This window comes from Duganella aceris, from assembly GCF_011090165.1.
GTDB classification, from domain to species: domain Bacteria; phylum Pseudomonadota; class Gammaproteobacteria; order Burkholderiales; family Burkholderiaceae_D; genus Rugamonas; species Rugamonas aceris.
This window is the reverse complement of record NZ_JAADJT010000019.1, coordinates 1-57,671: the sequence shown is the minus strand read 5'-3', so window position 1 is coordinate 57,671 and position 57,671 is coordinate 1. Positions and strand designations below refer to the sequence as shown.

The 57,671-nt window shown below is 64.8% G+C and carries 46 protein-coding genes and 1 rRNA gene (1 of these 47 running past the window's edge); 32 read left to right on the top strand and 15 right to left on the bottom strand.

The genetic code is table 11. From position 1 onward, the window contains the following. On the bottom strand, positions 1-705 hold the 5' end (the start) of the coding sequence (locus GW587_RS28985; RefSeq protein ID WP_166108381.1) for a methyl-accepting chemotaxis protein. It extends 729 nt beyond the left edge of the window; 705 of the gene's 1,434 nt are visible here — the first part of the coding sequence; the start codon lies at positions 703-705; its stop codon lies beyond the left edge, outside the window. A 126-nt stretch (positions 706-831) separates the two neighbouring features. After that, entirely contained in the window at positions 832-1,623 is a 792-nt protein-coding gene (locus GW587_RS28980) for a transporter (protein WP_166108380.1), read from the bottom strand. A gap of 162 nt (positions 1,624-1,785) precedes the next feature. Between GW587_RS28980 and GW587_RS28975 the strand changes: the two genes are divergently transcribed. The 7 genes from GW587_RS28975 to GW587_RS28945 all read left to right on the top strand — a co-directional run bounded on the left by GW587_RS28975 (position 1,786) and on the right by GW587_RS28945 (position 10,382). Next, the gene (locus GW587_RS28975; RefSeq protein WP_166108379.1) at positions 1,786-3,000 is read left to right on the top strand and encodes a hypothetical protein; all 1,215 of its coding nucleotides are present in this window, start codon (positions 1,786-1,788) and stop codon (positions 2,998-3,000) included. A 187-nt stretch (positions 3,001-3,187) separates the two neighbouring features. Continuing rightward, positions 3,188-4,435: an efflux RND transporter periplasmic adaptor subunit gene (locus tag GW587_RS28970; protein WP_166108378.1), complete on the top strand. Its 1,248-nt coding sequence runs from the start codon at positions 3,188-3,190 to the stop codon at positions 4,433-4,435. Positions 4,436-4,448: 13 nt separating this feature from the next. Further along, positions 4,449-5,111 (top strand): ABC transporter ATP-binding protein, encoded by a 663-nt coding sequence (locus tag GW587_RS28965; RefSeq protein WP_166108377.1) that lies wholly within the window; start codon positions 4,449-4,451, stop codon positions 5,109-5,111. 9 nt (positions 5,112-5,120) lie between these two features. Next, on the top strand, positions 5,121-6,368 hold the full coding sequence (locus tag GW587_RS28960; RefSeq protein WP_166108376.1) for an ABC transporter permease: 1,248 nt from the start codon (positions 5,121-5,123) through the stop codon (positions 6,366-6,368). Beyond that, positions 6,368-7,570, top strand: a complete 1,203-nt coding sequence (locus GW587_RS28955) for an ABC transporter permease (RefSeq protein ID WP_166108375.1) — start codon at positions 6,368-6,370, stop codon at positions 7,568-7,570. Before GW587_RS28960 ends, GW587_RS28955 begins: the two co-directional genes overlap by 1 nt. A gap of 14 nt (positions 7,571-7,584) precedes the next feature. Next, the gene (locus GW587_RS28950) at positions 7,585-9,039 is read left to right on the top strand and encodes a sigma-54-dependent transcriptional regulator (protein WP_166108374.1); all 1,455 of its coding nucleotides are present in this window, start codon (positions 7,585-7,587) and stop codon (positions 9,037-9,039) included. Beyond that, positions 9,039-10,382 carry a sensor histidine kinase gene (locus tag GW587_RS28945; RefSeq protein WP_166108373.1) on the top strand — a complete coding sequence of 448 codons (1,344 nt, stop codon included), beginning with the start codon at positions 9,039-9,041 and terminating at the stop codon, positions 10,380-10,382. The genes GW587_RS28950 and GW587_RS28945 overlap by 1 nt, the downstream gene beginning before the upstream one ends. Here GW587_RS28945 and GW587_RS28940 read toward each other — a convergent pair. Next, positions 10,360-12,132 carry a methyl-accepting chemotaxis protein gene (locus GW587_RS28940; RefSeq protein WP_166108396.1) on the bottom strand — a complete coding sequence of 591 codons (1,773 nt, stop codon included), beginning with the start codon at positions 12,130-12,132 and terminating at the stop codon, positions 10,360-10,362. The two genes, GW587_RS28945 and GW587_RS28940, sit on opposite strands and share 23 nt — an antisense overlap. A 252-nt stretch (positions 12,133-12,384) precedes the next feature. Here GW587_RS28940 and GW587_RS28935 point away from each other — a divergent pair, with 252 nt between their 5' ends. Next, entirely contained in the window at positions 12,385-13,785 is a 1,401-nt protein-coding gene (locus GW587_RS28935; protein ID WP_166108372.1) for an L-cystine transporter, read from the top strand. Between the two features lie 48 nt (positions 13,786-13,833). Here GW587_RS28935 and GW587_RS28930 read toward each other — a convergent pair whose 3' ends face one another. The 4 genes from GW587_RS28930 to GW587_RS28915 form a co-directional block, all read right to left on the bottom strand. Then, positions 13,834-15,255, bottom strand: coding sequence for an OmpP1/FadL family transporter (locus tag GW587_RS28930; RefSeq protein ID WP_166108371.1), 1,422 nt, complete (start codon positions 15,253-15,255; stop codon positions 13,834-13,836). A gap of 178 nt (positions 15,256-15,433) precedes the next feature. Then, positions 15,434-18,664, bottom strand: a complete 3,231-nt coding sequence (locus tag GW587_RS28925) for an efflux RND transporter permease subunit (protein WP_166108370.1) — start codon at positions 18,662-18,664, stop codon at positions 15,434-15,436. Between the two features lie 15 nt (positions 18,665-18,679). Next, positions 18,680-19,861: an efflux RND transporter periplasmic adaptor subunit gene (locus GW587_RS28920; RefSeq protein ID WP_166108369.1), complete on the bottom strand. Its 1,182-nt coding sequence runs from the start codon at positions 19,859-19,861 to the stop codon at positions 18,680-18,682. Between the two features lie 225 nt (positions 19,862-20,086). Beyond that, positions 20,087-20,509: a divergent PAP2 family protein gene (locus GW587_RS28915; RefSeq protein ID WP_166108368.1), complete on the bottom strand. Its 423-nt coding sequence runs from the start codon at positions 20,507-20,509 to the stop codon at positions 20,087-20,089. Between the two features lie 108 nt (positions 20,510-20,617). Between GW587_RS28915 and GW587_RS28910 the strand changes: the two genes are divergently transcribed. From GW587_RS28910 to GW587_RS28900, 3 genes are all read left to right on the top strand, one after another. Beyond that, on the top strand, positions 20,618-21,676 hold the full coding sequence (locus tag GW587_RS28910; protein WP_166108367.1) for a DUF475 domain-containing protein: 1,059 nt from the start codon (positions 20,618-20,620) through the stop codon (positions 21,674-21,676). Between the two features lie 34 nt (positions 21,677-21,710). Beyond that, on the top strand, positions 21,711-22,082 hold the full coding sequence (locus tag GW587_RS28905; RefSeq protein ID WP_166108366.1) for a DUF8785 domain-containing protein: 372 nt from the start codon (positions 21,711-21,713) through the stop codon (positions 22,080-22,082). A gap of 62 nt (positions 22,083-22,144) precedes the next feature. Next, positions 22,145-23,089, top strand: coding sequence for a hypothetical protein (locus tag GW587_RS28900; protein ID WP_166108365.1), 945 nt, complete (start codon positions 22,145-22,147; stop codon positions 23,087-23,089). Between the two features lie 96 nt (positions 23,090-23,185). Here the strand turns inward: GW587_RS28900 and GW587_RS28895 are convergent, their stop codons facing one another. Continuing rightward, positions 23,186-25,468 (bottom strand): coiled-coil domain-containing protein, encoded by a 2,283-nt coding sequence (locus GW587_RS28895; protein ID WP_166108364.1) that lies wholly within the window; start codon positions 25,466-25,468, stop codon positions 23,186-23,188. Positions 25,469-25,583: 115 nt separating this feature from the next. Next, positions 25,584-26,666 carry a serine/threonine protein kinase gene (locus GW587_RS28890; RefSeq protein WP_166108363.1) on the bottom strand — a complete coding sequence of 361 codons (1,083 nt, stop codon included), beginning with the start codon at positions 26,664-26,666 and terminating at the stop codon, positions 25,584-25,586. Between the two features lie 63 nt (positions 26,667-26,729). Here GW587_RS28890 and GW587_RS28885 point away from each other — a divergent pair, with 63 nt between their 5' ends. The 4 genes from GW587_RS28885 (at position 26,730) to GW587_RS28870 (ending at position 31,861) form a co-directional block, all read left to right on the top strand. Continuing rightward, positions 26,730-27,425, top strand: coding sequence for a UPF0149 family protein (locus tag GW587_RS28885; RefSeq protein WP_166108362.1), 696 nt, complete (start codon positions 26,730-26,732; stop codon positions 27,423-27,425). Between the two features lie 4 nt (positions 27,426-27,429). Continuing rightward, the gene (locus tag GW587_RS28880; protein WP_166108361.1) at positions 27,430-28,266 is read left to right on the top strand and encodes a carboxylesterase family protein; all 837 of its coding nucleotides are present in this window, start codon (positions 27,430-27,432) and stop codon (positions 28,264-28,266) included. Between the two features lie 61 nt (positions 28,267-28,327). Next, complete coding sequence (locus tag GW587_RS28875) at positions 28,328-29,647, top strand: Nramp family divalent metal transporter (protein WP_166108360.1); 1,320 nt, start codon at positions 28,328-28,330, stop codon at positions 29,645-29,647. Between the two features lie 3 nt (positions 29,648-29,650). Beyond that, positions 29,651-31,861, top strand: coding sequence for an SLC26A/SulP transporter family protein (locus GW587_RS28870; RefSeq protein WP_166108359.1), 2,211 nt, complete (start codon positions 29,651-29,653; stop codon positions 31,859-31,861). 63 nt (positions 31,862-31,924) lie between these two features. On the opposite strand, the gene GW587_RS28865 is transcribed toward GW587_RS28870, so the two are convergent. The 3 genes from GW587_RS28865 to orn form a co-directional block, all read right to left on the bottom strand. After that, positions 31,925-32,821, bottom strand: a complete 897-nt coding sequence (locus GW587_RS28865) for an alpha/beta hydrolase (protein WP_166108358.1) — start codon at positions 32,819-32,821, stop codon at positions 31,925-31,927. A gap of 3 nt (positions 32,822-32,824) precedes the next feature. After that, positions 32,825-33,790, bottom strand: a complete 966-nt coding sequence (locus GW587_RS28860; protein WP_166108357.1) for a hypothetical protein — start codon at positions 33,788-33,790, stop codon at positions 32,825-32,827. Between the two features lie 130 nt (positions 33,791-33,920). After that, positions 33,921-34,517, bottom strand: a complete 597-nt coding sequence (orn, locus tag GW587_RS28855) for an oligoribonuclease (RefSeq protein WP_207393687.1) — start codon at positions 34,515-34,517, stop codon at positions 33,921-33,923. A gap of 66 nt (positions 34,518-34,583) precedes the next feature. On the opposite strand from orn, the gene GW587_RS28850 reads away from it, so the two are divergent. The 15 genes from GW587_RS28850 to ppnP all read left to right on the top strand — a co-directional run bounded on the left by GW587_RS28850 (position 34,584) and on the right by ppnP (position 53,285). Continuing rightward, entirely contained in the window at positions 34,584-35,855 is a 1,272-nt protein-coding gene (locus GW587_RS28850) for a M48 family metallopeptidase (RefSeq protein ID WP_166108356.1), read from the top strand. After that, on the top strand, positions 35,852-36,205 hold the full coding sequence (locus GW587_RS28845) for a 4a-hydroxytetrahydrobiopterin dehydratase (RefSeq protein WP_166108355.1): 354 nt from the start codon (positions 35,852-35,854) through the stop codon (positions 36,203-36,205). The genes GW587_RS28850 and GW587_RS28845 overlap by 4 nt, the downstream gene beginning before the upstream one ends. Then, the gene (gene rsgA / locus GW587_RS28840) at positions 36,202-37,116 is read left to right on the top strand and encodes a ribosome small subunit-dependent GTPase A (RefSeq protein ID WP_166108354.1); all 915 of its coding nucleotides are present in this window, start codon (positions 36,202-36,204) and stop codon (positions 37,114-37,116) included. The genes GW587_RS28845 and rsgA overlap by 4 nt, the downstream gene beginning before the upstream one ends. 83 nt (positions 37,117-37,199) lie before the next feature. Continuing rightward, positions 37,200-40,028 carry an ATP-binding protein gene (locus tag GW587_RS28835; RefSeq protein WP_229259705.1) on the top strand — a complete coding sequence of 943 codons (2,829 nt, stop codon included), beginning with the start codon at positions 37,200-37,202 and terminating at the stop codon, positions 40,026-40,028. Positions 40,029-40,153: 125 nt separating this feature from the next. Continuing rightward, a complete protein-coding gene (argF, locus tag GW587_RS28830) occupies positions 40,154-41,074 on the top strand; it encodes an ornithine carbamoyltransferase (RefSeq protein ID WP_166108352.1) in 921 nt (306 codons plus the stop codon). Positions 41,075-41,107: 33 nt separating this feature from the next. Beyond that, entirely contained in the window at positions 41,108-42,340 is a 1,233-nt protein-coding gene (locus GW587_RS28825; RefSeq protein ID WP_166108351.1) for an argininosuccinate synthase, read from the top strand. Positions 42,341-42,452: 112 nt separating this feature from the next. After that, complete coding sequence (locus GW587_RS28820) at positions 42,453-44,267, top strand: HAMP domain-containing methyl-accepting chemotaxis protein (RefSeq protein WP_166108350.1); 1,815 nt, start codon at positions 42,453-42,455, stop codon at positions 44,265-44,267. Between the two features lie 43 nt (positions 44,268-44,310). Next, positions 44,311-46,125: a methyl-accepting chemotaxis protein gene (locus tag GW587_RS28815; protein ID WP_166108349.1), complete on the top strand. Its 1,815-nt coding sequence runs from the start codon at positions 44,311-44,313 to the stop codon at positions 46,123-46,125. Positions 46,126-46,137: 12 nt separating this feature from the next. Further along, on the top strand, positions 46,138-46,584 hold the full coding sequence (locus GW587_RS28810; RefSeq protein WP_166108348.1) for a chemotaxis protein CheW: 447 nt from the start codon (positions 46,138-46,140) through the stop codon (positions 46,582-46,584). Then, positions 46,581-47,828, top strand: coding sequence for a CheR family methyltransferase (locus GW587_RS28805; protein WP_166108347.1), 1,248 nt, complete (start codon positions 46,581-46,583; stop codon positions 47,826-47,828). The genes GW587_RS28810 and GW587_RS28805 overlap by 4 nt, the downstream gene beginning before the upstream one ends. A 12-nt stretch (positions 47,829-47,840) precedes the next feature. Further along, positions 47,841-48,527 carry a chemotaxis protein CheW gene (locus GW587_RS28800; protein ID WP_166108346.1) on the top strand — a complete coding sequence of 229 codons (687 nt, stop codon included), beginning with the start codon at positions 47,841-47,843 and terminating at the stop codon, positions 48,525-48,527. Continuing rightward, complete coding sequence (locus GW587_RS28795; RefSeq protein WP_166108345.1) at positions 48,524-50,824, top strand: hybrid sensor histidine kinase/response regulator; 2,301 nt, start codon at positions 48,524-48,526, stop codon at positions 50,822-50,824. The genes GW587_RS28800 and GW587_RS28795 overlap by 4 nt, the downstream gene beginning before the upstream one ends. Next, entirely contained in the window at positions 50,821-51,888 is a 1,068-nt protein-coding gene (cheB, locus tag GW587_RS28790; protein ID WP_166108344.1) for a chemotaxis-specific protein-glutamate methyltransferase CheB, read from the top strand. Before GW587_RS28795 ends, cheB begins: the two co-directional genes overlap by 4 nt. Positions 51,889-51,906: 18 nt before the next feature. Next, complete coding sequence (locus GW587_RS28785; protein WP_166108343.1) at positions 51,907-52,956, top strand: diguanylate cyclase; 1,050 nt, start codon at positions 51,907-51,909, stop codon at positions 52,954-52,956. 14 nt (positions 52,957-52,970) lie between these two features. Next, the gene (gene ppnP / locus GW587_RS28780) at positions 52,971-53,285 is read left to right on the top strand and encodes a pyrimidine/purine nucleoside phosphorylase (protein WP_166108342.1); all 315 of its coding nucleotides are present in this window, start codon (positions 52,971-52,973) and stop codon (positions 53,283-53,285) included. Positions 53,286-53,381: 96 nt separating this feature from the next. Here the strand turns inward: ppnP and murB are convergent, their stop codons facing one another. Continuing rightward, positions 53,382-54,404, bottom strand: a complete 1,023-nt coding sequence (gene murB / locus GW587_RS28775) for a UDP-N-acetylmuramate dehydrogenase (RefSeq protein WP_166108341.1) — start codon at positions 54,402-54,404, stop codon at positions 53,382-53,384. 128 nt (positions 54,405-54,532) lie between these two features. Between murB and GW587_RS28770 the strand changes: the two genes are divergently transcribed. Next, positions 54,533-55,018: a YajQ family cyclic di-GMP-binding protein gene (locus GW587_RS28770; protein ID WP_166108340.1), complete on the top strand. Its 486-nt coding sequence runs from the start codon at positions 54,533-54,535 to the stop codon at positions 55,016-55,018. A gap of 154 nt (positions 55,019-55,172) precedes the next feature. Further along, positions 55,173-56,429: a nitronate monooxygenase gene (locus tag GW587_RS28765; protein ID WP_166108339.1), complete on the top strand. Its 1,257-nt coding sequence runs from the start codon at positions 55,173-55,175 to the stop codon at positions 56,427-56,429. Positions 56,430-56,465: 36 nt separating this feature from the next. On the opposite strand, the gene GW587_RS28760 is transcribed toward GW587_RS28765, so the two are convergent. Together GW587_RS28760 and rrf are read right to left on the bottom strand one after the other, a co-directional pair. Beyond that, the gene (locus GW587_RS28760) at positions 56,466-57,401 is read right to left on the bottom strand and encodes an exopolyphosphatase (RefSeq protein ID WP_166108338.1); all 936 of its coding nucleotides are present in this window, start codon (positions 57,399-57,401) and stop codon (positions 56,466-56,468) included. 154 nt (positions 57,402-57,555) lie between these two features. After that, positions 57,556-57,668 (bottom strand): 5S ribosomal RNA (rrf, locus tag GW587_RS28755). Positions 57,669-57,671: the final 3 nt, after the last annotated feature.

The window sequence follows — 57,671 nt, the reverse complement described above, 5'->3', positions numbered from 1 at the left end:
GATCGCATCCGTCCCGTTGCGCACCTGGCTGACGATGCGGTGCAGACTGTCGTTCATATCGCGCAAGGCGCGCTTCAGCAAGCCGGTCTCGGTGCGGTCGGCATCCACCACTTCCATCCGCCCCGACAAATCGCCCTGCGCCACGCGCTCGGCGAAGCCCACCGCCTCGTCCAACGGCCGCATGATGGAGCGCGAAATCATCCACCCGATGACCAGCGCCACCGCCGCCGCCAACAGCGAAAAGCCGATGATCTGGTAGCGCGAGCTGACCACCGCCGCATCGCCGACCTCCTTGCTGGCATCGGAATTCTTTTCGATCAGCTCGCTCAGCGCGGCCATGCTTTTTTCCAGCACGCGGAAGCTGTCCATGAAGGCGGCGAACCTGGCCTGCGCCTGATCCTTGTCGGTCAGCGACAGCTCGACCATTTCCTGCGCGCTGAGCAGATAACGGTCCACGTCGGGCCGCACTTTTTGCATCGCCAGCTTGACCTCGTCGTCGGTGCCGACCTGGTCCATTTCCTTGATCAGCTTGCGGAACAGCGCGATGTGCTCGGCGGTATCCGCGCGCACCTCCTTGGCTTCGGCCGGATCGTTCTTGTCGCCGGCCAGCCGCGCCGCCAGCACATCGGCGCGCAGCGCGTCGTGGGCCTGGTCGGCCTGCAGCTGGTCTTTCATCGCCGCGCTGTTGGCGCTGATCGCGTCCATCGAGGCATCGAGCACCCGCACCGCGACCTAGCCCACCACGCCGACCAGGCTGACGAACGCCAGCGTGACCAGGTTCGACAGCAGCAGACGCCGCTTGATCGTCAAATGCATGAGATCCCCTGAGGATTAAAACTTGATGGAAAAGCCGACGGTCCAGCTCCAGTCCGGCGTGTTCTTGTTGAGCGCGCGCGAGACGGCGGCATCGACCTGCATATTGTCGGCCACCAGATAGGCGCCGCCGACATCGAAGGTGGTGACGGAACCGCCGTTGCGGGCGCGCGCGATCTGCGGCGCCGAGTATTCGACGAAGGTGCGGAAGCGGTCGGTCCAGCCCTTGCCCAGCACGACGCCGAAGATGGCGCTGGTGTAGCGTCCGCCTTCTTCGCTGCGCTGCCAGGCCAGGCCAGGCATCACGCCGAGCGAGAATTCGTCGGGCAATTCCCATTCCGCCGCCAGGCGCAGCGAGCCGCCGTTGCCCGGCGCGCGGAACGCTGCCGAGCCGGTGTTCAGGTCGGCGTGGGCGAGGATGCCCAGCGACGGCCGCCAGCCATTCTCGTCGGCCATATGCCATTTGACGCCGAGCGCGACGTCGGCATAGCCGTTTTCGGTAACGCGGGCGCCGGTGGCGAGGTTGTCCGAGGTGGCGCGCATGCGGCCATCGGTTTCAAAGCGCAGTTCAAGCGTGTCGCTGACGCCGAAGCGCAGCAAGGTGGGTGTGGACCAGGTGCGGTCTTTGAAACCGTCCGCCTTGTTGCGCTCCTGCGCGACGCTGGTCTCGATCTGGAAGCGGCCTTTGCCGACCACGTTACTGGATTCGACGAAGTCCGGCCGGTCGGTGACGATCTCATCCGGCTCCGCAGCGCCCGCCAGCGCCGAGACGCTCAACAACAGCGTCAGTCCCCTGTTTTTTATGTGCATGAGTCCTCCTTCATCAGGGTGTACTGGGCATTACGGTAACACATCGACGCCAACCATCCGTTGGCAAATTTCCACAATGAAAAAATGGTTTGCGCAATCAATAATTTCCAAAATAAAATATTAAAAATAAAACAGTATTAATTTTTTTGAATGGTGATTTCAATGAACACATTACGATCCTTTCGCGCCAGGCCTGCTAAAACTCACCGCGAAGCGGGCGACCATTGGCTAAAAAAATATGCCAAGGAAAATCCGCTCAAGCTTGCTTGGTTGAGCCTGCTGAGCTGGGGCACCTTGTCCTTGTTCAGCTACTTTCAATATATCGACTATTTCCCTAATTTCGACTTGCAGGCTGCGGTCAACGTGCTGCTGTCGCTGGCATATATCGCCATCATCGTGTCCACTATCATTGCGACAGCGATGCTTTTCCCCAGTTTGGGGATATTGCTGGCCCAGCGCGCTGCGGTCCCGGTTGCCAAGCCGGGGCGTTTTGGCGGTCAGCTGGTCGAGTGGACCGCCTACAATTTCCTGAGTTTATGTATCTTGACGCTGCTGATTCTGGTGTACAGCTATCTGGACTGGAGTTTTGCCTATGCAGCCATTGCCTATGGATTCAGCATCATCCTGCTTTTTTCCGTCAGGGCAAAGCGGATTCCACGCAAATTCTTGCCTAATCCGGTGCCGGATACCCACACCACTCGACCGCATCATCTGGACAAATGGCAGAAGTTGTTGCGTCGCCACCTCATGACCAGACTCGGAGCGTATCTATTCATTGGATGCCTACAGACAGTACCGTGCTCCTTGCTATTGCTGACGTTGGACAGGGCCTCCAGTTTCAAGCCCGACGACTATTCGGGCATGATGTTAGGCATAGTGCAGTACGCGATGTTACTGGCGGCCGCAGGCACTCTGGTGCTCTACATAGCAAAGAAAAATCGCAAGTATTGGTATGCCGTATTTCCTTTGGCACTGCTGCTACCACTTATCGCGACAATGTTTCTTCATGCCACTGGCATGCTTCCCATGATGGTCGCGCAGCGAACCAAGATCGGCAATTTTTACGCCGAACGCCTGACTATTTCCGGCAAATCCTGCAGCAGCGTCGCGACTTTTTTGGCCAAGGAATGCGAGAAGGAACAAGTCACTCCAGTGCACTTGTGCAACGTGCACGTGATGTCCCGCATCGGTAGCGAGACCTATATTCGCCTGTCTGCTGCGACAGCTGGAAAAAATGGCCAGCACGCGACCATTCCACTACTGCTGCCCAGCGCCGACATCAGCACGGTGCAAATTGACTTCAAGAAAAAAATATTCAGCTTGGAACTGATCGACGCAAATCTTGCAAAGGCCAGTTCAGTATGCCCATCGTCTTGAGCGGGCAAGTGCATCAGCTAGCGCGTCGCCGCATGGAAAGTTGAGGGTGTCCGTTTCCGGACGGTGGTGCGCGAAGGCGGGCAAGCGCCGCATGCGTGGCGAGGTGGCCTACTGATGCCAGGCCTTTGATTTGTATGGTTTTGTCGTTGAATCAAAGGTGTGGCACAGGGCTTGCAATAGAGAAGGCATGGACCAAGCCCTCAACCCCGACATCATCGCCCGCCGCAAGCGCAAGACCGCGCTGGCGATCGCTGCCCTGCTCGCCACGCTGTGCGCCGCTGCCTGGGGCATCAACCGCGCCGTCAGCCCCAGCGTCGACGCCGCCGGCGTCATGCTGGCCGAAGTCCGCGTCGGCAATATCGCCAACACCATCAACGCTTCCGGCATCGTCATCCCGGTGCACGAGGAATTCGTTTCGAGCCCGATCCAGACCCGCGTCGCCAAGGTCAACGCCAAGCTCGGCCAGCAGGTGCAGGCCAACGAACTGCTGCTGGAACTGGACAACCGCACCATCCTGCTGGCCATCGACGCCATCAAGGAGCAACTGGCGCAGCAGGAAAACCGCATCCTCGCGCTGACCCTGGAGATGGAGCAGAAACGCAAGCAACTGATCAGCGCCATCGAACTGCTGGAGCTGGACCTGGAAGCCACCCGCGTCAAGCTCGGCCGCTACCAGACGCTGCGCAAGGCCGGCGGCGTTTCGGCCGAGGATTTGCTGACCGCCGAACTCAACGTCAAACGCAACGAGATCCAGCTGCGCCAGCAACATGAACAGATCGCCGACAGCAAGCGCGTCACCTCCAGCAATATCGAGGGCGCGCGGCTGCAAAAGAACATCCTGCAAAAGCAACTGCTGCAACAACAGGAACTGCTGGCGCAAACCCAGGTGCGCGCGCCGTTCGCCGGCATGCTGACCTGGCTGCTGGCCGACGAGGGCGCCAGCGTCGCCACCGGCCAGCTGGTGGCCAAGGTCTCCGAGCTGAACAACTACAAGGTCGAAGCCTCGCTGTCCGACTTCCACGCCCGCGCGCTGGGCGCCGGCCAGAAAGTGCTGGTCGAACAAGGCAACGTCAAGCTCGACGGCGTGGTGCAGACAGTCCTGCCGGAAATCCAGAACGGCACCGTCAAGCTGCTGGTCACGCTGGCCCAGCCCAACCACGCCATGCTGCGCAACAAGCTGCGGGTCGAAGTGAACATCGTCACCGAGCAAAAGAAAAACACCCTGCTGGCCGACTACGGCCCCGCCTTCAACGGCCGCGGCCCGCAGGACGTGTTCGTGGTGCGCGACGGCGTCGCCCGCAAGACCACGCTCGACATCGGCGCCAGCGATGGCAAGTCCGTCGAAATTCTGTCCGGCGCCCGCGCCGGCGACCGCCTCATCATTTCCGATACCAGCCGCTACAAGGAACGCGACAGCGTCCGTGTCGCTCAATAACGAAAGGTCTTCCATGATCCGCCTGCAAAACGTCAGCAAAACCTACCAGACCGACAAGGTCGAAACCCTGGCCCTGAAAGACATCGACCTGCATGTCGAGAAATCCGAATTCGTCTGCCTGATGGGGCCGAGCGGTTGCGGCAAGAGCACGCTGCTGAACCTGATCGGCCTGCTCGACCGTCCCGGCAGCGGCTCGATCCACGTCGCCGGCGCGCCGGTCGCGTCGTACAAGGACAAGCATGTGGCCAAGCTGCGCAACAACACCTTCGGCTTCATCTTCCAGAGCTTCCACCTGATCAACGACCTGCGCGTGATCGACAACGTCGAGCTGCCGCTGCTGTACCGCGACATTTCGGCCAAGAAGCGCCAGCGGCTGGCGCGCGAGGCGCTGGAAAAAGTCGGCCTCGGCGCGCGCATGGACCACTATCCGAACCAGCTGTCGGGCGGCCAGCAACAGCGCGTCGCGATCGCCCGCGCCATCGTCGGCCAGCCGCAGGTATTGCTGGCCGATGAGCCGACCGGCAACCTGGACAGCAAGATGGGCCAGGAAGTGATGGACATCCTGCTCAAGCTGCACAGCGAAGGCACGACCGTGGTGATGGTCACCCACAACGAACAGGAGGCCAAGATGGCCGGCCGCATCGTGCGCGTGTTCGACGGCCAGCTGGTCGCTTAAGGAGCCGCCATGTTCAGAAATTATCTGCTGACCGCGTGGAAGGTCTTCATGCGCCGCAAGCTGTTCACCGCGATCAACCTGTTGTGCATCGTGCTGACGCTGGTGGTGCTGATGGTGGTCACCGCGCTGTTGCAAAACACCTTCACCCCCACCGGCGTCGAAGGCAAGAGCGAACGCTTCGTGCAAATGATCATGGTGCACTCCAGCCATACCGGCAAGGGCAGCATGCGCAACGGCACCCTGGGCTATAAACTGATCGACAAATACCTGAAGCCGCTGACGGGCGTGGAAGCGGTCTCGGCCAGCACCTTCCCGCAATCGGTGTCGGTCTATCAGGGTGACCGCGTCAGCGACCTGATGATGCGCCGCACCGACGCCGAATACTGGAAGATCCTCGACTTCACGCTGGTCTCGGGCCGGCTGTTCAACGGCGACGACGTGGCGCAGGGACGCATGGTCGCGGTGCTGAACCAGACCACCGCGCGCAAGCTGTTCCCCGGCCTGCCGTTCCTGGGCCAGAAGTTCAGCGCCGGCGGCCAGGTGTTCGAAGTCATCGGCGTGGTCGAGGACGAGCTGCACATCAACGCCTTCGCCGATCTGTGGGTGCCGATCACCAGCCAGCCGTCGACCGACTACAAGAATTCCCTGTTCGGCCCGTACAGCGCGATGATCCTGGCGCACAAGAAGGAAGACCTGCCGGCCATCAAGCGCGACATCATCCGCGTCGCCAAGACGGTCGAGTACGACGATCCGACCGCGTTCAACGTCACGCATATGTGGGGCGACTCCAAGCTGGAACTGTTCTCGCGCACCCTGCTCGGCCGCAGCGCCGAAGAGTCCGAAGACGGCGGCTCCGGCCAGCTGCTGGCGATCATCGTGGTGTTGATGCTGCTGTTCATGACGCTGCCGGCGCTGAACCTGATCAACCTGAACGTCGGCCGCATCCTGGAACGCAGCAGCGAGATCGGCGTGCGCAAGGCCTTCGGCGCCACCAGCCGCCAGTTGGTGGCGCAGCTGGTGCTGGAAAACGTGCTGCTGTGTCTGGCGGGCGGCGTGATCGGCCTCGCTTGCGCCGCCGGCGCGCTGTGGTGGCTGGAAGGCTCGGGAATGATTCCCTATCTGAAGGTGCATCTGAATCTCGCCGTGTTCGGCTACGGCCTGCTGATCACGCTGGTGTTCGGGCTGCTGTCCGGCGTCATCCCGGCCTGGAAAATGTCCCGCCTCGACCCGGTCCATGCCTTGAAAGGAAACGCATAATGCTGCGCCATTTGTTAAAGCTGATCTGGAAGCGCAAATCCAGGAACATGATGCTGAGCCTGGAAATCCTGCTGGCCTTCCTGATCGTGTTCGGCATCGCCGCCTTCGCCACCCGCAACTACCAGCTGTACCAGATGCCGACCGGTTTCGCCTGGCGCGACCAGTGGTCGGTCAGCATCCGCGCGGCGCAGGACATCCCGAACGATGCCGCCATGTACGACACACTGAAACGCAGCCTGCTGGATCTGCCGGAAGTGGAAAAGGTCGCGTTCACCTCCTTCGGCCCCTACGAGATGTCGCGCTGGACCAGCAAGTACTCGCTGCCGGACGGCAGCCAGAAGCTCGTCATCGACGGGCTGGCGGTCACCGACGACTTCTTCGCCGCGATGCAGATGACGCCGGCCGAAGGCCGCTGGTTCTCCAGCGCCGACGACGCGGCCGACGCGGCGCCGGTGGTCATCAACCGCCGCCTGGCCGACAAACTGTTCCCCGGCAAATCGGCCGTCGGCCAGATCTATATCAGCGCCGACAGCAAGGACAAGGAAAAGCCGCAGCAACGCTACCGCGTCAGCGCGGTGGTCGAACACTTCCGCCCGCACGGCGAATACATGGATCCGCGCGACTTCATGCTGCCGCGCTTCATCCCCGGCGTCGGCAAGGATCCGGCGATGACCATCATGCTCAAGCTGAAGCCAGGCACGCCGCGCAGTTTTGAAAGCAAGCTCAACACGCGGTTGAAGCAGCTGCACAGCGAATGGTCCTACGTCATCGTGCCGCTCAGCGAAGGCCGCAAGTCGATGCTGACCACGCAGATGATCCCGCTGATGATCCTGTCGGTGATCGCCGCATTCCTGCTGGTGATGGTCGCCTTCGGCCTGTTCGGCGTGCTGTGGCAAAACACCACGCAGCGGATCCCGGAAATCGGCCTGCGCCGCGCGCTGGGCGCCGACGCCGGCAGCATCTACCGCCAGATCATCGCCGAGCAGCTGTTGCTGAGCAGCGGCGCGATCGTGGTGGCGCTGGTGCTGCTGGTGCAGCTGCCGCTGACCGGGGTCTTCGGCGACAGCCTGAACTGGACGGTGTTTTTGGCCTCGGCGGCGCTATCGGCGGGCGTGATCTATCTGCTATCCTTGCTGTGTTCGCTCTATCCGGGCTGGCGCGCCGCGCGCCTCAGCCCGACACAGGCGCTGCATTATGAATAAGGCTGTTTGAATCAATGGACTCATCCCGCAAGCAACGCATCCTGATCGTCGACGACGACAGCGCGGTCCAGGTGTCGCTGGCGCTGCTGCTGAAGCAATCCGGCTTCGAGCCGCTGTGCTGCGACGGTCCGGGGCAAGCGCTGGCGCTGCTGGCGCAGCAGCCGGTCGATCTGGTGCTGCAGGACATGAACTTCTCGCTGCACACCAGCGGCGAGGAAGGCTTGCGCCTGCTCGCCGACATCAAGCAGGCGCAGCCCGCGTTGCCGGTGCTGCTGATGACGGCCTGGGGGTCGATCGCGCTGGCGGTGCGCGGCGTGCAGGCCGGCGCCGCCAACTTCTTCACCAAGCCGTGGGACAACACGCAATTGGCCGCGTTGATCCACGCCACGCTGGAGACGGCGGCGCCGCCGTCGGCCAGCGCCGCCACCTTGTCGCGCCAGGCGCTCGATGCGCAGTTCGATTTCGGCGGCATCATCGGCGAGCATCCGCGCTTGCTGAAAGTGTTGTCGACCATCGGCCAGGTGGCGGCGACGCGCGCGCCGGTGCTGATCCTCGGCGAAAGCGGTTGCGGCAAGGAGTTGATCGCCGACGCCATCCACCGCAACAGTCCGCGCGCGGCGCGGCCCATCGTCAAGATCAATATGGGCGCGATCACGCCGTCGTTGTTCGAGAGCGAGATGTTCGGCCATGTGCGCGGCGCCTTCACCGATGCCAAGACCGACCGCAAGGGCCACGTCGCCAGCGCGCACGAGGGGACGTTGTTCCTCGACGAGATCGGCGAATTGAATCGTTCCGATCAGGTCAAGCTGCTGCGGGTGTTGCAGGATCAGACCTATCAGCAAGTCGGCGCCAGCCGCACCGAGCGGGCGGACATCCGGGTGGTGTCGGCCACCAACCGCGAGCTGGCGTCGCTGGTCGCCGGCGGCGAGTTCCGCGAGGATCTGTTCTATCGTTTGAATCTGATCACGATCCGCTTGCCGCCGTTGCGCGAGCGGCGCAGCGATATTCCGCTGTTGGCGCGGCACATCATCGGCGAGGTGTCGGCCAGCTATGGGCTGGCGCCGGCCAGCATCGCGCCGCAGGCGCTGGAGTGGCTGAGCGCGCAGCCTTGGCCGGGCAATATCCGCCAGCTCAAGCAGACGCTGGAGCGCACCTTGCTGCTGGTCGGCAGGACCGAGTTGCGGCAGGCCGATTTCATCGCGGCCGAGCAGCACGAGCATGGCGGCGCGCCGGGCCAGCGTCTCGGCACCGACGGCATGACCTTGGAGCAGGTCGAACGCCACATGATCGCGCACGCGCTGGAGCAGCACCAGGGCAATATCTCGCGCGTCGCCAAGACGCTGGGCCTGAGCCGCACCGCCCTGTACCGCCGCCTCGAACGCCACGGCCTGGGCGGCGCGCCGGACGAGGCCGACGGCAACGGCAACCTGGGCCACGCCGCCACCGGTGCCCGCATGGGCGTCCGCTGATGAGCCTGCGTCAACGCCTGTACGCTTATCTGATCGCGGCGCACGTGCTGTTCCTCGGCATCACGATGCTGCTGTTCCTTGGCGCGCCGCTGACCATGCTGGCGCTGGAGACGGTGTTGGTGCTGAGCCTGATCCTCGGCATGCGGCTGATCCGCCGCGCGCTGGAGCCGTTGGGCTATACGCGCCATTTCCACGATCTGCTGCAAGACCAGCACTACGCCGCCCGCCTGCAGCAAAGCGACGATGCGGAACTGAACGAACTGGTCCAGCTGTTCAACACGATGTTGGGCGCGCTGTACCAGGAGCGCTTGCAGATCGGCGAGCAGCAAGGTTTCCTCGACCGCCTGCTGGAGGCGACGCCAAGCGCCGTCATCGTGTTCGATTTCGACGGTCGCGTTAGTCTGCTCAACGCCAGCGCGCAAGCATTGCCGGGGCTGTCGCAAGCCAAGGGCAAGACACTCGGCGCATGCCGCCCCGGCGACGATGCCCTGAGCCTGCTGGCGCAACTGGACGCCCTGCCGCCCGGCGACAGCCAGATGCTGACCGACACCGACGGCCGTCGCTATCGCGGCCAGCGCGGCCACTTCTACGATCGCGGCTTCGCCCGCCACTTCCTGCTGGTCGAGGAACTGACCGAGGAACTGGAAAGCTCGGAGAAAGCCACCTACGACAAACTGATCCGCGTGCTCGCGCACGAGGTCAACAACACCGTCGCCGCCACCGGTTCGGTGCTCGATTCGCTGCTGTACTACCGCAGCCAGTTGGCCGAGCGCGACGGCGAGGATTTCAGCACCGCCATCGTCGCCGTCAAGCGCCGCAATGTCAGCCTCGGGGAATTCATCGAGCGCTTCACGCGCGTGGTCAAGATGCCGGCGCCGGAGATGCGTCCCAACGCCGTGCGCGACATCATGGACGACATCCTGTATCTGTACCGCGAGCCTTGCCGCAGCCGCGGCATCCACATCGGCTGGCAACGCTGCGACGAGATCGCGGCGATCCAGCTGGACCGCCACCTGATCGAGCAGGCGCTGCTGAACGTGGTCAAGAATGCGATGGAGGCGGTGGAGGCCGGCGCGGCGGGCGACAAGCGCATCGACTTCGTGCTGGCCGACGAGGCCGACGGCGCGCGGCTATCGGTGATCGACAGCGGCAACCTGCTGGGCGACGTGCCGGCGCGGCAGCTGTTCACGCCGTTCTTCACCACCAAGAAAGGCGGTCAGGGGATCGGCCTGCTGTTCGTGCGCGAGGTGCTGAACCGCCACGGCTTCCCCTACCGCCTGGCCGCCAACGGCGACGGCCAGACCCGCTTCGATATCTGGTTTAAAACTCTTCCCAATCGCTGACGTCGGCCGTGGCCGTGCTGGCCTGGCGCTGCCGCGGCTTGGTCGCCAGCGGCTTGCGCGGCGCGGCGCCGCCACCGTCGCCCGACGCGGCGCGCGGACCGGCGACCGGCGCCAAGGCCGGAGCGGCACGCGCCGCTGTGGCGGACGCGAACGCCGGCATGGCGCGCGTATTCGCGACCGCCAACGAGCCCGACGCCGCGCGGCCAACCGCGCCATCGAGCCGGAACACGCTGACCACCTGCTCCAGCTTGGCCGCCTGCTGCTGCATCGCCTCGGCGGCGGCGGCGGCCTCTTCGACCAGCGCCGCGTTCTGCTGCGTCACCGTATCCATCTCGCTGACGGCCTGGTTGATCTGCTCGATGCCCGCGCTCTGCTCGTCGCCGGCGGTCGAGATATCGGCCGTGATGTCGGTCACGCGTTGCACGCTGGCCACCACTTCCTCCATGGTCTGCCCGGCGCGCTCAACCAGCTTGCTGCCGATCTCCACCTTCTCGACCGAATCGCCGATCAGCTCCTTGATCTCCTTGGCCGCCGAGGCCGAGCGCTGCGCCAGATTGCGCACCTCGGTCGCCACCACCGCGAAGCCCCGCCCCTGCTCGCCGGCGCGTGCCGCCTCGACCGCCGCGTTCAAGGCCAGGATATTGGTCTGGAACGCGATGCCATCGATCACCGCGATGATGTCGACGATCTTGCGCGACGAGTCGTTGATCGCCCCCATGGTATCGACCACCTGCGACACCACCGCCCCCCCCTGCTGCGCCACCGCCGACGCCGATTGCGCCAGCTGGTTGGCCTGACGCGCGTTGTCGTTGTTCTGGCGCACCGCGCTGGTCAGCTCCTCCATCGACGACGCGGTCTCCTCCAGCGAGCTGGCCTGCTGCTCGGTGCGCGCCGACAAATCCTGGTTGCCGGCGGCGATCTGGCTCGACGCCGACGCGATCGCCTCGGTGCCGGTGCGCACCTCGCCGACGATGCCGGCCAGCGCATCGCGCATCTTTTTCATCGCCAGCAGCATGCTGCCGTCGTCGCCGTGTCTGGTGTCGACCGCCACCGTCAGGTCGCCGGCGGCGATGCGGCCCGCGACCTCGGCCGCGTAGTCCGGCTCGCCACCCAGCTGACGCAACAGCTTGCGCGCGATCATCACGGCCGCCACCGCGCCCACGGCGATGGCGATGCCGCTCAAGACCAGCATCAGCAGGCGTGCGCGGTGATAGGCCACGGTGGCGGCGTCGACGTCGGCCTGGTTGTTGGCTTTTTGCAGGCGCGCGTAGTCATCCATCGCATCCTGCCATTTCAAGGTCGCCGGGCCGGCCTGCTGCATCAGCAGCACCGTGGCCTCGTCGTCATGGTTGGCCAGCGCCAGCTCGAACACCTTGTCGTTCATCGGCCGCGCCTCCAGCGCCATGCCGGCGATGCGCGCGCGGATCTCCGCGCCCTGCGGCGTCGACGGCATCCTGCCCAGCTTGTCGACCGCCTGGTTGTACGCCTCGCGCGCGGTCTGGACCTTGGCCATTTCGGCGCGGATGGCGGCCTCGTCGTTGAGCAATACCACCGAGCGCGACACCCTGGCGACGATATGCACCGAGTTCGCCATCGTCCCCACCAGCTCGGTTTTGACCACATTCTCGTTGACGATGCGGTCAAGCTTGGCATGGATCGTGCTCATGTTGAACACGCCCAGCAGCGAGATCATCAGCATCAGTGCAAGCACCAGCCCGAAGCCCAGGCTGAGCCGGGTACCAACTTTCATGTTTGCCATACGAATGCTCCTGAGAAGGATTGCGATAACGGTCGTTAAATTGTACGGCAACCCATCCATGTAGTTTAAGTAGTTGCTTCGTGTGAACGATTTAAAAATATAAAGTGTTTATATGAATAAATCGCATAGGTATATAGCCAAATATTCGTAGCAACGAAGCATTCCCGAAGCCAATATCGCCCCGATCATCTATAGAATGACCGATCGGTTAAAACTATTCATTTGTGAAGCAAAGGGCAAGCAATGGCAATCAACGTGATCCTCAACCTGCTGGCGGCCGCCATCTTGCTGGGCGTGCTGTACGCATTGCAGCGCCGGCATGCGTCCTTTTCGGTGCGCGTGTTCACCGGCATGGGGCTGGGCGTGGTGCTGGGCGCCGTGCTGCAAGCCATCTACGGCGCCGACGCGGCCGAGCTCAAGACCACCGGCGACTACCTGGACATCGTCGGCTCCGGCTACGTCAAGCTGCTGCAGATGATCGTGATGCCGCTGATTATGGTCTCCATCATCGGCGCCATCCTCAAGCTGAACGGCATCAACTCGCTGGGCAAGATCAGCGCGCTGACCATCGGCACGCTGATGATCACCACCCTGGTCGCGGCCGGCCTGGGCATCCTGATGGCCAAGGTGTTCCACCTGAGCGCGGTAGGCCTGACCGCCTCCGCCGCCGACATCGCGCGCGGCGTCTACCTGCAAGGCAAGGTCGAAGCGGCGCAGGCGATCTCGCTGCCGAGCATGTTGTTAAGCTTCATCCCGGCCAATCCCTTCTTCGACCTGACCGGCGGCCGCAAGACCTCGACCATCGCGGTGGTGATCTTCTCGGTGTTCATCGGCATCGCCGCCGTCGGCATCCACGGCAGCAAGCCGGACATCTTCAGCGCCTTCGAGCGCTTCATCCAGGTGGCGCACGCCATCGTGATGCGCATCGTCACGCTGGTGCTGCGGCTGACCCCGTACGGCGTGTTCGCGCTGATGGCGCAGATGGTGTCGACCTCCAGCTACACCGACATCCTGCACCTGATCGATTTCGTGCTGGCCTCGTACAGCGCGCTGCTGCTGATGTTCGGCGTGCACCTGCTGATCGTCACCGGCATCGGCCTCAACCCGCTGCGCTACGCCGCCAAGATCCTGCCGGTGCTGACCTTCGCCTTCACCTCGCGCAGCAGCGCCGGCGCCATCCCGATGAGCGTGCAGACCCAGACCAGGCGCCTCGGCACCTCGGAGGGCATCGCCAACTTCGCCGCCTCGTTCGGCGCCACCATCGGCCAGAACGGCTGCGCCGGGATTTACCCGGCGATGCTGGCGGTGATGATCGCGCCGACGGTCGGCGTCGATCCGTTCACCGTGGCCTTCATCGCCCCGCTGCTGGCGATCATCACCATCGGCTCGGTGGGCGTGGCCGGGGTCGGCGGCGGCGCCACCTTCGCCGCGCTGATCGTGCTGTCGGCGATGAACCTGCCGGTGGCGCTGGCCGGGCTGCTGATCTCGATCGAACCGCTGATCGACATGGGCCGCACCGCGCTCAACGTCAGCGGCTCGATCACCGCCGGCGCGGTCACCAGCCGGGTGATGGGGGAAACCGACCTGGCCGTCTTCAACAGCGACGCCGAGCTGCCCATCGACAGCGAACGCAAGGCGGCATAAAACAAAAAAAGGACCCGAAGGTCCTTTTTTTACGTCACACGGTTCGACTTAGAACTTGTAGTTGTACGACAGGCCCACCAACGACAGATGGGTCTGGTACACGCCACGGGTGGTTTCGCCGTTGCCGGTGCAGGTGGTCGACAGCGGATTGCACTGGTTGGTGTAGTTGAGCTTGGCGTCCTTGAAGTCCAGGTAGCTGTACGCGAAGTCGATCGACGAACGCGGGCTCAGCTTCCAGTTGGCGCCGACCGAGTACTGCATGCGGTCGCTGTCCGGCAGCGCCGGGTGGGTCAGCTCCGGGCCTTGCACCGGCGATTCGTCATGCGCGATACCGGCGCGCAGCGTCAGGTCCTGGTTATATTTATAGTTGCCGCCCAGCGAAACGCGCACGGTGTTCTTCCATTGCTGGCGGATCACTTCGGCGCCCTCGCCGGTGCCCGGGAACTGGATGTCCAGGTTGCCCATGCGGTTGTTGCGGGTAAAGGTCACGTCCGCCATGCCGGCCCATTTCGAATCGAACTGGTGGAACACGTTGGCCGACACGGTTTCCGGCGTGCGCAGGGTCACCAGCGCGGCCGAGTTGACCTTGTGCGACGCGGCGGCCAGCACCTGGTTGACGACCGGATCGGTGGTCACCTGCGAGAAGTCCCACACGGTGCTGCCGCGCAGCTGGTGCGAGATCGACGAGCGGTAGGCCAGGCCGAAACGGGTGTTTTCGTCCAGCGTGTACAGGTAGCCCAGGTTGAAGCCCCAGCCCCAGTCCTTGGCGTCGTTCGAGCCGTGGGCGTCCTGCGCGGAACGCAGCAGCGCAGGATTGCCGCCCAGCGCGGTGATCTGGCGGATCAGCAGCGCGCCCTGGGCGGCGCCGGCGCCGCTCGACAGCGCTGCGATCGAACCCGGCACGTCCACCGCCTGGCCCAGCTCGGCTTTCATGAATTCGGCGTCGATACCGAAGCCGAAGGCGTGGTGCTCATTCAGCTTGAACGACACCGACGGGTTCAGCGTGATCGATTCCAGCTTGACGTTGGTCAGCGCGTAGCGGCCGCTCCAGGTGTTGCCATAGTCCAGCTTGGTGCCGTAGGGGACGTACAGGCCCAGGCCGGCGGCCCACTGATCGTTGATCTTCTTGCTGATGTACAGCGACGGCGCGGTCACCGAATTCGGCGCGTAGTCCTTGGCCGGGGTGCCGTTGGTCGGCGCGCCGGTGAAGTGGGTCGAACCGGTGTCGTTGTAGGTCGAGTGCGGCACGACCACGGTGGCGCCGGCGGTGATCTGCGTGCCATCCAGGCGCGACAGGCCGGCCGGGTTGTAAAAGATGGTCGAAGCGTCGGCGGCTTCGGCGCCGTTGGCGTCGGCCGTGCCTTGACCCGACAGGCTTTGCGAGCCGAAACGGTAGCCGGACGCGTTGGCGCCGACGGAGGTGGCGGCCAGGGCGGCGGCGATGACCAGGGTGAGGTATTTAGGTTGCATTGTGATGGGTCTCTTTATATGTTCTATCGGCCCGCAGCATGCCAAACTGTTAAGAGTTGGTTTTGGTGCAGGAAGGCCAGCAGCATACTACATTTATGAAACATATAAAATAGAGCGCCCGTACTAAAAAAGGGCCCGAAGGCCCTTTTTGCATAGCTAAAACAATGACTTAGTGCTATCAGTGCGGGTCCAGCGCGACGCTCACCGGCACCGCCGGCTTGCCGCCCTTGCCGGTCAGCTTGAACACCAGCTTCATGATCTGGCGGAAGATCCAGCGCACGAAGATGATGGTCAACACCGCTTCGACCAAGGTGACCACCAGGGCCGGCGCGGCCGACCAGCGCAGCGCGCGGCGCTGGAACTTGGCGACCATGCGGTCCTTGCTGATCTCGATGCTGTCGTAGAAGGTCGGCACCATCAGCAGCGTCAGCAGGGTCGAGGTGATCGTGCCGCCGATGATGGCGATCGCCATCGGACGATAGAACTCGCCGCCCTCGCCCAGGCCCAATGCGACCGGGAACATGCCGGCGATCAGCGCCAGCGTGGTCATCAGGATCGGACGCAGCCGCATGCGGCCGGCGTACATCAGCGAGTCTTCGCGACCGTAGCCCTCTTCCTCGCGCTTGCGCGCCGCGTCCAGCAGCAGGATGGCGTTCTTCGCCACCAGGCCCATCAGCATGATCACGCCGATCAGGCTCATCAGGTTGATGGTGCTGCCGGTCAGCAGCAGGCCCAGCACCACGCCGATCAGCGACAGCGGCAAGGACAGCATCACCGCGATCGGCGCCGTGAAGGAACCGAACTGCATCACCAGGATCAGGTACATCAGGCCGACGCCGGCGAACAGCGCGATCACCATGGCGCCGAACACTTCGTTCATGTCCTTGCCGGCGCCGCCCAGGTTCAGGCCGTAGCCCGGCGGGAAGTCGATGTCCTTGACCAGTTTCATCGCGTCGCTGGTCACTTCGCCCGGCGAACGGCCCTCGACGTTGGCGGTGACCGTGATCACGCGCTTGCCGTCCTTGTGCTTGATGGTGGACGGGCCCTTGCCCATCGTCACGCGAGCGATCTGGTCGAGCGGCACCATCTGATTGGTGCCGGTGACGGCGATCGGCAGGCGCTCGATGTTTTCCGAGCTGGTGCGGTCTTCCGGCGCCAGGCGCACCGCGACGTCGCGCGATTCGCCGGTCGGGTCGACCCAGTCGCCCACTTCGATGCCGGCGAAGGCCACGCGCAACGCTTGCGCCGCGTCGCCGGCGGCGATGCCCATCGAGTTGGCCAGGCCACGGTTGAGTTCGATCTGCAGCTCGTCCTTCGGATCCATCTCGGACAGGCCGACGTCGACCGCGCCCGGGATCTTGCGCAGACGTTCCATGTAAGCGTTGGTGATCTCCATCAGCTTGCGCGAATCGACGCCGGTGAATTCGATCTGCACCGGCTTGCGGGCGCCGTTGCTCAGGTCGTCCAGCACGGTGTACTCGGCGCCGACCAGGCCGGCCAGCTTCTGCCGCAATTCCTTTGCCACCTCGATCACGCCGCGCTTGCGTTCGGTCTTCTTGCCGATGTCGACATAGATGCGGCCGCCGCTGAGGTTGACGTAGCTGTTGGTTTCCTTGGTTTCCTTGATCGAACGGGCGATCACGGCGGCCTTCTCCAGTTTCAGGCGCGAGTATTCCAGGCTGCTCGACGACGGCGTGCGCACGTCGATGGCGATGGTGCCCCAGTCGGACGACGGCACGAAGCTGGCGCCGCCGAATTTGGCTTGCAGGCCCAGCGCCGCCGCCAGCGTGACCACCGCGATCACCACCATCGAACGGCGGTGATGCAGCGCCCATTCGATGACGTTGCCGTAGCGGTCGGCCTGATGGTCGAACCAGTCGTTGAAGCGTTGCAGCACTTTCTCGAAGCCCTTGCGCGGCGCGGTGTGGTGATCCGGCGGATCGCCCCAGAACGCCGACAGCATCGGATCGAGCGTAAACGAAATCACCAGCGACACCGCCACCGAGCAGGTCACGGTCAGCGCGAACGGACGGAACCATTCGCCGGTGATGCCCGGCATGAAGGCCACCGGAATGAACACGGCCATGATCGAGAAGGTGGTCGCGGCCACCGCCATGCCGATCTCGGCGGTGCCCTTCATCGCGGCGGTGCGGCGGTCGGCGCCCATCTGCATGTGGCGCACGATGTTTTCCCGCACCACGATGGCGTCATCGATCAGCACGCCGATCGCCAGCGACAGGCCCAGCAGGGTCATGAAGTTCAGCGTGAAGCCGCACAGCCAGACGCCGATGAAGGCGGCCAGCACCGAGGTCGGCAGCGACAGCGCGGTGATCAGCGTCGAGCGCCACGAGTTGAGGAAGGCGTACACCACGAAGATGGTCAGGCCGGCACCGAAGATCAGCGATTCGATCACGTTGTTCAGGCTGCTCTGGGCGTTTTCGCCGTCATCTTCCGTCACTTCCAGCGTGGTGCCGGACGGCAGGTCCTTGCGCATCTCTTCGACCAGGGTGCGGATTTTCTTGGCCACGGTCACGGTCGAGGCGTCGCGCGAGCGGGTCACGGAGATACCGACGTTCGGTTTGCCGGAGCGCACGCTCAGGCTGTTGATTTCGGCGAAGCCGTCTTCAATCGTCGCCACCTGGGCCAGGCGCACCAGCTCGTTGCCGTTGCGCTTGACCACCACCTGCTGGAATTCTTCCGGACGCTCGATGCGGCCGACCAGGCGGATGCTCTTCTCGTCCAGCTCACCACGCACCTTGCCGACCGGCGCGTTGGTGTTCTGGTTGCGCAGCGCGTTGACCACGTCGCCGACGGAGACATTGTATTCACGCAGCTTCTCGGCCTTCAACAGCACGCTCAGCTCGCGCTTCAGCGAACCGTCGATGTTGACCGAGGCCACGCCGTCGACACCGCGCAGGCGGTCGGCCAGCTTGTCCTCGGCCAGGCGCGAAATCACCGCGTGGCTCTGGGTGTTGGACGACAGCGCCAGCTGCATCACCGGCTGCGCCGACGGATCGATACGCTGCAGGATCGGCTCGCGCATCTCGGTCGGCAGCTTGTAGCGCACCGCCGCGATGGCGTTGCGGATCTCGTCCGAGGCCTCGATCAGGTTCTTGGTGAAGGTGAACTTGATGAAGATGCTGGCCGAGCTTTCCGACGCGGTGCTGTTGACTTCGGTCACGCCGGTGATCGACTGCAGCGATTTTTCCAGGCGGTTGACGATTTCGCGCTCCACCGTTTCCGGCGACGCGCCCGGATACGGAATATTGACCACGATGAAGGGCACTTCGACGTCCGGGTTTTGATTGACGCGCAATTTGCTCAGCGCCATCAGGCCCAGCACCATCATCGCGACGATCAGCACGATCGTCGCGATCGGCCGCTTGATACTAAAATCCGATAAGAACATGGCGGGTTATCCTTTTTATTTACCAGTGGCGGCCGGCGACGTGGCCGAGGCCACCGCTTTCGGCGCGCTGAGTTCGACCTTCTGGCCATCCTTGAAGCCGGCGCCCGGCACGCGCACCACCATGTCGCCGGTGGTCAGGCCGCTCAGCACCTGCCAGCGGCCGCTGCGCTCGTCGCGGGTGCCGATGGTCAGCGGCACCTTGGCCAGCTGGCCGCCCTTGACGCGCCAGACGTAGCTCGAATCGCCGGCCTGCACCAGCGACGACGGCGGGATCATCAGGGTCGACGTCACCTGCGACTCGACCCGGCCCTCGGCGTACAGGCCGGCCACGCGCGGCTGCGCCGGCTCGGCGAACTCGACCAGCACCTCGACCTGGCGGGTGACGGCGTTGGCGGCCGGATCGACGCGCTTGACCTTGCCGCTGAAATTCTGGCCCGGATAGCCGTTGACGCGGAACAGCACCGGCTGGCCGACCTTGACCACGCCGATCTTGTCGGCCGAGACCAGGCCCTCGAAGCGCATGCTGGACGGATCGATCACCTTGATCAGCTCCTTGCCCACCTGCGCGGTGTCGCCGCTGGAGACCTTGCGCTCGCTGACGATGCCGTCGAACGGCGCGCGCACCACGGTGCGGGTCAGCTGCTGGCGCGCCGCGACCGAACGCGAACGGGCCGCCGCCAGATCGCTCTGGGCGTTGTTGCGGCGCATTTCGGCGTCTTCCTGGGCCTGGGTCGAGACCATGCCGGAGGCCAGCAGGGTCTTCTGGCGCTCGAACATGCGGGTGGTCTGGGCCAGGGTCTGTTCGGCGGCGCGGGTGGCTTCGTCGGCGGAATTGACGCTGTCGCGGATCGAGGTCTCGTCCAGGCGCAGCAGCACGTCGCCCTTCTTGACCGGTTCGCCGTTTTCCTTGAGTACCTGAAGTACGATGGCGCCCACCTCGGCGCGCAGATCGGCGCGGCGCTCGGGCTGGATCGAGCCGGTGATCACCGGACCGGACGCCAGCGCGTTCGATTCGACGGTGACGGTATCCTCGGGCGACATCTGCAAGGTCACCAGCGGCTCTTTTTTCTCGTCCTTCTTGCCGGCGTCGGCGGTGGCGGAAGCGCTGGCGCCGGCCTTTTCAGGCTCCTTGGCTGATTTGCCGCATGCCACCAGGGCTGAGGCAATGGCGAGAGCTAGCAGGGATTTGCGCAACATAAAATTCTCCGGGAAAGTGGCACACTGGTGCTTATTAAAATTTTAGCCAGACTACAGGGCACGGAGTATCCCCGAGCCGCCCGCTGAGGTCAATTACCGTGCGACGGACTGCGGAATTTGTGGCTGAAACGCCAAATACGAGGATAAACGGTAAAGCGCGGGAGGGCTAGCGGACAGCGGCGGACAGGACCGGACGGTCCCGTCGGACAGGAGGGACGGCGGCGCTCAGCCTCGGCCGAAGACGGCGTGGATCACATGGGCGATGGCGATGCCGGTACACAGGCCGCCGGCGATCTCGACCAGCGTATGGCCCATGCGCTCGCGTAGCCAACTGTGTCCGGGCGTGTCCTTGGCGACCCGGTTGATCGCGGCCGCCTGCTTGCCGACATGCTGGCGCAGGCTGTTGGCGTCGATGACGACGATGAAGCACAGCGTCACCGCCACGCCGAAAGCCGGATGGCCGATGCCCTCGCGCAGGGCGATCAGGGTCGCCATGCTCGACACCACGGCGCTGTGGTTGCTCGGAAACCCGCCGTTGCCAACCAGGTTGAACGCCCATTTGCGCGCCTTGACGCTATTAATCAGGAATTTGATCGGCCCGACGGTGATCCAGGTGATCAGCGGCGTGACGAGGTAAGCGATGTCCATCTGTGGTCCTTTGCATGTTTATGGCGCAATTATCGCAGATGGCAATAGAGCGACGGAAGCAAGTAATATAAAATTCAACCCATCCGTTAAATTTCAAAAAAGACAACCATGCAGCATTTCCGCATCTCCTTCGGCGTCACCATCGTCCTCATGATCCTCTCCGGCTGGTGGGGCTACAGCCACGGCGGCGCCAGCGGCCTGGCGCACGCGCTGTGGATCACCGCCGTGCTCGGCGTGATGGAAGTCTCGCTATCGTTCGACAACGCGGTGGTCAACGCCTCGGTGCTGCGGCACTGGAACGAGTTCTGGCGCAAGCTGTTCCTGACGGTCGGGATCCTGGTCGCCGTGTTCGGCATGCGGCTGGTGTTCCCGCTGCTGATCGTCTCGGTGGCGACCGGGCTCGGCCTGCTGGACGTCTGGACCATGGCCACCACCACCCCCGAGATCTATGCCAAGCACCTGACCGACGCCCACGCCGAGGTGGCCGCGTTCGGCGGCGCCTTCCTGCTAATGGTGTTCCTCAACTTCCTGTTCGACGACGGCAAGGAACTGCACTGGCTGGGCTGGATCGAGAAAAAAGCTAACCAGCACGGCACCGAAAGCCTGACCGTGCTGCTGACGCTGGGGGCGGTGTTCGGCTGCGTCGCGCTGGTGGGGGCCGACGAGCAATACAAGGTGCTGACGGCGGGGGTGGTCGGCGTCATCGTGTACCTGGCGGTCGGCTGGATCAGTTCGCTGCTGGAGGAAGACCCGCCGGAGGACGACGACGACATCACCGAGGCCGGCGTGGGCCAGATCGCGGCCACGCTGACCAAGGGCAGCTTCGGCGGCTTCCTGTACCTGGAGGTGCTGGACGCCTCGTTCAGCTTCGACGGCGTGATCGGCGCGTTCGCCATCACCACCGACGTGGTGGTCATCATGCTGGGGCTGGCGATCGGCGCCATGTTCGTGCGCTCGCTGACGGTGTTCCTGGTGCACAAGGGCACGCTGGAGGAATACGTCTACCTGGAGCACGGCGCCCACTACGCGATCGGCATTTTGGCCATCATCATGCTGGGCAGCGTCAAATACCACGTGCCGGAATGGTTCACCGGCTTGTCCGGGGTGGCGTTCATCGGCTTGTCGCTGTGGTCGTCGCTGCGTCACAAACGCAAACACGCCACGTGATAAGATTCAAAACATTGCATAACCCAGACCATCCATGACCTCGACCAAACGCGTACTGTTGTACTTCATCGGCCTGCTGGCCGCCGCCCTGCTGCTGTTCGCCGGCTACACCTGGGCGATGCTGCACATTTCCTATTCGGACGGCGAACGGGCCGGCTACCTGCAAAAATTCTCCAGCCGGGGCTGGATCTGCAAGACCTGGGAAGGCGAAATCCTGCTGACCTCGATGCCGGGCGCGATTCCGGAGAAATTCGAATTCAGCGTGCGCGAAGAAGCCATCGCCCAGGCGCTGACGGCGGCCACCGGCAAGCGCGTGATCCTGACCTACGCCCAGCACAAGGGCGTGCCGAGCCAATGCTTCGGCGAGACCGAGTACTACGTCACCAAGGTGCAAGTGCAACCGTAATGTAAAGACCAGCGGCGCGCGGCGCAAATTCCGGTAGACTTCGCTTTTTGCCGGGAATCATCATGCAACGCACTCTGATCGCCGCGCTCGCGCTGGCCGCGTCCGCCTCCCTATCGGCCCAGGAAGTGGCGGTGCAGGCCGGCGGGCTGCGGGTCCACGAGCAGAAGGAAAGCAGCTTCAGCGCCGGCTATTCCTACACCCATCCGGTCAACGAGCACCTCGCCCTGAGCCTGGCCTATCTGAACGAAGGCCACCCGTCCGAGCACCACCGCGACGGCGTCGCCGGCGAAGCCTGGCTGCGCAGCCGCCCCAACCGGCCCGGCTGGTCGTTCGGCGCCGGGGTGGGCGCCTACTACTACTTCGACACCACCGACCTGCATCAGGGCGCGTACACCAACGACCACGGCTGGGCGCCGATCTGGAGCCTGCAGGCGACCTACCACTACGCCGACAGCCGCTGGTACAACCAGCTGCAGATGAACCGCATCTCGCCGCGCGGCAAGGACTCGACCACGTCGGTGATGGCGGCGGTGGGTTATCAATTCAACGGCGTCAAGGGCGACAAGCTGCATCTGGACGGACCGTCGAGCGACGACACGCTGAGTTTGTTCGCCGGCCAGGGGATCACCAACAGCCTGAGTTCGGAGCGGGCGCGGGTGACGGCGCTGGAATACCGGCGCGCGATCGGACGCTATGTGGACTGGACGGTGACGGCGATCGACGAAGGCAAGCGGGTGCGCGGTCAGCGCAACGGCGCCGCCACGCAGTTGTGGCTGATCCGTTCGCTGAATCCGAAGGTCGAGTTGGGCATGGGCGCCGGACCGTACTTCAACGTCAAGGTGCCGGAAGGCGAAGGGCAGCGTTCGCACAAGGCGGGGCTGGTGAGCATCGCCAGCCGCTACCACCTGGCCAGGCGCATCGTCGCCGAACTGTCGTGGAGCCGCGTTGTGACCGACTACCACCGCGACGCCGACCTGCTGCTGCTCGGCGCCGGCTACAGCTTCTAAAACTCCGGGGTCAGAGCTAAAAACTGGACACGGGCCGTACCGTAGCGGCCGCTACGGTAGAGCCCGTGTCCAGTTTTTAGCTCTGACCCCGGAGTATCAGCGCGAACGCCAGACGGCTTTGCCGGCTTCGCTCGGCTGCGCCTGGCGCGCGGCTTCCTTGCGGGCGCGGGCGGCGTCCAGCGTGGCCACCACCGCGCCCTCTTCCGCCACCACTTTCGCTTCCACCGCCGCCAGCACCTTCTGCGCGGCGCCGTAGCGGCGGGTTTCCAGTTCCAGCAATTTCTGCTTGGCCGCCGTCATCGCGGCCGTGGTCTCGGCGACCTTGCGCTGCATCGCGGCGTGCTCCTTGGCCGTTTCCAGCAACGCCACCTGCGCGGCCGCCTTGTCGGCGATCGCCTGCGTGGCCGCTTGTTCTTCCTCGGCGCGCTGCGCCATCGCGTCGGCTTCGGCTTGCGCTGCGTCGGCGCGTTGGCGGGCGCTGGCGGCGATGGCTTGTTCCGCTTCCAGACGGCCGGCGATCGCTTTCGAGGCGCGCACTTCCGAGGCCGTCGTCAGACGCTGCTGCGTCAGCTTCTGGTCGATCAGCGCCAGCGATTGACGCTCGGTTTCGGCGAATTCGCGTTCGGCGATCAACAGCGCTTGCGCCGTCGCCACTTTTTCCTGCTCGACGCGGGCGCGCTCGGCGTGCACTTCGCCCAGCTCGACCGCCAGCCGCGCCTGCGCGGCCAAGGCTTGCGCGGCGATGGCTTTCTGTTCGGCTTCCAGCGACACCTGCTCGGCCATCACGCGCGCCGCTTCGGCTTCGTCGTTGGCGGCGGCCGCCAGGCGGCGCTCGGCTTCTTCCTGTTGACGGTAGGCGGCGGTCTGCGCGCGCTCGGCGGCGATGCGCTGCTGCGCGGCGTCGCTGGCGCGCTGTTCGGCTTCCAGCTGTTCCTTCAACGCGGTGATCGCTTGCTGCTCGGCGGCGGCACGCGCCTGCTCGGCGTGCAGCAGCGCTTCGGCCTGCGCGACTTTTTGCTCGGCCAGCAGATTGGCGGCGTTCTGCGCGTCGACCTGCTGCGCCAGCGTGGCGATTTCCTGTTGCTCGGCGGCGTTTTGGCTCGCGGCCAGCTCGGCGGCCGCGCGCGACAAGGCGGTGCGTTCGGCGGCCAGGTCGGCGGCGCGCTGCTGCTCCAGGCTGTCGGCGCGGGCCGCTTCGGCGGCGGCTTCATCGGCGGTCTGGCGCAGCTTGGCTTGCTCCAGCGCGTGGGTCTCGGCTTCGACTTTGGCGTGGGTCTTCAGTTCGGCTTCCTGCTCGGCCTGCACGCGGGCCAATGCGACGGCACGCAGCTGGCTGTCGACTTCGATCCGGGCTTCGGTCGCGGCCAGGATGCTGGCGTCGGCGTCGCGGCGCGCCTGGGCGCTGGCGGCGGCCACCATCTCCAGCCGTTCGCGGTGGATCGCGGCGTCGCGGATTTCTTTTTCGGTTTGCAGCCGCAGATGCAGCGATTGCGCGGCGCTGCGCTCGGATTCGGCCTTGGCCAGCGCGATCTGTTCGCGCTCCTGCTCCAGGTGCGCCAGCGCGCGCGCCTCTTCCAGCGCGCGCACTTCGGCGGCGGCGCGGTTGAAGGCCGATTCCAGCGCGATCTGGTCGGCACGCTCGCGCTGCACGGTCAGGTCCAGCGCTTCGGCTTCCGCTTCGACCAGCATCTTGGCGGTCTGCCGCGCGCCGTAGGCCTGGCGCTCGCGTTCGCGCGCCAGCGTGGCGACGCGGGCGTCGGCCGAGGCGATGCCGACCACTTCTTCCTTGGCGGCCTGCACGGCGGCGACGCGTTCGACCGCTTGCAGACGGGCTTGTTCGGTTTGCTTGGCCAGGTCTTCGGCGGCGCGCGCGGCTTGTTCGGCCAGCTCGGATTCGGCGGCGATCTGTTCGTGGGCGCGCTGGCGGCTGGCGCTTTCGGCCTTGGCGCGCAGCTCGGCGGCGAGGCGGATCTTGGTGTCGGCTTCGACCCGGGCGCGCAGCTCGGCGGTTTCCTGTTTGACCGCGTCCAGCCGGGCGACGCTGGCCTGGGCGGCGGCGCGCAGCGATTCGAGGCGCTCGCGGTTGGCGGCGATGGCTTCCTCCGATGCTTGCGCATTCTGCTGCGCGGCGGCGGCGGCGGCGGCGTCGATCGCGGCGCGGTCTTCGGCCAGCGCGCGGGCGCGGGCTTCGGCGTGGGCGCGGTTCTCGGCGGCGCAGGCGGCCTTGGCGTCGGCTTCGACGCGGGCGATCGCTTCCTGGATCGCCTTCATTTCCATCGCGGCGCGCGGGGTGTGGGTGGGTTCGTCAGGGTCATGCAGCGACACCATGGGGAGCAAAGTGACGTTGTCGCTGTCTTGATGGGCCAGTTGTGCTTGCATGAGAGTTCTCGCTAGACGATGTGCCCCGGCACCAACCGGGACTTCTGAGTTCTCATTATCAAGCAGCGGCCAGGCAAGCCGAACCGCAAGAAGAGCGGGAAAGACCCGCTATTTCTTAGATTGGCAGCGGCGGCTCGTCCATCAGGGCGACCTGCTCGCGCAGCTCCAAAATGCGGTCTTGCCAGTAACGTTGTGTATTAAACCACGGGAACGCCGCCGGGAAGGCCGGATCGTCCCAGCGCCGCGCCAGCCAGGCCGAGTAGTGGATCAGCCGCAAAGTGCGCAGCGCTTCGACCAGATGCAGCTGGCGCGGGTTGAATTCGCAGAAATCCTCGTAGCCGGCCAGGATGTCGCACATCTGCCGCACCTGGTCGGCGCGGTCGCCGGACAGCATCATCCACAGATCCTGGATCGCCGGGCCCATGCGGCTGTCGTCGAAGTCGACGAAGTGCGGGCCGGCGTCGGTCCACAGCACGTTGCCGCCGTGGCAATCGCCATGCAGCCGCAGTTGCGGCAACTCGCCGGCGCGGTCGTAGCTGCGCCGCACGCCGTCCAGCGCCTGCTGCGAGATGCTGGCGTAGGCTTCCTGCAAGTCGGCCGGGATGAACTGGTTCGCCTGCAGATATTCGCAAGGCTCGGTGCCGAAGGTGGCGATGTCCAGCGCCGGACGGTGCTGATACGGCTTGACCGCCCCCACCGCGTGGATGCGCGCGATGAAGCGCCCGGTCCACTCCAGCACCGACGGATCGCTGAGCTCGGGCGCGCGGCCGCCGTGGCGGGTGAACACGGCGAAACGGAAGCCGTTGAACTGATGCAGCGTGGCGCCGCCCAGCGCCAGCGCCGGCACCACCGGGATTTCGCGCGCCGCCAGTTCCTCGGTGAAGACGTGCTCTTCCAAAATAGCCGCGTCGCTCCAGCGTCCCGGACGGTAGAACTTGACCACCAGCGGCTGCTCGTCCTCGATGCCGACCTGATACACGCGGTTTTCATAGCTGTTCAGCGCCAGCAGCCGGCCGTCGCCGCGCAGGCCGATGCTGTCGAGCGCGTCCAGCACGCACTCCGGATTCAGCGCGGAATACGGGTGCGGCGTGGCTTCCTGCGCCGCGCCGTCGGGGCCGCCGTGCTGGTCGGCCATCGCCGCGGCAAGCGCCATGGCGCGCGCGTCTTCTTCTTCGTCGTCGAAATGATCTTGGTTCATCCCCGCATTGTACGGGGCGCGGCGTGTATACTGTCGCCTTCAATCCAATAAAAAGAGCACGCCATGCAACTCGATCAGCCACTGAGCGAAAAAGAATTCGACGAATTAGACGCCTTCCTGTTATCCGACCGCAGCCCCGAGGATGCGATGACGATGGACATGCTGCACGGTTACCTGACCGCCATCGCCATCGGCCCGGAGCCGATCATGCCGGCCGAATGGCTGAAGGGCGTGTGGGGCAAGGAAGCCACCGACGTGCCGAAATTCAAGCACGAGAAGGAAGAAGAACGCATCCTGCAACTGATCATGCGCTTCATGAACGAGGTGCTGGTGACCTTCGAAGTCGCGCCGAAGGAGTTCGAGCCGCTGTTCGTCGAGCACGAGCACGAAGGCCAGACCCTGATCGACGCCGAAGCCTGGTGCTGGGGCTTCTGGGAAGGCATGGAGCTGCGTCCGGGTTCGTGGGACGAGATCTGGGACTCGGAAGTCGGCGAACTGATGAAGCCGATCTACCTGCTGGGCGCCGACGAAATCGAAGAAGCGGAACTGGCGCTGGTCGAAGATCCGGTCAAGGCGCACAAGCTGGGCCAGGAACTGGAAGCCAATCTGCCCGCGATCTACAAGTTCTGGGTGCCGCGCCGCAAGCCGGCCGTCACCACGCTGGTGCGCGAAGAGCCGAAGGTCGGCCGCAACGACGACTGCCCTTGCGGCAGCGGCAAGAAGTACAAGAAGTGCCACGGCGCGGATTCGGCGGAGTAAGCCGATGACGATGCGGCGCGCGGCGCTTTCCCTGCTGCTGGCGGCCACGGCGCTGTCCACCGCCGCGCAGACGGAAGTCGTCGTCGACCGCACCACGCCCACCGACCAGGCCGGCAACGCCTCGCTGTTGCAGGGACTGGATCGCGACTTGTGGAGCGCCGGCGTGTTCGAACACGGCGCCGGCGCCCTCTCCTACCGTTTGTTGCCGCCGCCCGACGCGCAGCCCGGCCAGCGCTATCCGCTGGTGATCGTGCTGCACGGCTCGGACGCGGTGGGCAACGACAACCGCAGTCAGCTCGGCCGTCTGGCGCTGTCGTGGAGCGCGCCGGCGGTCCGCGCCCGCTTCCCGGCCTATGTGCTGGCGCCGCAGTTCCCGGAGCGCAGCGCCAACTATCACCCGTCCGCCGACGACGGCCTGCTGGCCGCCGAACCCGGCCCCAATATCCCGACGCTGACCGCGCTCATCGCTCAGCTGGGCAAGCAATATCCGATCGCCGCCGACCGCGTCTACGTCACCGGTTTTTCGATGGGCGCCTCGGCCGCCGTCCAGGCGCTGTTGCAGCAGCCGGGCATGTTCGCCGCCGCCGTGGCCTTTTCCGGCATCGCGCCGGAACGCGGCACCGCCGCGCGGCTGGCCGCCACGCCGCTGCTGATCGTGCACGGCAACGCCGACAGCGAAAACCCCATCGAACCGGACCGCGCCATGGTCGCCGCCTTGCAGCGCCAGCCCGGCGCCAAAGTGCGCTTCCTGGAATATCAGGGCCTGGAACATCAGGTGCCGCCCGACATGCTGCTGTCCGCCGCCTGGCGCGACTGGCTGTTCGCCCAGCGCAGCCACTGAATGAGAGAGGGACTCGGCTCCCTTTCTAAAGTAGAATTTAGGCATCATTAACTGGATGCCTATGTTTAAACTGCCGACCACCGCCACCGCACCTTTCTGCCCCTCCGAAGTCGCCGGCACCGTCAGCGTTCCCGTCGGCGATCCGTTCTGGAAAAAAGTGCTGCGCTTCGCCGGTCCCGGCCTGCTGATCTCGGTCGGCTACATGGACCCGGGCAACTGGGCCACCGCGATCCAGGGCGGCTCGCAGTTCGGCTATCAGCTGCTGTTCGTGGTGGTGCTGTCGAGCCTGGCGGCCATCGTGCTGCAGTGCCTGAGCATGCGCATGGGCATCGTCACCGGCAAGGATCTGGCGGTGCATTGCCGCGAGCAGTATCCGCCGGCGGTCAGCAAGACGCTGTGGGGCTTCGCCGAAATCTCCATCATCGCCTGCGACCTGGCCGAGGTGCTGGGCTGCGCGCTGGCGTTCAAGTTGCTGATGGGCGTCTCGCTGCCGGTCGGCGTGGCGCTGACGGCGCTCGATACGCTGATCGTGCTGGGCCTGAAGGGCAAGGGCTTCCGCCAGATCGAGGCGATCGTGCTGGGGCTGGTGCTGACGGTGGCGATCTGCCTGTTCACCGAGCTGCTGTTCATCAAGCCGGACTGGAACGCGGTGCTGGCCGGCATGGCGCCGTCGCTGTCGGCGATCTCGTCGCGCGAGCCGCTGTACCTGGCGATCGGCATCCTCGGCGCGACGGTGATGCCGCACAATCTTTACCTGCACTCGTCGGTGGTGCAGACGCGGGTGGTGTCGCAGAATGAACGCAGCAAGCGCGAGGCGATCGGCCTGTCGCGCATCGACACCGTGGTCTCGCTGCTGCTGGCGCTGCTGATCAACGGTTCGATCCTGGTGCTGGCCGCCGCCGCCTTCCACCAACCCGGCAACGACCGCGTGCTCGACATCGACGACGCCTATCTGCTGCTGGAGCCGGTGGCCGGCACCGCGCTGGCCGCCATCCTGTTCGGGCTGGCGCTGCTGGCGTCCGGGCAAAGCTCGACCTTCACCGGCACCATCGCCGGCCAGGTCATCATGGACGGCTTCCTCAAATTGAAGATCCCGTGCTGGCAGCGGCGCGTCATCACGCGCGGCCTGGCGCTGATTCCGGCGATGATCGGCGTGCTGACTCTGGGCGAGCATTCGGTGGGCAAGCTGCTGGTGCTGAGCCAGGTGGTGCTGAGCCTGCAACTGCCGTTCGCCATGTATCCGCTGATCAGCCTGACGTCGCAGCGCCGCATCATGGGCAACCTAGTCAACGCCTGGTGGACCACGGCCTTGTCGTGGTTCCTGTTCGCGGTGATCTCATCGGCCAATATCTGGCTGGTGTGGCAAGCGTTCTCGTCGTAGCCGATGCGCGCGACTTCCGCCGCCGCCGCCGTCACGCCGCCGGCCGGCCCCTCCGCGTCGCTGACGGCCAATATCGGCGCCGGATTGCTGTCGTCGGTGGTGATGCTGTGCTACGCGCTCAGCTATGCCGCGCTGATCTTCAGCGGCGCCCTCGCACCGCACCTGCATTCCGGCGTGCTGGTGGCGCTGGTGAGTTGCGTGGTGGTCGCGCCCGTCATCGCGCTGTGCAGCTCGATCAAATTTTCCATCGGCGGACCCGACGGCAACTCGGCCGCGATCCTGGCCGGGATGGCGGCCGGCATCGCCGCCGACATGGCGCTGTCCGCCGGCGCCGGCCACGATCTGTTGGCCACGCTGCTGGCCGCGCTGGCGTTGAGCTCGGTCGCCACCGGCGTGCTGCTGTATTTGCTGGGCGCGTCGAAAGGCAGCGCGCTGATCCAGTTCCTGCCGTTCCCGGTGATCGGCGGCTATCTGGCCGGCACCGGCTACCTGTTGCTGTCCGGCGCGTTCCGCGTGCTGACCGGGCACGGCCTGCACTGGTCCAGCCTGGGGGTGCTGCTGGAGCTGCAATGGCTGGCGTGGCTGCCGGCGGTGGTGGTCTGCGCCGCGCTGCTGATCGGCGCGCGCAAGCTGAAGCGGTTCACCTTGGTGGTGCCGGTCGGCATCGGCGCCGGGTTGCTGGTGTTCTTCGCCGGGATGCGGCTGAGCGGCATGACGCTCGACCAGGCCCATCACCTCGGCCTGCTGTTCGAGCGCGTGACGGTGTCGTCGCTGCAACTGCCGCTGACGCTGCCAAGCGAGCAGATCGACTGGCGCCTGATCGTCTCGCACCTGCCCGAGTTTCTCGCGGTGGCGGCGGTGTCGGCGCTGACCATCCTGCTCAATTCCGCCGGCGCCGGGCTGGCCTGCCGCCTGGATCCCAACCTGAACCAGGAAATGCGCGCGGCGGGCCTGGCCAATGTGCTGAGCGGGCTGGCCGGCGGCATGATCGGCTATCAAGCGCTGAGCCGCACGATGCTCAACCGCCGCGCCGGCGCCACCGGACGCAGCAGCGGCATCGCGGCGGCGGCCGGCTGCCTGGTCGTGGTGATCGTGTTTCCCGGGCTGATCGGCTGGATGCCGAAGTCAGTGCTGGTCGGCTTGCAGCTGTACATCGGTATCGGCTTGCTGGAGGAATGGCTGGTCAAGTCGTATCGCAAGCTCGGCCGCGCCGAATACCTGCTGATTCCGCTGATCGTGGTGGTGATCGCGGCGTATGGCGTGGTGTCGGGCATCGCGCTGGGCATCGTCGCCGCCTGCGTGCTGTTCGTGGTCAAGTATGGGCGGATCAGCGTGATCCGCAATCAGTTCGACGGCCGCAGCCGCAGCTCCAACGTCGAGCGCTCGATCGACGACACCGCGCTGCTGCGCGAGCACGGCGGGCTGGTGGTTGGCGCCAGCCTGCACGGCTTCTTGTTCTTCGCCACCGCCAACTCGATCCTGCGCCACCTGCGCGCGCGGTTGGAGACGGCCGACGCGCCGCGCTACGTCGTGCTGGATTTCCGCCACATCCACGGCCTGGACGCGTCGACCTCGAACAGCTTCCTGAAGTTGCGGCAGATCTGCGACGGCGCCGGCGTCCGGCTGGTGCTCACCGCCCTGTGCGCCGACGCGCGCAAGCTGCTGACGCGGGCCGGATTGTTCAGCGAAACGGTGATGGAGTTCGACAGCCTGGATGCCGGGCTGGAGTGGGTCGAAGACCGCTTGCTCGCGCGCTTCAGGCCGGCGGAGGCGGCGCGGCAATCGGGACTGGCGGCGGCGCTGCGGGCGCACTTCAGCGACGACGCCCTCGCGCGCTTGCAGGCCCAGCTGGAGCCGCGTCTGCTGGCGGCCGGCGAACTGCTGTTCGCCCGCGACGACGCCGGCGACGCGGTCTACCTCATCGAGCAAGGCCGGGTGACGGTATCGCTGCCGATGCCGGACCGGCGCGCCTTGCGGCTGCGTTCCTTCGGCGCCGGCACCATCGTCGGCGAGATGGCGCTGTACACGCAAAACCCGCGCAGCGCCGACGTCCGCGCCGACGTACCGACGCTGGTGCAGCGTCTGTCGCTACAAGCGCTACACCGGATGGAAGCCGAAGACGGCGACACCGCCCAACAATTCCACCGCTTCGTGGTGAACGTCCTGGCCTCGCGCCTCACCGTCGCCAACGAAGCCGTCCGCGCCGCTTACTAACCGGGGGTCTACTAACCGGGGGTCAAGTCTGACATTCGTACACGAGCTCTGCCGTAGCGGTCGCTACGGCAGAGCTCGTGTACGAATGTCAGACTTGACCCCGGTGTTTATAAACGCCGCGACGTCATCGAGGGTCGGCGCCAGCCAGCGCATCGGGGCGGCGATGCTGGCGACCAGCGTGGTGTGGCTTACCTTGTCGTAGTAGATTTCCTGCACCGGGACGTTGTGCGCGCGCAGCGCGGCGGCGAGGTGGCCGGTGTTGCGCGCCGGGTCGACCAGCTTGTCGCTGCGCGCGGCGATCAGCAGCGCCGGCGGCGCGCCGGCCGTCACGTGATGAATCGGCTGCGATTCGCGCGGCGTATCGGGGAAGTGGAACACCGGCTTGGTGGTCGGATTCTCGATCGGCAGGAAATCATACGGTCCAGCCAGGCCGATCCAGCCGCGCAGCTCGGACGGCGCCATGCCCTGCGCCGCCAGCCAGCGCGGATCGAGCGCGATCATCGCGGCGTTGTAGGCGCCGGAGCTGTGGCCCATCACGTACAGCCGCTTCGGATCGCCGCCATGCCGCCCGGCCTCGCGCTTGGCCCACGCCACCGCCTGCGCCACGTCCTTCAGGAAATCGGGATAGCTGACCTCCGGATACAGCCGGTAGTCGGCCACCACCGTCACGATGCCGCGCGACGCCAGCGCCCGCCCGACAAAGGCGTAGTCGCGGCGATCGCCGTCGACCCAGTTGCCGCCGTAGAAGAACACCACCACCGGCGCCGCGCCGCGCGCGTCCTTCGGCCGGTACACGTCCAGCTTGCGGCGCGCGCCGTCGCCATAGGCGATATCGGCCGTCACCTCGGACGCGCCGCCCGGCGACAGGGCGTTCAACGCGGTCAGCGGCGAACAAGCGGCCAGCCCGCCGAGCAACACCAGCGCGGCGACCGCGATCCCTACGACTTTGAAGGCGCTCATGGCTTACTCGACAGTCAATTCAGGCGGGACGTTATACACAAAGGCCTTGTTGTCGAACATGATCTTCCAGGTCCTCGCCTCCAGCGGCGCTGCGTATTGCGTGCCTTTGGCGGTGACCGTCAGCGGGCCAGGCTGCGCGCCCACCACCGCCGCCGTGCCGTAGGTCCAGCGCGCGTGCTCGCAGCGCAGCGGCTCGTGTTCGGACAAGGCTTCGCCAGCGGCGACCTCTTCCGACGGCGCATCCTCCGGCAAACTCTCGTAATGCGCCACCTGCTTGATCCACGACGCGTGGTCGATGTTCGCCTGCAGGCAATCGCCGGCCTCGGCGTCGGCCGACGCCTTGAAGCTGGCCAGCAGCGCGATATTGTCGCCATGCGGCGCCAGCATGACGTTGCTGACCTCGACCCGCTCCTGCTTCGGATCGACGCCGCTCTGCACCTTCACCACCCAGGCCCAGCCGCTTTCCGACAAGGCCTCGAAGCGTACCCGCTCCGGCGTCACCGGCACCGCGCTGCCGTAGCGGTGCGGATCGCTGATCTCGACCAGGCCGTCGCCGCCCTTGCCGTCCGAACGGATCTGGAACACGCCGAAGAAGTTGCGCCCGCTCGCGCCCAGCGAACTGCCGCTGGTGACGAAGTACAACTCGTCGCTGGCGCCCACCGCCTCGATGCGCGCCTGCTGCACCACCCGCACCAGGAAGGGCTCGTTGGACTCGTCCACATACACCCAGCCTTTTTTCTCGGCCGAATACTTGCCGTAATTGCGCGTCATTGATTCGTCGATGGACGCCGCCTCGTCGATCTTGACCAGCGGCGGCTCCTTGCTGGCCTTGACGGCGATCGCCACCACCAGCGCGATCGCCAGCACGCCCAGCGTCGCCAGGATGTACAGCACCATGCGCCCCCAGCGGCGACGCTTCTTCGGCGGTGGAGCATCGGCGGGCACGGCGGGTTCTAGAATCTCGGTCATATTTTTTCCAGCAAATCAATGTTATAAAGTTGATATGGCTGAATATAATGCCTAATAGAAAACAATGGCGCGCGCCTGGGACGAAAAAAAACAGGCTCGCGAGGAGCCTGTTTTCCGGAGGGTTCGAGCTTTACAGCTTGATGAAGTGTTCGCGGTAGTACTTCAGCTCTTCGATCGACTCGACGATGTCGGCCAGCGCGGTGTGCATCTGGTGCTTCTTGAAGCCGGCGACCATCTCCGGCTTCCAGCGCTTGCCCAGTTCCTTCAGCGTCGACACGTCGATGTTGCGATAATGGAAAAACGCCTCCAGCTTCGGCATGTAGCGCACCATGAAGCGGCGATCCTGGCCGATGGTGTTGCCGCACATCGGCGCCTTGCCCTTCGGCACCCACAGCTTCATGAACTTGATCAGCTCTTCCTCGGCGAACGCCTCGGTCACGGTCGACGCCTTGACGCGATCGATCAGGCCGGAACGGCCGTGCGTGCCCTTGTTCCAGTTGTCCATCTTGTCCAGCGTCTCGTCGGACTGATGGATGGCGAACACCGGGCCTTCGGCCAGCACGTTCAGGTGCATGTCGGTGACGACCACGGCCACTTCGATGATGCGGTCGGTGTCCGGTTCCAGGCCGGTCATTTCCATATCGACCCAGACCAGGTTGAATTCATTCTGGCGCGGTACGACGGCGGCCGGTGCGGAACCTTCTGGCAAATCATTAGCTTGTGACATAATTCTCTCTTGGCCGTCTTTGGCCATCCTGTTTATCCGAATCCGCCATTTTCTCACAGGCATAGAATGTATTCACTCGCGTTTTCGATTTTGTTTGTATCTTTCATCGTTTTGACGCTGATCGTCCGCTTCTGGCTCGCCTCGCGCCAGATCCGCCATGTGCTGACCCACCGCGCCGCCGTGCCGGCCGAATTCGCCGAGAAAATCCCCCTCGCCGCCCACCAGAAGGCGGCCGACTACACCATCGCCCGCACCAAGTTCGGCCTGCTGACGCTGCTGGTCGACACCGCCGTGCTGGTCGGCTTCACGCTGCTGGGCGGCCTGCAATGGCTGTCGATCCAGCTGTTCAACCTGACCGGCCCGGGCATGGGCTACCAGTTGGCGCTGCTGGCCGGCTACGCGCTGATCTCCGGCGCCATCGCCTTGCCGTTCGACTATTACAAGCAGTTTGGCCTGGAGCAGCGTTTCGGTTTCAACAAGATGAGCAAGGGTCTGTTCTTCGCCGACATGGTCAAGGGCACACTGCTGGGCGCGGCCATCGGCCTGCCGCTGGTGTGGGTGATGCTGACGCTGATGGAAAAATCCGGCAACCTGTGGTGGCTGTACGCCTGGCTGGTGTGGAGCGGCTTCCAGCTGCTGATGATGGTGCTGTACCCGACCGTCATCGCGCCGCTGTTCAACAAGTTCTCGCCGCTGGAGGACCAATCGCTGAAATCCCGCATCGAAGGCCTGATGACCCGCGTCGGCTTCGCCTCCAAGGGCCTGTTCGTGATGGACGGCTCCAAGCGCAGCGCGCACGGCAACGCCTACTTCTCGGGCTTCGGCGCCAACAAGCGCATCGTGTTCTTCGACACCCTGCTGTCGCGCCTGCAACCGCAGGAAATCGAGGCGGTGCTGGCGCACGAGCTGGGCCACTTCAAGCTCAAGCACATCGTCAAGCGCATCGTCATGATGTTCGCGCTGTCGCTGGCCTTCCTGGCGCTGCTGGGCTACCTGAAGAACCAGCTGTGGTTCTACACCGGCCTCGGCGTCGATCCGCTGGTGCTGCCGGGCCAGACCAACGACGCCATGGTGCTGCTGCTGTTCATGCTGGCGCTGCCGGTGTTCACCTTCCTGTTCGGCCCGCTGACCTCGATCAGCTCGCGCAAGCACGAGTTCGAAGCCGACGCTTTCGCCGCCCAGCACACCGACGCCCGCGACCTGGTGTCGGCGCTGGTCAAGATGTACGAGGACAACGCCTCGACGCTGACGCCGGACCCGCTGCACTCGGCCTTCTACGACTCGCACCCGCCGGCCAGCGTGCGCATCCGTCACCTGCACATGGCGGCCGCATCATGATCGCCAGCGCCGCCGACCTGCTGGCCAGCCGCTGCCGTCCCACCAAGGACGCGCTGGACGCCGCCGAAGCAGAGCGCCTGCTGGCCCTGCTGGCCGGCGGCGGCTGGGCGATCGACGACAACAAACTGGTCCGAACCTTCGGCTTTACCAACTATTACCGCACCATGGCCTTCGTCAACGCGCTGGCCTTCCTCAGCCACGCCGAAGACCACCACCCAGAAATGACCGTGACCTATAAAAACTGCATCGTCCGCTACGATACCCATAGCGCCAACGGCCTCTCGCTCAACGACTTCATCTGCGCCGCCAAGGCCGACGCGCTGTTCGACTCGGCGGCGGTGAAGGCATGAGCAAGCAAGCCAGCCAGCAACTGCAGGCGACCATCATCGCCGCCCACGGCCGCCACTATCTGGCCGACGCCGACGGCACCAAGCTGCAATGCGTCACGCGCGGCAAGAAGACCAACGTCGCAGTGGGCGACATCGTGCACGTCACGCTGACCTCGCCCGACCAGGGCGTGATCGACAAGATCGCCGAGCGCAAGACCCTGCTGTACCGCTCCGACCAGTACAAGTCCAAGCTGCTGGCCGCCAACCTGACCCAGCTGTTCATCGTGGTCGCGACCGAGCCCGGCTTCGCCGACGACCTGGTGTCGCGCTCGCTGGTGGCGGCCGAGGCGGCTGGCATCAAGGCCCACCTGATCCTGAACAAGACCGACGTCACCGAATCGCTGGCGCGCACCCGCGAACGCCTGCAACCCTACGCCTCGCTCGGCTATCCGGTGCACGAGGTGTCGGCCAAGGGCAAGCCGGAGGAAACCATGGCCATCCTCAAGCCGCTGCTGGCCGGCCAGTCGTCGATCCTGATCGGCCAGTCCGGCATGGGCAAATCCTCGCTGATCAACCTGCTGGTGCCGGACGCCGACATCGCCGTGCGCGAAATCTCCGCCGCGCTCGACACCGGCAAGCACACCACCACCTTCACGCGGCTGTACCAGTTGCCGGAGCTGGGCCCCGATTCGTCGATCATCGACTCGCCCGGCTTCCAGGAATTCGGCCTGTACCATCTGAGCGAAGGCATGCTGGAACGCGCCTTCGTCGATTTCGAGCCCTATCTCGGCAAGTGCAAGTATTACAACTGCCGCCATCTGATCGAGCCGCAATGCGCCATCCTGGAGGCGGTGGCGGAAGGCAAGATCACCAAGATGCGTCATACGCTGTATGGCCAACTGCTGCACGAGTCGTCGCAAACCCTGTACTAAAAAAACAATTATGATGGCGCGAGCGCAATTCGGATTTGCAGTCTATAATGCCCCGGAGCAATTGTCCCAGGACCGCGATGAATATGTTTGCGCTAGATGACGAATTGGCCCAGTGGGATGCAGCCCTACAGCCCCTGAGCGGACCCGCGCGCCTGCCGGCGCTGGTGCCGCTGGCCTGGCATCTGCGCCAGCGCGACACCGCCCGCGCGCTCGAACTGGCCGATGAAGGCTTGCGGCTGCTGTCCGATACCCCCCTCGCCCCCGACGCCACCACCCGGATCGCCGCCCGCCTGCACCTGGTGCGGGCGGAAGCGGCCTGGCTGGCGGGCCAAATGGACGCCGCCGATGAGCAGGCGGCGCAGGTCCAGGCCCGCTTCAGCGCCGTCGACGATCACGCCGGCGTCGCCGACGCCCATTGGCTGCGCGCCTGGATCGCGATCGACCGCGGCGACCATCAACTGGGCGAAGCCGAACTGGAAGCCATGACCGAGGCCGCGCGCCGCGCCGGCGATCCGCACCGGATCGCCATCGCCGAAGCGGCCAACGCGCGCTGGACCGTGCTGCGCGACCTGGACGCGGCGGAACGGCGCTGGGGCCGGCGCTTCGACCTGGAAAACGATCCGCAACCGCCCGCCGTCGCCGCCTGGATCTGCGACTTCCACGGCCTGGCCGCCAGCCAGTCCAGCGACTTCGGCGCCGCCGCGCGCCACTACATCCACTGCTACGAGGCGGCGCTGGAAACCGGCCAGCTGCGCATGGCGATCACCGCCGCCATCAACATCGGCCTGAACTTCACCATCCTCAACGACCACCACGCCGCGCTGGAATGGATGGAGAGCGCGCTCGACCTGGCCCGCCCCACCGGCTGGCCGCGCAACATCGGCGCCTGCCTGATGCACACCGCCGACACCATGCGCCGCCTGGGCCGGCTCGACGCCACCGAGGAGCTGCTGCAGGAAGCGCTGGAGATCCTGGCGCCGCTGTCGGGCAGCCGCAGCTACGCCACCGCGCTGCAATACCTCGGCGACCTGTCGCTGGACAAGGGCGACTACGCCGCAGCGCTGGACGCCTTCCGCCGCCTGGAGCTGCGCGCCGACGCGCTGCGCCAGCCCGACTTCCAGAACATCGCGCGGCGCGGCCAGGCGCACGCGCTGTGCTTCCTCGACCGTCCGCAGGAAGCGCTGCATATGGCGGTGCGCGCGGTGGAACTGGCGGCGCAGCAGGCCATGCTGCACAACCATGTCGAGGCGCTGCGGGTGATGGCGCTGGTGCACGCGCGCCATCCGCTACCGCCGCCGCCGGACATGACCGAGCCCAACGCCACGCTGCACTATCTGCACCGCGCGCTGGCGGTGGCCGCCGAGATCGAAGGCTACCTGGCGCCGTGTCAGCTGCACGAAGCGCTGGCGCGCGAATACGCCGCCATCGGCGACTATCCGAAAGCCTACGCCTCGGCGCAGGCGGCGGCCGCCGCGCGCGAAAAAACCCACAGCCAGGACGCCACCAACCGCGCCATCGCCATGCAGGTGCACCATCAGACCGAGCACGCCCGCGCCGAAGGCTATCACCACCGCGAGCTGGCCGCCTCCGAGGCCAAGCGGGTGCAGGTGCTGCAGCAGACCACCGCCACGCTGGAGCGCCTGTCCGTCATCGGCCAGGAGATCACCACCCACCTCGATGCCGGCGCCGTGTTCCAGGCGCTGAACCGCCACGTCCAGGCGCTGCTGCCGGCCGACACCTTCGCCATCTATCTGTGCGACCCGGGCTGCGACACCATCAGCCGCGTGTTCGGCGTCGAAGCGGGACAGGCGCTGCCCAACCACACCATCGACATCGACAACCCGCGCGCCAATTCCGCCCGCTGCCTGCGCGAGAGGCGCGAGGTCTACATCGAGGAGGCCGGCCCGGACGACATCTTCCTCGCCCCCGGCACGCTGGTCACCAGTTGCGCGCTGTACGTGCCGCTGCTGGTGGGCGAACGCGCGGTCGGCGTGATGACGGTGCAGGACATGGACGCCGGCGTCTACGGCGAGCGCGAACGGCTGATCTTCCGCACGCTGTGCGCCTACGGCGCCATCGCGCTGGACAACGCCGAAGCCTACCGCCAGTTGAAGGACGCGCAAACGCAGCTGGTGTCGCAGGAAAAGCTGGCGGCGCTCGGCTCGCTGATGGCCGGCGTGGCGCACGAGCTGAATACGCCGATCGGCAACAGCCTGCTGATCGCCAGCACCTTGATGCAGAAGACCGAGGAGCTGGAACAGCGCCTCAACGGCCCGGGCCTGAAGCGCTCCGACCTGGCCGGCTACATGGCCGACGCGCGCAAGGCGCACGAGCTGGTAATGCGCGGCCTGACCAGCGCGGCGGACCTGGTCAACAGCTTCAAGCAGGTGGCGGTCGACCGCACCACCGAGCAGCGCCGCATGTTCAACCTGCAGCAGGTGACGCATGAGGTGATCGCCACCATGATGAACCGCATTCGCGCCGCCAATCACCGCATCGAGATCGAGGTGCCGGACAACGTCATGATGGACAGCTATCCCGGCCCGTTCGGCCAGGTGATCGCCAACTTCATCACCAACGCGCTGCTGCACGCCTTCAGCAAGGAGCGCAGCGGCGGCATGTGGCTGCGCGCGGTGACGCCGGTGGACGGCCGGGTGCTGGTCTCGTTCCGCGACAACGGCGGCGGCATCGCGCCGGAGCACCTGTCGCGCATCTTCGATCCCTTCTTCACCACCAAGCTGGGACAGGGCGGCAGCGGGCTGGGACTGTCGATCAGCTACAACATTGTCACTTCCCTACTGGGCGGCCATATCAGCGTCCACAGCTCGCTCGAAGGCGCCACGTTTACCCTCGATCTCCCTCTGACGGCGCCGGAGTCGCAGATCCCGGCCGCGACCCAGATTTATCACTGACGCCCAAGCCTGTATAGACAGCATAATCTGCGGCAATTAGCCCTATCCGCCGAATTGCCTTTATAATTGTTCGGCTCAGCGGCCAGGCACCTCGCCCCACGCCCGCTCACCTGTCAGTTGTCACTATGTCTATTCAAAAACCGATCAAGCATTACCTGCAGTTTTCCGACTTCACGCTGGCCGAATACGAGTACGTCATCGAACGCGCACACCTGATCAAACGAAAATTCAAGAACTACGAGATCTACCACCCGCTGATCGACCGCACCTTGGTGATGGTGTTCGAGAAGAACTCGACCCGCACCCGCCTGTCGTTCGAAGCCGGCATGCACCAGCTGGGCGGCGCGGCGATCTACCTGAACACGCGCGACTCGCAGCTGGGTCGCGGCGAACCGGTGGAAGACGCCGGCCAGGTGATGAGCCGCATGTGCGACATCATCATGGTGCGCACCTTCGGCCAGGACATCATCGAGCGTTTCGCCGCCAACTCGCGCGTGCCGGTGATTAACGGCCTGACCAACGAACACCATCCGTGCCAGGTGTTCGCCGACATCTTCACCTTCTACGAGCATCGCGGCCCCATCACCGGCAAGACCGTGGCCTGGGTCGGCGACGCCAACAACATGCTGTATTCGTGGCTGCAGGCGGCCGAAGTGTTCGGCTTCCACGTCAACGTCTCGACGCCGAAAGGCTACGACATGGACATGTCGCTGGTCTCGACCGACCGCTACACCTTCTTCGAAAACCCATCCGACGCCTGCGAGGGCGCGCACCTGGTCAACACCGACGTCTGGACCAGCATGGGCTACGAAGAGGAAAACGCCGCGCGCCTGAAAGCCTTCGACGGCTGGATCGTCGACGGCGCCAAGATGTCGCGCGCCGCGCCGGACGCGCTGTTCATGCACTGCCTGCCCGCCCACCGCGGCGAGGAAGTCGCGGCCGACGTCATCGACGGCCCGCAGTCGGTGGTCTGGGACGAGGCGGAAAACCGCCTGCACATCCAGAAGGCTCTGATCGAATACCTGCTGATCGGCCGCGTCGATTAATCACCAAAACACTTCACACCAATTGGAACTAGCATGAGCGATATTAAAAAAGTAGTCCTCGCCTACTCGGGCGGCCTCGATACCTCCGTCATCCTCAAGTGGCTGCAGGATAACTACCAGTGCGAGATCGTCACCTTCACCGCCGACCTGGGCCAGGGCGAAGAGCTGGAGCCGGCGCGCGCCAAGGCGATCAAGTTCGGCATCAAGCCGGAGAACATCTACATCGACGACGTGCGCGAAGAATTCGTGCGCGACTTCGTGTTCCCTATGTTCCGCGCCAACACCGTGTACGAAGGCGAATACCTGCTGGGCACTTCGATCGCGCGTCCGCTGATCGCCAAGCGCCTGATCGAGATCGCCAACGAGACCGGCGCCGACGCCATCTCGCACGGCGCCACCGGCAAGGGCAACGACCAGGTGCGCTTCGAACTGGGCGCCTACGCGCTGAAGCCGGGCGTCAAAGTGATCGCGCCGTGGCGCGAGTGGGACCTGCTGTCGCGCGAAAAACTGCTGAAGTACGCGGAAGACGCCGGCATCGCCATCGACATGAAGCACAAGAACGGCGGCGCGCCGTACTCGATGGACGCCAACCTGCTGCACATCTCGTTCGAAGGCCGCCACCTGGAAAACCCGAGCGCCGAAGCCGAGGAATCGATGTGGCGCTGGAGCGTCAGCCCGGAAGCGGCGCCCGACCAGGCCGAGTACCTGGACCTGGAATACGAACGCGGCGACATCGTCGCGCTGAACGGCGTGCGCATGTCGCCGGCCACCGTGCTGACCGAACTGAATCGCCTCGGCGGCAAGCACGGCATCGGCCGTCTGGATCTGGTCGAGAACCGCTACGTCGGCATGAAGTCGCGCGGCTGCTACGAAACCCCTGGCGGCACCATCATGCTGAAGGGCCACCGCGCCATCGAATCGATCACGCTGGACCGCGAAGTGGCCCACCTGAAGGACGACCTGATGCCGCGCTACGCGTCGATGATCTACAACGGCTACTGGTGGGCGCCCGAGCGCGTCGCGCTGCAAACGCTGATCGACCACACGCAGGCGACGGTCAACGGCTGGGTGCGCGTCAAGCTGTACAAGGGTAATGTGATCGTGGTGTCGCGCGACTCGAAGACCGACTCCCTGTTTGATATGAACATCGCCACCTTCGACGAAGACGGCGGCGCCTACAACCAGGCCGACGCCGGCGGCTTCATCAAGCTGAACGCGCTGCGCATGCGCATCGCCGCCAACGCACGCCTGAAGCGCGGTCAATAAACGACACATGCAGCATTAAAAGGGGCCGCTCGCTGAGCGGCTCTTTTTTTGTCCTCCACAAAGCGCGGCGAAATGATACATTGCTTCCACAGCCTGATAGGAGTGGAGCCATATGCTAAAAGACCTCAGTATCAAGACAAAACTCGCCACCGGATTCGGCGCCATCGTCGTCATCATCCTGATCCTGCTGGCGACGGCCTACATCAACTTCACCAAGCTATCCAACGCCAGCGACTGGGACCGCCACACACTGCAAGTGCTGCTGGAGGCGAACCAGATCGAAACCGCGCTGATACAAATCCAGTCGTCGACGCGCGGCTTCATGCTGACCGGTGACGACAGCACCATCAAATCCATCGCCGCCGAGGAAGAAGCGGCGCGGCGCCACCTGGCCAACATCATCAAACTGACCGCCGACAATGCGGCGCAGCAGGCGCGCCTGGCGCGGCTCGAACCCTTGATCGAAAACTGGCTGAACAAGGTGATTCAGCCGCAGTTGGACAAACAGCGCGCCGCCGCTGCGCAGGCCAGCGGGACGCGGCAACAGCAGGCGGCGACCGATGTGCTGAACGGTTCCAAGGTCATGGCCGATGTGCGGCAGCTGCTCAACGACGTCAGCGCCGAAGAGGAAAAGCTGCTGGCGCAACGTTCGCAACTCTCCAGTGAATTGCAACGGTCCATGGGGATGCTGCTAATCGTCGGCGGCGGCATCTGCGTGTTGTTGGCGCTGGTGGTGGGCTACCTGCTGTCGTCCGCGCTGCTGGGCCCCTTGAGCAAACTGACCGCCGCCGTCGGCCGCATCGCCGGCGGCGAGCAATCGGCGCGCGCCGAAGTCACCTCCAAGGATGAACTGGGCGAAGTGTCGGTCGCCTTCAACCACATGGCGCAGGCCATCCAGGACAACCAGGCGCGCGAACTGGCCGAGACCAACCTGCTCAAGTCCAAGGTCGATTCGCTGCTCGGCGTGGTGTCGAAAGCCGCCTCGGGCGACCTGACCGGCAAGGTCGAGGTCTCCGGCAGCGACGCCATCGGCCAACTGGCGCATGGCCTGGACCGCATGTTCGAAAACCTGCGCGCGCTGCTCAACAACATCCAGAAGGCCGGCATCCAGGTCACCACCTCCGCCACCGAGATCGCCGCCTCGGCCAAGCAGCAGGAAGCGACCGGCATCGAGCAGGCGCAGACCAGCGTCGAGATCCTCAGCACCACCAAGGAAATCTCCGCCAACACCTCGCAGCTGCTCAAGACCATGGAGGACGCCACCGCCGTCGCCGACTACACCACCAACGTCACCGCCGACGCGCAGAACAATCTGCGCCGCATGGACAGCACCATGCAGCACATGGTGACGGCCACCGACTCGATCAACGCCAAGCTGGCCGCCTTGTCGGAGAAGGCCTCCAACATCAACAGCGTGCTGATCACCATCACCAAGGTCGCCGACCAGACCAACATCCTGTCGCTCAACGCCGCCATCGAGGCCGAAAAGGCCGGCGAGGCGGGACGCGGCTTCTCGGTGGTGGCCACCGAAATCCGCCGCCTGGCCGACCAGACCTCGGTCTCCACCTGGGACATCGAGCAGATGCTCAAGGAGATGCAGTCGGCGGTGTCGGCCAGCGTGATGGGCATGGACAAATTCTCCGAGGAGATCCGCCGCAGCGTCGGCGAGGTGCGCCAGGTGACCGACCAGCTGTCGGGCGTGATGGACCAGGTGCAGAAGCTGGCGCCGCAGTTCGATGTGGTGCTGCAAGGGATGCAGTCGCAGGCGGTCGGCGCGCAGCAGATCTCCGAGACCATGATGCAGCTGAACGACGCCACCCAGCAGACCGTCGAATCGCTGAAGGCCACCAGCGAGGCGGTACATCAGCTGCAGTACGCGGCCGGCGATCTGCAGACCAGCGTCGCCAATTTTGCGGTCGCGGCCTGAGCGTGGGACAATGCCGCGTGCCCCGTGCCTCCATGGAGAATAAATGTTTAAAGACCTGAGCATCAAAAAGAAGCTGTACCTGAGTTTCGGCGCCATCCTCGCCATCATTCTGGTGCTGTTGTCCATCGCGTATAACCGCTTCAATAGCCTGTCCGAAGCCAATGGCTGGGACAGGCACACGATGGAGGTGATTCAGGCCATCGACAATCTGCGGCTCGACCTGCTGCAAGTGCAGGTGGAGGCGCGCGGCTACTACCTGACCGGCAACCAGACCCGCCTAGAGCGCACGCACAAGGAGCTGGCCGACCTGCCGGCCACCATCGGCATCCTGCAAAAGCTCACCAGCGACAATCCCAACCAGGTCGCCCGCTTCAAGAAGCTGGAGGGCATGATCAACACCTGGGCCAACGACATCATCGCGTCGCAATTGAAGATGCGCCAGGAACTGGGCGACAAGGTCGGCGCGGCCGACGCCATGGGCCGCACGCCGCAACTGGCCGGCGTCAATACGGCGTCCAGCGAAATCTACAAATTCATGGCCGAAGCCACCGCCGAGGAACGCAAGCTGCTGGCGGAACGCTCGACGGCGTCGGACCGGCTGCAGGAAACCATGCGCATGGTGCTCATCGCCGGCGGCGGCGCCTGCGTGGCGCTGTCGGCCATCGTCGCCTGGCTGTTGGTGCGCTCGCTGCTGGCGCCATTGAACAACCTGACCTACGCCGTCGGCAAGATCGCGGCCGGCGAGCAGTCGGCCCGCGCGGAAGTGCTGTCGGCCGATGAACTGGGCAACGTCACCGTCGAATTCAACCGCATGGCGCAGGCCATCCAGGACAACCAGGCGCGCGAACTGGCCGAGACCAATCTGCTCAAGTCCAAGGTCGATTCGCTGCTCGGCGTGGTGTCGAAAGCCGCCTCGGGCGACTTGACCGGCAAGGTTGAAGTCTCCGGCAGCGACGCCATCGGCCAGCTGGCGCATGGCCTGGACCGCATGTTCGAGAACCTGCGCGCCCTGCTCAACAACATCCAGAAGGCCGGCATCCAGGTCACCACCTCCGCCACCGAAATCGCCGCCTCGGCCAAGCAGCAGGAAGCGACCGGCATCGAACAGGCGCAGACCAGCGTCGAGATCCTCAGCACCACCAAGGAAATCTCCGCCAACACCTCGCAGCTGCTCAAGACCATGGAGGACGCCACCGCCGTCGCCGACTACACCACCAACGCCACCGCCGACGCGCAGAACAACCTGCGCCGCATGGACAGCACCATGCAGCACATGGTGACCGCGACCGATTCGATCAACGCCAAGCTGGCCGCCTTGTCGGAAAAGGCTTCCAACATCAACAGCGTGCTGATCACCATCACCAAGGTCGCCGACCAGACCAACATCCTGTCGCTCAACGCCGCCATCGAGGCCGAAAAGGCCGGCGAGGCGGGACGCGGCTTCTCGGTCGTGGCCACCGAAATCCGCCGCCTGGCCGACCAGACCTCGGTCTCCACCTGGGACATCGAGCAGATGCTCAAGGAGATGCAGTCGGCGGTGTCGGCCAGCGTGATGGGCATGGACAAATTCTCTGAGGAGATCCGCCGCAGCGTCGGCGAGGTGCGCCAGGTGACCGACCAGCTGTCGGGCGTGATGGACCAGGTGCAAAAGCTGGCGCCGCAGTTCGACGTGGTGCTGCAAGGGATGCAGTCGCAGGCGGTCGGCGCGCAGCAGATCTCGGAAACGATGATGCAGCTGAACGACGCCACCCAGCAGACCGTCGAATCGCTGAAGGCCACCAGCGAAGCGGTGCATCAGCTGCAGTACGCGGCCGGCGATCTGCAGACCAGCGTCGCCAATTTCGCGGTCGCGGTGTAAGCGGAGCATGCGATGAAACTACTCGTCTTCCACATCGGCGCCGACCGCTATGGCTTGCGCCTGCGCGACGTGGTGCGCGTGCTGCCGCTGCTGGAACTCAAGCACGTGCCGCTGGCGCCTGATTCGGTGGCGGGGCTGATGGACTTCCACGGCCAGTCGGTGCCCGTTATCGACTTGTGCCGCGCCGCCGGCATGCCTTCCGGCGAAGACCATTTCGACACCCGCATCATCGTCGCCGACTACCACGCGCCGGAAGGCACGGACCATCTGCTCGGCCTGCGCGCCGAGCGGGTGCTGGGCGTGCAGGACGTGAACGAAGCGCAGCTGAGCGACAGCGGCGTGCGCGCCGCGCCCTTCCTCGGCCAGGTCGCCAGCGACCGGCAAGGCATGCTGCAACTGGTGGAACTCGACCAGCTGCTGCCCGAATCGCTGCGCGCCCTGCTATTCCAGGCATCATGACCCCCGCCCAATCCATGCTGCGCAAGGCCACCGGCTTGAACCTGTCCAAGTCGATCGTCGACCGCGCCATCAAGAACCGCATGGAGCGCACCGACGCCGCCAACCAGGACCAATACCTGGAGCAGATGACGCCCGCGGAGCTGACCGCGCTGGTGGAGCTGGTGGTGGTGCCGGAATCGTGGTTCTACCGCGACCAGCAAGCCTTCCACGCCGCCGCCGAATTCGTCCGCGCGCGCCTGGCCGCCGACGGCAACCGCCTGGTGCGCATCCTGACCATTCCCTGCGCCGGCGGTGAGGAACCGTACACGATGGCGATGGTGCTGTCGGATGCCGGCATCGCCAGCGGCAGCTACATCATCGACGCTTTCGACATCAGCCCCGGCTGCGTCGAACGCGCCAAGAGCGGCATCTACGGCCGCAACGCCTTCCGCAGCCAGGATCTCGGCTTCCGCGACCGCCATTTCAGCCATATCGGCGACGACGACTACCGCGTCTCGGAAGCGATCCGCAAGCAGGTGCGCATCAAGCAGGGCAACCTGCTGGAATTCGACCTGAGCGCGCGCACCGGCTATTACGACGTGATCTTCTGCCGCAACCTGCTGATCTACTTCGACAAGCCGACCACCAAGGCCGCCATCGCCAAGCTGGAGGCCTTGCTGGCGAACGACGGCCAGCTGTTCGCCGGTTACGCTGAGGTGCCGTCGTTCTGCCAGCACGGCTTCTCACCGCTGCAGTATCCGCAGGCCTTCGGCGTGGTCAAGGAAGCCGCCGCGACGCCGCGCAAGCCGGCCGTCGTCGCCGCGCCGTTGCGGCCCAAGGCCACCGCGCCGCGCGTCGCCCTGCCACCCGCGCCGGCCGCGCCACCGACCACACACGTGACGCGGCCCGCCGAGCCGCGAGCAAGCGCGCCCGCCGCCGCGCCCTCTCCCGCCGTCAACCTGCTGGCCGAAGCGCGCCGCCTGGCCGACCTGGGCGACGTCAAGGCGTCGGAAGGCAAATGCCGCGACCATCTGGCGCAACATCCGGAATCGGCCGAAGCCTATTTCATCCTCGGCCTGCTGAACGAACTGACCAACAAACTCAAGCTCGCCGAAGACTACTGGAAGCGCTGCATCTACCTGCAACCCGACCACTACGAAGCGCTATGCCACCTGGCGCTGCTGGCCGAAGCCAACAACGACGCCGCCGGCGCCGCCGCGCTCAAGGCCCGCGCCGCGCGCATCTACAAACGCCAGCAAGCATAAGGGCGACCATCTATGACGACTATCACCTCCCCCATCGCCATCATCGACATCGACGACTGCTGGAACCGCATCGGCGTGGTCGGCGACCAGAGTTGCCCGAAGCTGGAGCAGGTGGTCCACTGCCGCAACTGCGAGGTCTACGCCGGCGCCGCGCAGCGCAACTTGCAACGCCTGGTCGGCGACGATTACAAGAAGGACTGGGCCGCGCACTTTCGCCAGGCCGCCGCCAACACCCACCAGCTGGACGCCTCCTGCCTGGTGTTCCGCATCGGCCGCGAATGGCTGTCGCTGCCGACGCGGATGTTCGTTTCGGTGGCGCCGCAAGCCAAGCCGCACCGCCTGCCGCACCGCAACGGCCGTGGCCTGAGCGGCATCGTCAACGTCGGCGGCACGCTGTATCCCTGCATGTCGCTGGCCGACCTGCTCGGCATCGACGAAAGCGAGGGCGAAGCCGCCACCAACCGCCACACCTTCGCCCGCGTGCTGCTGACGCAATGGGAAGACCAGGCCTACGCGCTGCCGGTGGCCGACCTGCACGGCATCCTGCGCTACGCCACCGCATCGGTGCAGGCGCCGGCCGCCACCATCAACAAGGGCCTGTCCCGCTTCCTGTCCGGCGTGATATCGCATGACGACATGCACATCGGCGTACTGGATGAAGCGCTGATCGGCTACCAACTCGCGAGGACGCTGCGATGAGCGTAGATAATGGAGACCTGAGCCAGTTTTCCATGCTGGACCTGTTCCGCATGGAGGCCGACAGCCAGACCCAGGTCCTGACCGACGGCTTGCTGGCGATGGAGCGTCTGAAGGACGACGCCAGCGCGGTCGAATCGATGATGCGCGCCGCGCACTCGATCAAGGGCGCGGCCGCCATCGTCGGACTGGAAGTGGTGGTACAGCTGGCGCACGGCATGGAGGATGCCTTCATCGCCGCGCAGCACGGCAAGCTGGCGCTGACGCCGAACCGGGTCGACGTACTGCTGGCCGGTGTCGACCTGATCCTGCAATTGTCGCGCCTGCAGGACAACGGCGTCGACGCCTGGCTGGGCGCCAACTCGACGCAAATCAAGAGCACGCTGGACTCGATCGCCAGCATCGCCTTCCTGCCCGAACCGATCGACCTGCAAGCCGAAGCCGGCCTGCGCAAGCCGCCGCCGTCCGCCGCGCCGGCCTTCCCTTACGGCGAACTGCCGATCGCCGCGCAATCCTCGGCCGCGCCGGACGATACGCCGGCCGCCGGCGCCGCCCGCCTGTCCGCCGCGCCGATGAAGAACGCGCAGAACTTCGACAAGCTGCTGTCGCTGGCCAGCGAATCGCGCATCAACGCGCACCAGATGCACCCGTTCATCCAGAGCATGCAGCGCTTCAAGCGTAACCAGAGCAGCCTGTTTTCGCTGATCGAACAACTGCACGAGGCCATCGCCAACAGCGACGACGCCAACCTCAAAGAGAAGACCCTGCTGGCGCTGCAAAAGACCCACCCTCTCAAGCAGTTCGTGCTGGAGCACATCGCCGACATCGAAGCCTACGAGCGCCGCATCCTGGCGGTCTCGCAAGGCATGGTGGACGAAGTGCTGACCATGCGCATGCGCCCCTTCCGCGACGGGGTGCAGCAGTTCCCGCGCATGGTGCGCGACCTGGCGCGCAACCTGGGCAAGGATGTGCAGCTGCAGATCGTCGGCGAAGACACGCTGGTCGACCGCGACATCCTGGCCAAGATCGAAAGCCCGCTCAACCACATGCTGCGCAACGCCGTCGACCACGGCATGGACGCGTCCATCGACCGCATCGCCGCCGGCAAGCCCGGCGCCGGCACCATCGTGCTGGAGGCCAAGCACCGCGCCGGCATGCTCAGCATCGAGATCAGCGACGACGGCAAGGGCGTCGACCTGGAAAAGATCCGCGCCCGCGTCATCGAGCGCAAGATGGCCAGCGCGCAGATGGCGGCCTCGCTGTCGCCGGCGGAGCTGATGGAATTCCTGTTCCTGCCCGCATTCAGCCTGAAGGAAAACACCACCGAGATTTCCGGGCGCGGCGTCGGCCTGGACATCGTGCACGAAACCATCCGCTCGCAGAACGGCACGGTGCGCATCGAATCGGAACTGGGCGTCGGCTTCCGCACCTACATCACGCTGCCGCTGACGCAATCGATCGTGCGCGCGCTGGTGGTGGAGGTCAAGGGCGAAGCCTACGCCGTGCCGATCGTGCAGGTCGAGCGCGTGATCAAGGTGCCGCAGTCCGCCATCCACACGCTGGAGAGCAAGCAGTTCTTCGATTTCGGCGGCGAGCACCTCGGCCTGGTCTCGGCGGCGCAGGTGCTGGAACTGGGCGAGAGCGACGCCGGCGGCGCCGAGCTGGCGGTGGTCGTCATCGGCAGCGGCGCACGGCGCTACGCGCTGGTGGTGGACGCGATACGCGGCGAACAAAGCCTGGCGGTGCAGGCCATCGACCCGATCTTCGGCAAGATGCGCGACATCTCCTCGGCCGCTTTGCTCGACGACGGCGAGCCGGTGCTGATCCTCGACGTGCCCGACCTGTTGCTATCCATCGACAAGCTGCTGCACGAAGGCGGCCTGCATCAACTGGCCAAGTCCGACCAGGCGGAACGCCGCAAGACCAAGCGCATCCTGGTGGTCGACGACTCGCTGACGGTGCGCGAAATGGAGCGCAAGCTGCTGATGGCGCGCGGCTTCCTGGTCGATATCGCGATCGACGGCATCGACGGCTGGAACGTGGTGCGCAGCGGCGACTACGACCTGGTGATCACCGACGTCGACATGCCGCGCATGGACGGCATCGAGCTGGTGACTCTTATAAAGAAAGACATTCACTTACATAAACTGCCAGTCATGATAGTCTCTTACAAAGATCGGCCGGAGGACCGCGCGCGCGGACTCTCGGCCGGAGCAGACTACTACCTGACCAAGGGCAGCTTCCACGACGAGACGCTGCTCGACGCGGTCAGTGATTTGATTGGAGACGCACGTAGATGAAGATCGCCATCGCCAACGATGTCGCCATGGCGGCCGAGGCGCTGCGGCGCGTGGTTGCCAGCACCGCCGAGCACCAGGTGCTGTGGATCGCCCGCACCGGCGCGGAAGCGGTGCGCATGTGCGCCGACAACCGGCCGGACCTGATCCTGATGGATCTGAACATGCCGGAAATGGACGGCGTGGAGGCGACCCGCGTGATCATGGAGCAAAGCCCGTGCGCCATCCTGGTGGTGACCGGCCGGCCGCAGGACAACGTCAACCAGGTGTTCCGCGCGCTGGGCGCCGGCGCGCTGGACGTGACTGCGACCCCGGTGCTGCAAGGCCAACCGGGCGGCGATGCCGAATTGCTGGCCAAGATCCGCACCATGGACAAGCTGATACGCCACAGCGGCGGCAACCAGGCGATGATGCCGCGCACCGCCGCCAACAACAACGGCAGCAATGTCAGCAACGGCAGCAACGGCCACGCCGCCGCGCCGGACGCGCCGGAGCGCGTCACCTCGCTGCTGGCGATCGGCGCCTCCACCGGCGGCCCGGTGGCGGTGTCGAAGATGCTGGCCGGCTGGATCCCGCCGCGCGGCTGCGCCATCGTGGTGGTGCAGCACATCGACCAGCACTTCGCCGATAATTTCGCGCGCTGGCTGGGCGAGCAGCTGGAGATGCCGGTGCGCGCCGCCGAGGAAGGCGACGAGCTGGTGGCCGGCACGGTGCTGATCGCGAAGAGCAACGACCACTTAACACTGGATCAAAATTATCGCTTACGCTACGATGCCAATCCGAAGGACTACGCCTACCGCCCGTCGGTCGACGTGTTTTTCCACTGTGTGGCGCAGCACTGGAAGGGCGAGACGATCGGCGTGCTGTTGACCGGCATGGGCCGCGACGGCGCCGAAGGCCTGCTGGCGATGCGCCGCGCCGGCCAGACCACCATCGCCCAGGACCAGGCCAGCAGCGCGGTGTACGGCATGCCGCGCGCCGCCGCCGAACTGGACGCGGCGCAGATGATATTACCGCTGTCGAAGATCGGACCGATCTTGCGCAGCGCTTTGGGCGGACGCGCCTGACTTACATAGAGAATACCGATGTCCGAAGCACATGCAATCCCCGCCGATCCGGAAAATACGCTGCCCGTCTTTAAAGTGCGGGTGCTGCTGGTCGACGACCAGCTGATCATCGTCGAAGCGGTGCGCCGCATGTTGAGCGACCAGTCCGACATCGAATTCCACTACGTGACCGACGCCACCAAGGCCTTCGATACCGCCGCGCAGTTGCAGCCGACCGTGATCCTGCAGGATCTGGTGATGCCCTCGATCGACGGCTTCGGCCTGATCGCGCTGTACCGCGACGACGAGGCGCTGCGCAACGTGCCGGTGATCGTGCTGTCGGCGAAAGAGGATCCGAAGCTGAAGGCGCACAGCTTCGCCACCGGCGCCAACGACTACATGGTCAAGCTGCCGGACAAGCTGGAGCTGCTGGCGCGGGTGCGCTACCACTCGGCCGCGCACATCAGCCGTCTGCAGCGCGACCAGGCCTTCCGCTTCCTGCGCGAGAGCCAGAAGCAGCTGGCCGACGCCAACATCGAACTGCAAAAGCTGGCGGCGCTCGACGGCCTGACCGGCATCGCCAACCGCCGCCGCTTCGACGACACCATGCGCATCGAATGGCAGCGCGGCCAGCGCGACAAGAAGCCCTTGACGCTGCTGCTGTGCGACGTCGACTTCTTCAAGATGTATAACGACAGCTTCGGCCATCTCGCGGGCGATTTGTGCCTGAAGAAAGTGGCGGCCGTGTTAACCGAACACCTGAAGCGCCCGGCCGACCTGGCCGCGCGCTACGGCGGCGAGGAATTCGCGATTATCCTGCCGGAGACTCAATTGACTGGGGCGCTGATCGTGGCCGAGTCATGCCGCCGACACCTGGAACAGCTCGCGATCGAGAACCCGCAGGCGAATACGGAACTCTCCTCGGTGACCATGTCGATCGGCGTGGCCAGCATGGTGCCGTCGCCGGCGTCCAATGTCGAAGAGCTGATCCAGCAAGCCGACCGGGCCCTGTACGCCGCCAAGCGCGGCGGCCGCAACCGCGTGGTGAACGCGGCCGACCTGCCCGGTCTCACATCCGAATCGAACTAAGGAAAAACCGCAGCATGAGTGCACAAATCGATCAAGTCAGCGTCGTCAAGAAATCGAATATCTACTTCGACGGCAAGTGCGTGTCGCACAGCGTCATCCTGGCGGACGGCAGCAAGAAAACCGTCGGCGTCATCTTCCCCTCCAGCCTGACCTTCAACACCGGCGCGCCGGAGATCATGGAAATCGTCGGTGGCGTGTGCAAGGTGCGCCTGGCCGGCGCCAGCGAGTGGAACACCTACGGCGCGGGCCAGGAGTTCAAAGTCGGCGGCAACACCAGCTTCGACATCGAAACGGTGGAGACGCTCGACTACGTCTGCCACTTCGGCTAAACCAACTTCGGTGTCAGTGCCGACATTCGGACACGAGCTCAACCGTAGCGGCCGCTACGGTTGAGCTCGTGTCCGAATGTCGGCACTGACACCTCGCTAGATGAACACAGGCTCCGGCTCCAGCAGCACACCATAGCGCGCCTGGACGTCGGCCTGTATCGCCTCGGCCAGCGCGACCACCTCCGCACCGGTCGCGCCGCCGTTATTCACCAGCACCAGCGCCTGTTTCGGGTACACGCCCGCCGCGCCCAGGCTCCTGCCCTTCCACCCACACTGATCGATCAGCCATCCCGCCGCCAGCTTCTGCGTGCCGTCCGGCTGCGCGTGATGCACCAGCGCCGGGAAGCGCTCCAGCAAAGCCGCGCATTGCGCGCCGCCGACCACCGGATTCTTGAAGAAGCTGCCGGCGTTGCCGATCACCGCCGGATCCGGCAGCTTGCGGCGGCGGATCGCGATCACCGTGTCGGCCACTTGCCGCGCGCTCGGTTCAGCGATGCCCTGCTCCACCAGCGCCTGCGCCAGCTCCGCATAGCGCAGGTTCGGCCGCCACGCCTTCGGCAGCGCGAAGGTCACATCGAGCACGATCAATCGCCGGCCATCGTCCTGTTTGAAGACGCTGTCGCGGTAGGCGAAGCGGCACTCGGCGGCGCCCATCTCGCGCGTGCTTCCGCTGGCCGGATCGAACGCGGTCAGGCAGTGGAACACATCCTTGGTCTCCAGCCCGTAAGCGCCGATATTCTGGATCGGCGCCGCGCCCACCGTGCCCGGGATCAGCGACAAATTCTCCAGGCCGCCGATGCCCTGCGCCAGCGTCCACTGCACGAAGTCGTGCCAGTTCTCGCCGGCCGCCGCGCGCACGTAATGGAAGTCTGCGTCGCCGCCGACCACTTCCCGGCCCTGTAGCGCGATGTGCAATATCAGCCCCGGATAGTCCTGCGTCAACAGAAAATTACTGCCGCCGCCCAACACCAGCTTCGGCGAAGCAGCCCATATGGGATCAGCAAAAACGCCGAGCAATTGCTCTCTTTCAGTGACGCGCAGATACGCCCGCGCACGCGCCGCGATGCCGAAGGTGTTGAGGGATTGCAGGGGGAAGTCGGGAGTGGGCTGTGAGGACATGGGAAAACCGAGAAATTTTGTCGATTATAGAGGGAAACACACAAAAAACCACCGCCCGTATGGCGGCGACGGGCCGGTTGTCCGTTAAAATGTCAGACTTTGATGCAGTGTACGAAAAGGAAATAGCCATGCCGTCGTTTGATGTAGTCTCTGAAGCCGATATGATCGAAGTGAAGAATGCCGTCGAGCAATCTCAAAAGGAAATCGCCACTCGTTTCGATTTCAAGGGAACCGGCGCATCTGTCGAGCACAAGGAAAATGAACTGACCGTCGTTGCAGATTCCGAATTCCAGCTGCAACAGGTACGCGACGTGCTGACCAACAAGTTGGCCAAGCGCAAGGTCGACGTGCGTTTCCTGGAAGACGGCGACATCAAGAAGGTCGGCGGCGACAAGGTCAAGCAGGTCATCAAGATCAAGAACGGCATCGAGTCCGAAGACGCGAAGAAGATCGTGCGCGTCATCAAGGACAGCAAGATGAAGGTGCAAGCCAGCATCCAGGGCGAATCCGTGCGCGTCACCGGCGCCAAGCGCGACGACCTGCAGGCCGCGATGGCCATGCTGCGCAAGGACGTGCCCGACATGCCGCTGGAATTCAACAACTTCCGCGACTGATCCCCGCGCGCGCGGCCTCGCCCGCGCCGTCACAGAGCGGTAGTACACATGGAGTAGAATTAAACGGAGCTCCATGTATGCGCACTACCGCGCGATCGCTTCACCGCAATGCGCCGGCACGTCCGGCCCCAACCTCGGTAGTCTAAGGATAGCAATGAAACGTGTTGATGATTTCCGCCTGCGATTTGGCAAAAATGAGTATGTGCCCATCATGGTCGGCGGAATGGGTGTGGATATTTCGACGTCTGAATTAGCGCTGGAAGCGGCCCGCCTCGGCGGCATCGGCCACATCTCCGATGCGATGGTGGAAGACGTCTCGGACCGCAAGTTCGACACCAGCTTCGTCAAGGACAAGACCAAGCTCTACAAGTTCAACATCAACAACTCGGACAAGTCGGTGGTGCAGTTCGACCTGGAACGCCTGGCCGACGCGCAACGCCGCCACATCGGCGCCACCATGGCGGCCAAGACCGGCCCCGGCCTGATCTTCGTCAACTGCATGGAAAAGCTGACCATGAACGGCCCGCGCGAGACCCTGCGCACCCGTCTGAACGCGGCGCTGGACGCCGGCATCGACGGCATCACCCTGTCGGCCGGCTTGCACTTCGGCTCGTTCGCGCTGATGGCCGACCACCCGCGCTTCCGCGAAGCCAAGCTGGGCATCATCGTCTCGTCGGTGCGCGCGCTGCAGATCTTCCTGCGCAAGAACGCCAAGCTGGACCGTTTGCCCGACTTCATCATCGTCGAAGGCCCGCTGGCCGGCGGCCACCTCGGCTTCGGCATGGACTGGGCCGAATACGACCTGATGGCGATCACGCAGGAACTGCTGGCCTACCTGAAGGCCGAGAACCTGGACATTCCGCTGATCGCGGCCGGCGGCATCTTCACCGGCAGCGACGCGGTGCGCTTCCTGGAAGCGGGCGCGGCCGGCGTGCAGGTGGCGACCCGTTTCACCGTCACCAACGAATGCGGTCTGCCGGCCAAGGTCAAGCAGGAGTACTACAAGGCGTCGGAAGAGGACATCATCGTCAACGGCGTCTCGCCGACCGGCTACCCGATGCGCATGCTGAAGAACACGCCGGCGATCGGCGCCGGCATCCGTCCGGGCTGCGAGTCCTACGGCTACCTGCTGGACGCGACCGGCAACTGCGCCTACATCAACTCGTACAACCGCGAGGTGGCGGCGCATCCGGAGCAGAAAACCGTGGTGGTGATGGACAAGACCTGCCTGTGCACGCACATGCGCAACTTCAACTGCTGGACCTGCGGGCACTACACCTATCGCCTGAAGGACACCACGCACAAGAAGGCCGACGGCGAGTATCAGCTGCTGACGGCGGAGCACGTCTTCAAGGATTACCAGTTCAGCGTGGACGACCAGATCGCCCTTCCTGAAAAAGAAGAGGTCTGAATCAAAAACGGCGCTCAGTGAGCGCCGTTTTCTTATTTAACCTTCCGAATTGATGCGGGCGATCAAGGCCTCCAGGACCTCCTCGGAGCGCTCGTTGTCGACCTGGCAGGTGCCGGCGTTTTCGTGCCCGCCGCCGCCGTATTCCAGCATCAGCGCGCCGATGTTGGTCTTCGAAGTGCGGTTCAGGATCGACTTACCGGTGGCGAACACCGTGTTCTGATTTTTCAAGCCCCACAGCACGTGGATCGAAATATTCGTCTGCGGATACATCGCATAGATGATGAAACGGTTGCCGGCGAAAATCACCTCTTCGTTGCGCAGATCCAGCACCACTAGGTTCTTGTGGATGCTGGCGCAGCGGCGGATCTGTTCCTTGCACTTCTCGCTATGCTCGAAGTACAGCTCCTTGCGCTCCTTCACATCCGGCAACTCCATGATCTGTTCGATCGTATGGTTTTTGCAGGCGTCGATCAAGTCCATCATCAGGTTGTAGTTCGAGATGCGGAACTCGCGGAAGCGGCCCAGGCCGGTGCGCGCGTCCATCAGGAAGTTCAACAAGTCCCAGCCTTCTGGATTGAGCACTTCCTGCTCATTGAAGCGCGCGGCGTCGCCCTTGTCGACCGCCGCCATCATGCCGTCCCAGGACGCCGGGAACGCCTTTTGGCCACCGTAATAGTCGTACACCACGCGCGCCGCCGACGGCGCCTCCGGATGGATCACGTGGTTCGCGCGCTCGCCCGTATTGCGGATGGTTTCCGACAAATGGTGATCGAACGCGATATGGACGCCGGCAACAAATGGCAGGTTGGTCGTGATGTCGTTATCGCTGATCGCGATCTTACCGTCTTGCATGTCCTTGGGGTGCACGAACAGGATCTCATCGATCATGTCCAGGTGCTTCAACAGCACCGCGCACACCAAACCATCAAAATCGCTGCGCGTCACCAAGCGATACTTTTTTGCTTCTGCCATGGAGTTACCTCAGGTGGATTGGACACTGATTAATGATACAACCCAACGGCGTGTCTGCACAGAAATTGTGATGTCCCGTTGCATTAAGTCACATCCGCGCCAGACGCAAAAAAGCCCCGACCGGATCACCGGAAGGGGCTTTTTCTAATAACTAGCTTGACGATAACCTACTTTCACACTGGTTGCAGCACTATCATCGGCGCAGAGTTGTTTCACGGTCCTGTTCGGGATGGGAAGGGGTGGGACCAACTTGCTATGGTCATCAAGCTT

Coding starts and splice junctions, on each gene's coding strand:
- GW587_RS28980 (WP_166108380.1), bottom strand. CDS start 1,623: ATGCACATAAAAAACAGGGGACTGACGCTGTTGTTGAGCGTCTCGGCG.
- GW587_RS28975 (WP_166108379.1), top strand. CDS start 1,786: ATGAACACATTACGATCCTTTCGCGCCAGGCCTGCTAAAACTCACCGC.
- GW587_RS28970 (WP_166108378.1), top strand. CDS start 3,188: ATGGACCAAGCCCTCAACCCCGACATCATCGCCCGCCGCAAGCGCAAG.
- GW587_RS28965 (WP_166108377.1), top strand. CDS start 4,449: ATGATCCGCCTGCAAAACGTCAGCAAAACCTACCAGACCGACAAGGTC.
- GW587_RS28960 (WP_166108376.1), top strand. CDS start 5,121: ATGTTCAGAAATTATCTGCTGACCGCGTGGAAGGTCTTCATGCGCCGC.
- GW587_RS28955 (WP_166108375.1), top strand. CDS start 6,368: ATGCTGCGCCATTTGTTAAAGCTGATCTGGAAGCGCAAATCCAGGAAC.
- GW587_RS28950 (WP_166108374.1), top strand. CDS start 7,585: ATGGACTCATCCCGCAAGCAACGCATCCTGATCGTCGACGACGACAGC.
- GW587_RS28945 (WP_166108373.1), top strand. CDS start 9,039: ATGAGCCTGCGTCAACGCCTGTACGCTTATCTGATCGCGGCGCACGTG.
- GW587_RS28940 (WP_166108396.1), bottom strand. CDS start 12,132: ATGAAAGTTGGTACCCGGCTCAGCCTGGGCTTCGGGCTGGTGCTTGCA.
- GW587_RS28935 (WP_166108372.1), top strand. CDS start 12,385: ATGGCAATCAACGTGATCCTCAACCTGCTGGCGGCCGCCATCTTGCTG.
- GW587_RS28930 (WP_166108371.1), bottom strand. CDS start 15,255: ATGCAACCTAAATACCTCACCCTGGTCATCGCCGCCGCCCTGGCCGCC.
- GW587_RS28925 (WP_166108370.1), bottom strand. CDS start 18,664: ATGTTCTTATCGGATTTTAGTATCAAGCGGCCGATCGCGACGATCGTG.
- GW587_RS28920 (WP_166108369.1), bottom strand. CDS start 19,861: ATGTTGCGCAAATCCCTGCTAGCTCTCGCCATTGCCTCAGCCCTGGTG.
- GW587_RS28915 (WP_166108368.1), bottom strand. CDS start 20,509: ATGGACATCGCTTACCTCGTCACGCCGCTGATCACCTGGATCACCGTC.
- GW587_RS28910 (WP_166108367.1), top strand. CDS start 20,618: ATGCAGCATTTCCGCATCTCCTTCGGCGTCACCATCGTCCTCATGATC.
- GW587_RS28905 (WP_166108366.1), top strand. CDS start 21,711: ATGACCTCGACCAAACGCGTACTGTTGTACTTCATCGGCCTGCTGGCC.
- GW587_RS28900 (WP_166108365.1), top strand. CDS start 22,145: ATGCAACGCACTCTGATCGCCGCGCTCGCGCTGGCCGCGTCCGCCTCC.
- GW587_RS28895 (WP_166108364.1), bottom strand. CDS start 25,468: ATGCAAGCACAACTGGCCCATCAAGACAGCGACAACGTCACTTTGCTC.
- GW587_RS28890 (WP_166108363.1), bottom strand. CDS start 26,666: ATGAACCAAGATCATTTCGACGACGAAGAAGAAGACGCGCGCGCCATG.
- GW587_RS28885 (WP_166108362.1), top strand. CDS start 26,730: ATGCAACTCGATCAGCCACTGAGCGAAAAAGAATTCGACGAATTAGAC.
- GW587_RS28880 (WP_166108361.1), top strand. CDS start 27,430: ATGACGATGCGGCGCGCGGCGCTTTCCCTGCTGCTGGCGGCCACGGCG.
- GW587_RS28875 (WP_166108360.1), top strand. CDS start 28,328: ATGTTTAAACTGCCGACCACCGCCACCGCACCTTTCTGCCCCTCCGAA.
- GW587_RS28870 (WP_166108359.1), top strand. CDS start 29,651: ATGCGCGCGACTTCCGCCGCCGCCGCCGTCACGCCGCCGGCCGGCCCC.
- GW587_RS28865 (WP_166108358.1), bottom strand. CDS start 32,821: ATGAGCGCCTTCAAAGTCGTAGGGATCGCGGTCGCCGCGCTGGTGTTG.
- GW587_RS28860 (WP_166108357.1), bottom strand. CDS start 33,790: ATGACCGAGATTCTAGAACCCGCCGTGCCCGCCGATGCTCCACCGCCG.
- orn (WP_207393687.1), bottom strand. CDS start 34,517: ATGTCACAAGCTAATGATTTGCCAGAAGGTTCCGCACCGGCCGCCGTC.
- GW587_RS28850 (WP_166108356.1), top strand. CDS start 34,584: ATGTATTCACTCGCGTTTTCGATTTTGTTTGTATCTTTCATCGTTTTG.
- GW587_RS28845 (WP_166108355.1), top strand. CDS start 35,852: ATGATCGCCAGCGCCGCCGACCTGCTGGCCAGCCGCTGCCGTCCCACC.
- rsgA (WP_166108354.1), top strand. CDS start 36,202: ATGAGCAAGCAAGCCAGCCAGCAACTGCAGGCGACCATCATCGCCGCC.
- GW587_RS28835 (WP_229259705.1), top strand. CDS start 37,200: ATGTTTGCGCTAGATGACGAATTGGCCCAGTGGGATGCAGCCCTACAG.
- argF (WP_166108352.1), top strand. CDS start 40,154: ATGTCTATTCAAAAACCGATCAAGCATTACCTGCAGTTTTCCGACTTC.
- GW587_RS28825 (WP_166108351.1), top strand. CDS start 41,108: ATGAGCGATATTAAAAAAGTAGTCCTCGCCTACTCGGGCGGCCTCGAT.
- GW587_RS28820 (WP_166108350.1), top strand. CDS start 42,453: ATGCTAAAAGACCTCAGTATCAAGACAAAACTCGCCACCGGATTCGGC.
- GW587_RS28815 (WP_166108349.1), top strand. CDS start 44,311: ATGTTTAAAGACCTGAGCATCAAAAAGAAGCTGTACCTGAGTTTCGGC.
- GW587_RS28810 (WP_166108348.1), top strand. CDS start 46,138: ATGAAACTACTCGTCTTCCACATCGGCGCCGACCGCTATGGCTTGCGC.
- GW587_RS28805 (WP_166108347.1), top strand. CDS start 46,581: ATGACCCCCGCCCAATCCATGCTGCGCAAGGCCACCGGCTTGAACCTG.
- GW587_RS28800 (WP_166108346.1), top strand. CDS start 47,841: ATGACGACTATCACCTCCCCCATCGCCATCATCGACATCGACGACTGC.
- GW587_RS28795 (WP_166108345.1), top strand. CDS start 48,524: ATGAGCGTAGATAATGGAGACCTGAGCCAGTTTTCCATGCTGGACCTG.
- cheB (WP_166108344.1), top strand. CDS start 50,821: ATGAAGATCGCCATCGCCAACGATGTCGCCATGGCGGCCGAGGCGCTG.
- GW587_RS28785 (WP_166108343.1), top strand. CDS start 51,907: ATGTCCGAAGCACATGCAATCCCCGCCGATCCGGAAAATACGCTGCCC.
- ppnP (WP_166108342.1), top strand. CDS start 52,971: ATGAGTGCACAAATCGATCAAGTCAGCGTCGTCAAGAAATCGAATATC.
- murB (WP_166108341.1), bottom strand. CDS start 54,404: ATGTCCTCACAGCCCACTCCCGACTTCCCCCTGCAATCCCTCAACACC.
- GW587_RS28770 (WP_166108340.1), top strand. CDS start 54,533: ATGCCGTCGTTTGATGTAGTCTCTGAAGCCGATATGATCGAAGTGAAG.
- GW587_RS28765 (WP_166108339.1), top strand. CDS start 55,173: ATGAAACGTGTTGATGATTTCCGCCTGCGATTTGGCAAAAATGAGTAT.
- GW587_RS28760 (WP_166108338.1), bottom strand. CDS start 57,401: ATGGCAGAAGCAAAAAAGTATCGCTTGGTGACGCGCAGCGATTTTGAT.